Raw genomic sequence first — 55,435 nt, 5'->3', positions numbered from 1 at the left:
AGACGCCACCGGCGGACCCGTCGGCGGCGTCCCCGACGCCACCGCCGTGTTCACGATCGACCCCGCGTCGATGTCGGCCTGCGTCGTCACATACGTACCGGTGCAGGTCGTCGTGGCCTGGGGTGCCAGCGTCGTCACCGGACACGTCACCACCGGAGGCGCACCCGAACCCGAGAACGACGTATCCGCCACGCTCAAAGCCGTCAACGTCGTGTTACCGGTGTTGACGACCGTGTACGAATAGACGATCGTCCGGTCCGCCGCCGTCACCGTGCTCGGCGACGCCGTCTTCAACAGCGCCAGGCTGGGGGCCGTCTCGGCCGTCACCGTCGACGTCGACGAATCAGACGCCACCGGCGGACCCGTCGGCGGCGTCCCCGACGCCACCGCCGTGTTCACGATCGACCCCGCGTCGATGTCGGCCTGCGTCGTCACATACGTGCTCGTACACGTCGTCGACGCCTGCGGCGCCAGCGTCGTCACCGGACACGTCACCACCGGAGGCGCACCCGTCCCCGAGAACGACGCATCCGCCACGCTCAAAGCCGTCAACGTCGTATTACCGGTGTTGACGACCGCGTACGAGAAAGTGATCGTCCGGTCCGCCGCCGTCACCGTGGCCGGCGCCGCCGTCTTCAACAACGCCAGGCTGGGAACCAGGGGAATGATGATCGTCGCCGTCGACGGACCAGAGACCACCGGCGGGCCCGTCGGCGGCGTCCCCGACGCCACGGCCGTGTTCACCACCGACCCCGCGTCGATGTCGGCCTGCGTGATCGTATACGTGCTGGTGCACGTCGTCGTGGCCTGCGGCGCCAGCGTCGTCACCGGGCAGCTGATCACCGCGGGTGTCCCCGAACCCGAGAAGGACGTGTCCGCCACGCTCAAAGCGGTCAGCGTCGTGTTACCGGTGTTGACGACCCGGTAGGAGTAGATGATCGTCCGGCCCGCCGCCACCACCGTGCTCGGCGCCGCCGTCTTCAGCAACGCCAGGCTGGGAGCCGGGACAGCCGTCACCGTCGCCGTCGACGGATCGGACGCCACCGGCGGACCCGTCGGCGGAGTACCGGAGGCGACCGCCGTGTTCACCACCGAACCCGCGTCGATGTCGGCCTGCGTGACCGTGTACGTGCTGGTACAGGTCGTCGTGGCCTGCGGCGCCAGCGTCGTCACCGGACACGTCACCACCGGAGGCGCCCCCGACCCCGAGAACGACGTGTCCACCACGCTCAAAGCCGTCAACGTCGTGTTGCCCGTGTTGACGACCGCGTACGAATAGGTGATCGTCCGGCCCGCCGCCACGACCGTGGCCGGCGACGCCGTCTTCAGCAACGCCAGGCCGGGAGCCGGGACAGCCGTCACCGTCGCCGTCGACGGATCGGACGCCACCGGCGGACCCGTCGGCGGGGTGCCCGAGGCGACCGCCGTGTTCACCACCGAACCCGCGTCGATGTCGGCCTGCGTGATCGTATACGTGCTGGTACAGGTCGTCGACGCCTGCGGGGCCAACGTCGTCACCGGACATGTCACCACCGGTGGCACCCCCGCCCCCGAGAACACCGTGTTCGTCACCCCCACACCGGTCAGCGTCGTGTTGCCCGAGTTGACGACCACATAGGAATAGGTGATCGTCCGGCCCGCCACCGCGACCGTGCTCGGCGACGCCGTCTTCAACAACGCCAGGCTCGGAACCGACTCGGCCGTCACCGTCGCCGTCGACGGATCGGACGCCACCGGCGGACCCGTCGGCGGCGTCCCCGACGCCACCGCGGTGTTCACGATCGAGCCCGCGTCGATGTCGGCCTGCGTGACCGTGTACGTACTGGTACAGGTCGTCGTGGCCTGGGGTGCCAGCGCCGTCGCCGGGCAGGTGATCACTGTAGGTGTCCCCGACCCCGAGAACGACGTGTCCACCACGCCCACGCCGGTCAGCGTCGTGTTGCCCGTGTTGACGACCACATGGGAATAGGTGATCGTCCGGCCCGCCACCGCGACCGTGGCCGGCGACGCCGTCTTCAGCAACGCCAGGCTGGGAGCCGGGACAGCCGTCACCGTCGCCGTCGACGGATCGGACGCCACCGGCGGACCCGTCGGCGGCGTCCCCGACGCCACCGCGGTGTTCACGATCGAGCCCGCGTCGATGTCGGCCTGCGTGACCGTGTACGTACTGGTACAGGTCGTCGAGGTCTGCGGCGCCAGCGTCGTCACCGGACACGTCACCACCGGAGGCGCACCCGACCCCGAGAACGACGTGTCCACGACGCTCAAAGCCGTCAACGTCGTGTTACCGGTGTTGACGACCGCGTAGGAATAGGTGATCGTCCGGCCGGCTGCCGCGACCGTGTTCGGTGCCGCCGTCTTCAACAGGACCAGGCTGGGAGCCGCGGCGGCCGTCACCGTCGCCGTCGACGGATTGGAGGCCACCGGCGGGCCGGTGGGCGGAGTGCCCGAGGCGACCGCCGTGTTCACGACCGAACCCGCGTCGATGTCGGCCTGCGTGATCGTATACGTGCTGGTACAGGTCGTCGTGGCCTGCGGGGCCAACGTCGTCACCGGGCAGGTGACCACCGGAGGTGGCCCCGCCCCCGAGAACGACGTGTCCACCACGCCCACACCCGTCAACGTGACGTTGCCGTCGTTGACGACCACATAGGAATAGGTGATCGTCGGGCCCGCCGCCGTGACCACGCTCGGCGCCGCCGTCTTCAGCAACGCCAGGCTGGGAGCCGGGGCGGCCGTCACCGTCGTCGTCGAGGAAGCCGACGCCACCGGCGGGCCGGTGGGCGGCGTCCCCGACGCCACCGCGGTGTTCACGATCGACCCCGCGTCGATGTCGGCCTGTGTCGTCACATACGTGCTGGTGCAGGTCGTCGTGGCCTCCGGCGCCAGTGGCGTCGCCGGGCAGGTGACCACCGGGGGCGCGCCCGTCCCCGAGAACGACGTGTCCACCACGCTCACGCCGGTCAGCGTCGTGTTACCGGTGTTGACGACCCGGTAGGAGTAGACGATCGTCCGGCCCGCCGCCGCGACCGTGCTCGGCGCCGCCGTCTTCAACAACGCCAGACTGGGAGCCACCACGATCGTCACCGTCGACGTCGACGGATCGGACGCCACCGGCGGGCCGGTGGGCGGGGTGCCCGAGGCGACCGCCGTGTTCACCACCGAGCCCGAGTCGATGTCGGCCTGCGTGATCGTGTACGTGCTGGTACAGGTCGTCGTGGCCTGCGGCGCCAGCGTCGTCACCGGGCAGCTGATCACCGCGGGCGGCCCCGAACCCGAGAAGGACGTGTCCGCCACGCTCAAAGCGGTCAGCGTCGTGTTACCGGTGTTGACGACCCGGTAGGAGTAGACGATCGTCCGGCCCGCCGCCACCACCGTGCTCGGCGCCGCCGTCTTCAACAACGCCAGACTGGGAGCCGTCTCGGCGGTCACCGTCGACGTCGACGGATTGGAGGCCACCGGCGGGCCGGTGGGCGGAGTGCCCGAGGCGACCGCCGTGTTCACGACCGTCCCCGCGTCGATGTCGGCCTGCGTCGTCACATACGTGCTGGTGCAGGTCGTCGACGCCTGCGGCGCCAGCGTCGTCACCGGACACGTCACCACCGGAGGCGTCCCCGTCCCCGAGAACGTCGTATCCGTCACGCTCAAAGCGGTCAACGTCGTGTTGCCCGTGTTGACGACCGCGTACGAATAGGTGATCGTCCGGTCCGCCGCCGTCACCGTGGCCGGCGCCGCCGTCTTCAGCAACGCCAGGCTGGGAGCCGGGACGGCCGTCACCGTCGCCGTCGACGAGTCGGACGCCACCGGCGGGCCGGTGGGCGGCGTCCCCGACGCCACCGCGGTGTTCACGACCGTCCCCGCGTCGATGTCGGCCTGCGTCGTCACATACGTGCTCGTACACGTCGTCGACGCCTGCGGCGCCAGCGTCGTCACCGGGCACGTCACCACCGGAGGCGCCCCCGACCCCGAGAACGACGTGTCCACCACGCTCAAAGCCGTCAACGTCGCGTTACCGGTGTTGACGACCCGGTAGGAGTAAGTGATCGTCCGGCCCGCCGCCACCACCGTGCTCGGCGAGGCCGTCTTCAGCAGTGACAGGCCGGCGGCCGGCTCTCCGGTGACCGTCGCCGTCGACGGGGCGGACACGACCGCGGGGCCTACCGGCGGAGTGCCCGAGGCGACCGCCGTGTTCACGATGGATCCCGCGTCCACATCGGCCTGCGTGGCCACGTAGGTGCCCGTGCAGGTCGTCGTGGCCTGCGGCGCCAGCGTCGTCACCGGACAGGTGACCACCGGAGGTGTCCCCGTCCCCGAGAACGACGTGTCCACCACACTCACACCGGTCAACGTCGTGTTACCCGTGTTGACGACCAGATAGGAGTAAGTGATCGTCTGCCCCGCGGCCTCCACCGCCGAGGGGAAGGCGGTCTTCAGCAGTGACAGTTCCGGATCCGGCGCGGCGATCACCGTCACGGTCGACGGATCGGAGGTCACCGCGGGACCCACCGGTGGAGTGCCCGACGCCGTCGCGGTGTTCACGATCGAACCGGCGTCCACATCGGCCTGCGTGACCACGTAGGTGCCCGTGCAGGTCGTCGAGGCCTGCGGCGCCAGCGTCGTCACCGGGCACGTGACCACCGGAGGCACGCCCGTCCCCGAGAACGACGTGTCCACCACACTCACACCGGTCAACGTCGTGTTACCCGTGTTGACGACCAGATAGGAGTAGGTGATCGTCCGGCCCTCCGCCGTGACCACGCTCGGCGACGCCGTCTTCAACAGCGTCAAACCGGGAGCCGCCACGATGGTCACCGTCGCCGTCGACGGATCAGAGGCCACCGGCGGGCCGGTGGGCGGCGTCCCCGACGCCACCGCGGTGTTCACGATCGACCCCGCGTCCACATCCGCCTGCGTCGTCACGTACGTGCTGGTACACGTCGTCGACGCCTGCGGGGCCAACGCCGTCACCGGACACGTGATCACCGGCGGTGGCCCCGTCCCCGAGAACGACGTGTCCACCACACCGACACCCGTCAACGTCGTGTTGCCCGTGTTGACGATCAGATAGGAGTAGGTGATCGTCCGGCCCTCCGCCGTCGTCGTGCTCGGCGACGCCGTCTTCTGCAGTGCCAGGCTGGGAGCAGCGGTGATGGTCACCGTCGCCGTCGACGGAGCCGACGCGACCGCCGGACCCACCGGCGGCGTACCCGACGCCACCGCCGTGTTCACCACCGACCCCGCGTTCACATCCGCCTGCGTCGTCACGTACGTGCTGGTACACGTCGTCGACGCCTGCGGGGCCAGCGTCGTCACCGGACATGTCACCACCGGCGGTGGCCCCGACCCAGAGAACGACGTGTCCGTCACGCTCAATGCGGTCAATGTCGTGTTGCCCGTGTTGACGACCAGATAGGAGTAGGTGATCGTCAATCCCGCCGCCGTCACCACGCTCGGCAACGCCGACTTCAGCAACGTCAGGCTGGGAGCAGCGGTGATGGTCACCGTCGCCGTCGACGGCGGGGACGTCACCGGTGGGCCGGTGGGCGGCGTCCCCGACGCCACCGCCGTGTTCACGATCGAGCCCGCGTTCACGTCCGCCTGTGTGGTCACGTATGTGCTGGTACACGTCGTCGAGGCCTGCGGCGCCAGCGTCGTCACCGGACAGGTGACGGCCGACGGCGTCCCCGTCCCCGAGAAGGCCGTGCTCGTCACCCCCACACCCGTCAACGTCGTGTTACCGGTGTTGACGACCAGGTAGGAGTAGGTGATCGTCCGGTCTACCGCCGTCACCACGCTCGGCGACGCCGTCTTCAACAGCGTCAGGCTGGGAGCCGCCGTGATCGTGACCGTCGCCGTCGACGGATCAGAGGCCACGGGCGGACCCGTCGGCGGGATACCGGAGGCGGTCGCGGTGTTCACGATCGAGCCCGCGTTCACATCCGCCTGCGTCGTCACGTACGTCCTGGTACACGTCGTCGACGCCTGCGGAGCCAGCGTCGTCACCGGACACGTGATCGCCGACGGCGTCCCCGACCCCGAGAACGCCGTGCTCGTCACCCCCACACCCGTCAACGTCGTGTTACCCGTGTTGACGACCAGGTAGGAGTACGTGATCGTCAATCCCGCCGCCGTCACCACGCTCGGTGCTGCCGTCTTCAACAGCGTCAGGCTGGGAGCGGCCGGGATGGTCACCGTCGCCGTCGACGGCGGGGACGCCACCGGCGGACCCACCGGCGGCGTCCCCGACGCCACCGCCGTGTTCACGATCGAGCCCGCGTTCACATCCGCCTGCGTCGTCACGTACGTGCTGGTACACGTCGTCGACGCCTGCGGAGCCAGCGTCGTCACCGGACAGGTGACGGCCGACGGCGTCCCCGACCCCGAGAACGCCGTGCTCGTCACCCCCACACCCGTCAACGTGGTGTTACCCGTGTTGACGACCAGGTAGGAGTAGGTGATCGTCCGGTCGGCCGCCGTCGTCGTGGTCGGTGACGCCGTCTTCAACAGCGTCAGGCCGGGAGCCGCCGTGATCGTGACCGTCGCCGTCGACGGCGCAGACGTCACCGCCGGACCCGTCGGCGGCGTCCCGGAGGCGGTCGCGGTGTTCACGATCGAGCCCGCGTTCACATCCGCCTGCGTCGTCACGTACGTCCTGGTACACGTCGTCGACGCCTGCGGCGCCAGCGTCGTCACCGGACACGTGATCGCCGACGGCGTCCCCGTCCCCGAGAAGGCCGTGTTCGTCACCCCCACACCGGTCAACGTCGTGTTACCGGTGTTGGTGACCAGGTAGGAGTACGTGATCGTCAATCCCGCCGCCGTCACCACGCTCGGCGACGCCGTCTTCAGCAACGCCAGGCCGGGAGCCGGCGTGATCGTGACCGTCGCCGTCGACGGCGCAGACGTCACCGCCGGACCCGTCGGCGGCGTCCCCGACGCCGTCGCGGTGTTCACGATCGCACCGGCGTCCGCGTCGGCCTGCGTGGTCACGTACGTCCTCGTACACGTCGTCGAGGCCTGCGGCGCCAACGTCGTCACCGGACACGTGATCGCCGACGGCGTCCCCGAACCGGAGAACGACGTGTTCGTCACACTCACACCGGTCAACGTCGTGTTGCCCGTGTTGACGATCAGGTAGGAGTAGGTGATCGTCCGGTCTGCCGCCGTCACCGAACTCGGCAACGCCGTCTTCAACAGCGTCAGGCTGGGAGCCGCCACGATCGTGACCGTCGCCGTCGACGGCGCAGACGTCACCGGTGGGCCGGTGGGCGGCGTCCCCGACGCCACCGCCGTGTTCACGATCGAACCCGCGTTCACATCCGCCTGCGTCGTCACATACGTGCTGGTACACGTCGTCGACGCCTGCGGCGCCAACGTCGTCACCGGACACGTGATCGCCGACGGCGTCCCCGACCCCGAGAACGCCGTGCTCGTCACCCCCACACCCGTCAACGTCGTGTTACCCGTGTTGACGATCAGGTAGGAGTAGGTGATCGTCAATCCCGCCGCCGTCGTCGTGCTCGGCGACGCCGTCTTCAACAGGGTCAGGCTGGGAGTCGCCGTGATGGTCACCGTCGCCGTCGACGGCGCAGACGTCACCGGTGGGCCGGTGGGCGGCGTCCCCGACACCACCGCCGTGTTCACGATCGAACCCGCGTTCACATCCGCCTGCGTCGTCACATACGTGCTGGTACACGTCGTCGACGCCTGCGGCGCCAACGTCGTCACCGGACACGTGATCGCCGACGGCGTCCCCGACCCCGAGAACGCCGTGCTCGTCACCCCCACACCCGTCAACGTCGTGTTACCCGTGTTGGTGACCAGGTAGGAGTACGTGATCGTCCGGCCCGCCGACGTCACCACGCTCGGCGACGCCGTCTTCAGCAACGCCAGGCCGGGAGCCGCCGTGATGGTCACCGTCGCCGTCGACGCGGCCGACGTCACCGCCGGACCTGTCGGCGGCGTACCGGAGGCGACCGCGGTGTTCACGATCGAGCCCGCGTCGATGTCGGCCTGCGTGGTCACATACGTCCTCGTACACGTCGTCGACGCCTGCGGGGCCAGCGTCGTCACCGGACACGTGATCGCCGACGGCGTCCCCGTCCCCGAGAACGACGTGTCCACCACACTCACACCGGTCAACGTCGTGTTACCCGTGTTGGTGACCAGGTAGGAGTAGGTGATCGTCCGGCCCGCCGCCGTCGTCGTGCTCGGCGACGCCGTCTTCAACAGCGTCAGGCTGGGAGCCGCCGTGATCGTGACCGTCGCCGTCGACGGCGCAGACGTCACCGCCGGACCCGTCGGCGGCGTCCCGGAGGCGGTCGCCGTGTTCACGATCGAACCCGCGTTCACATCCGCCTGCGTCGTCACATACGTGCTGGTACACGTCGTCGACGCCTGCGGCGCCAGCGTCGTCACCGGACACGTGATCGCCGACGGCGTCCCCGACCCCGAGAACGCCGTATTCGTCACCCCCACACCCGTCAACGTGGTGTTACCGGTGTTGACGACCAGGTAGGAGTACGTGATCGTCCGGTCCGCCGCCGTCGTCGTGCTCGGCGACGCCGTCTTCAGCAACGCCAGGCTGGGAGACGACGCGGCCGTCACCGTCGCCGTCGACGGCGCAGACGTCACCGCCGGACCCGTCGGCGGCGTACCGGAGGCGGTCGCGGTGTTCACGATCGAGCCCGCGTCGATGTCGGCCTGCGTGGTCACATACGTCCTCGTACACGTCGTCGACGCCCGCGGAGCCAGCGTCGTCACCGGACACGTGATCGCCGACGGCGTCCCCGACCCCGAGAACGACGTGTTCGTCACCCCCACGCCGGTGAGGGTGGTGTCACCGGTGTTGGTGATGACGTACGAGTACGTCACGGTCTGGCCCGGCGCCGTCACCGTGCTCGGGGACGCCGTCTTCTGCAACGCCAGCGACGAGATCTGCACGGGAACCACCGTCGAGGCGTTCCCGGCGGACGTTCCCTGCTGGGTCGGCGTGTCGGCACTGGCGAACCTGACGCTCGCGGTGTTGGTCACCGTCGTGCCGGGCGAGTTGGGGCCGAGGGTGACCCGGAACGTCACGGAGGTGGACTGCCCCGGTCCCAGGGTGCCGCCGCTCGTGGCGTTCGCCCCGGTTCCCAGCTGCGCGCTGACCTGGTTGCCGACGAACTGCGCCTGGTCGTCCCCCGGAGCGTCCGTCTTGGGTCCCGCGTTGGGTCCCGACGCCACGACGATGCTCCCCGGGACGTAGACGGTGTTCGCGGGGATCGGGTCGAAGAGCAGCACCCCGATGGCGTTGTCGTCTCCCGTGTTGGTCACGGTGAGGGTGTACTGGACGACCGAGCCGGGCACGGGGGTCCCGCCACCGATCACCTGGGAGGACTTGGTCAGCTGGACGTTCGCCTGGCGGAGGTCGATCTGCGTGAAGAACGCCTGCGGCCAGTAGGCGTCTCCCGTCGTGCTGAAGGTGAACCGGGCCGAGGTGTCGTTGTTACGGAACGCCGACGACGCGTCGATGATGTTGGAGTCGTACCCGAGCGTGTTGGTGTAGGTCGGGTTCCGGTCGGTCACCTGGCTGCCGAGATTGGCGATGGTGGAGTTGAAGAAGTTGTTCGCCGGGTGGAGGGCGTCGCTGAGCACGGTCAACGGCCCGTTGGTGCTCTGGATGCTCAGTGAGTCGCCGACGATCGCGTTGTCTCCGTCGAAGGCGATCTCGCCCAGCTGGACGTTCACGGACCCGATGGTCGGGGTCTGGAATCCGGTCACGTTGATCGTGGTGTCCGGGGCACCGTTCTGCTGGTACAGGAAGCCGTCGGACACCGAGATGTTGCGCAACGGCAGGGACGCGTCCCGATAGGCCACCACCAGCGACCAGCCGCCGAACGCGCCGAGGCCGTCGAACCCCCGGGCGGCCTGCACGTTTCCCACCGAGTAGGTTCCCCCTCCCGTCGACGCCACCAGGGAGGTGACGTCCGCGGAGGCCCCGTAGACGATCCCGTTGGTGGTGACGTTGTCGGGGGTGTCGCCGATGTCGGCGGCCGAAGCGGTGATCGTCCGGTAGGTGGTGTCGCCCGGGGCCTTGATCAGCACCTGCCCGCGCAGACCGATGTTGGGCGCCAGGCGGTTGCCGGCCGGCAAACCCGTCGTGTCGGTCGTGGTCTGGCTTCGCCCGCCCCAGTACAGGCGCGCGTACGTCACCTGCGCGCCGGCCGTCAGCGTGAGGTTGGCGGTGCTGGAGTTGAACGTCGTCGCGTCGCCGTCCACGTCGATGAAGGTGGAGGCGACGCTGTTGTTGCCCGAGCCGTTCCGGACGGTGGCGCAGTTGGTCACCTGCGGGGGGTAGCAGGTCACCACCGCGTTCGCCGCGCGGGTCACCGCGCCCCGGTAACTGCTCGTGTAACGCTGGGAGAAGGCGATCGGCGCCCGGCGCGCCGCTCGCGCACCCGCTTCGGCCGCCGATCGGGCCGGCCCGTTCTCGCTCGGAACCTCCGCGGAGCCCTTCGGCCGCGCGGCCTCGTCCTCCGCGCTCCCGGTGCTCCCGGCGCCCTCCGCGATCTCGGTGCCCTTCGTGCTCTCGGTGCCCTTTCGTGCCAGGCCGGCGGTCGCATCGGTCTCGTCGGCCGGTACGGGCTGCCCGTCGGCCGGTGCACGGCGCTCGTCGGCCTGCGCTTCGACCCGCGTCCGGGCCGGGACATCTGCCGGGAGATCGGCCGGGGCATCAGCCTGCGCCTCGGCCGGGGCGTCAGTACGCGCATCGGCGGCACCGGACTCGTCGACCGGCGTGCCAACGGCCTCGGGGCCGGCGGTCGTGCTCCGGCAGTTCCGCCCCGCGCGCGCGTCGACCGTCGGGATGGACATCCGGTCACCGGACGCCCGGACGGCGTACCGCACCTCGATGCTGTCACCCGCGCTTACATCGCCCTCCCACCTGAGCAAAGGCTTGCTGTGGGTCAACACGCCCGAGGTCGCCCGGCTCTCCCCCACGGTCTCGCCGCCGGGGACGGCGGAGAGGTCCTCGGCGAAACTCGCCCCTTCCGCGTCGACGTCACCGGTGTTGGCGACGTGCACCGTGACGATCGCGCGGTCGCCGTCGCGTCGCGCCTCCCGTGTCAGCCGCAATGTCGGACCGGTCCCACTTGAGCCACATGTGATGACGAATGATGGGGTGTTGCTATCACCATGAGATGCGAAAGGGGAGGTATACACTATCGGCCCCAAGCCAACCGCACACACCATAAATCCCGACGAGGCACTCCCGAAGAAGCTCCTCCGCACATGAGCCCAGAGCAGCAAGGCCGACCCCCCCCCGCAGGAATTCCGACAAATAGTGTCGAATTATCTAACGGGGGGCCGATATTTCCGCAGCAACATTGCTCTGACCACGGCATCAACAGGATAACCGGATCATCAGCGACCGAAACGCCAGGCGCGCGGAAATCATGATCTGCCAAGCTATGGCGCTCCAGCAGTTCGATTTCTTTAACACAGCCGCTTTTTCCACAAAAAACCTACAATTACGATTCGCCGAATATTACCCATTACGGGAGACAGCCTGAGCGAATGCCTGTCCGACGATGTCCTGACCCGGTTCAAAGTCCGCCTGCCCGTCGGCCGCCCCGCGTCCCGTCGCCGACGGAGCGGCCGGCGGTGACGGCGTAGGGAACGGCGGTGACGGCGTAGGGAACGGCCTGGGGCGCCGTGGTGCGGACGGCCGCGTCGGGAGGCGCGCCGAGGGCGTCGTCGACAGCCGGTCAGGAGTCGTGCAGCAGCCGCGGCAGGGCGGGATTGTCGATGTCCGCGCCGAGGAGCCGGGCCGACGCGAGCGCCGTCCGATCGCCGAGGCGGTCCCGGTGCAGGTGCGCGCGGGCCAGGATCGACAGCGACCACGCCCGCTGCCGGTGATCGGCGGAGCGGTGGGCCCGCTCGGCCGACTCCTCCAGGTGCTCGAAGGCGGCCGGGTAGTCGCCGTGGTCGGAGGCGTTCATGCCGCGAACCCCCAGGATCGCGGCGAGCTCCCCGTCGGTCTCGGCCAGTTCCTGGGCCTTCGCCAACCAGGCGTCGGCGGTCCCGCGGCGGCCCGCCTGCACCTCGACGAACCCCAGCTCCCGGTGGGCCGCCACCGCGGTCACGCGGTCGCCCACCCGGGTGGCCAGCTGTATCGCCTCGTGGAGGACCACGGCCCCCTCCTCGTTCCGGCCGCGCACCGCGTGGACCAGCGCGCTCCCCAGCGCGGCCAGCGCGCGTCCCCCCAGGGCGGTGTCCCCGCAGCGGGCCGCCTCCGACACCGCCCGGCGCAGGCACTGGACTCCGGCGTCGGCGGCACCGGCCACGATGGCGGCGCGGCCCGCCTCGAGCTGGCTGGAGGCCGCCGCCCGACCGCTCATCGGCGGGACCATCGGGGAGTCCGAACTCACCGTCGCCGCCTCGCGGAGCGCTGCGGAGACCTCGACCCCGAGCTCGCGCCGCAGGACGTCCTCGCACACCGCCACCTGCCGCAGCGCCGCGTTCCGGTCACCCGCCGCGGCCAGGCTCCGGACCAGCAACTCGTGGTTGCCCTCCTCGAACGGGTTGCGCGCCACGGCCCGCGAGGCGTACGCGACCGCCTCCCCCGCGCGCCCGGCCGCCAGCAGGGCGATCGCCGCCTGGCGCAGCCGCGCCTCGACCATCGCGGAGACGCGGTGCCGCTCCACCAGCAGCCACGACTCGAACTCCGGGCTGGACGTCAGGCGAACGCCTTCGAGCAGCTCTCCGCCAAGATCGAGGGTGGGGAAGGGATCGGCGTGCTCACGCGTGAACCTATGGATGTCGACGACCACGTCGTCGCCGAGCGTCGTGACGACGGGATCGCCGCCGAGCAGGCCGGGCAGGCCGAGCGCCCGGCGCGGCTCGGCGAGCGTCCACCGCAGCGCTCCCAGCGGGTCGTCCGCGTCGCCGAAGAACAGCTCGGCCAGACGCCTGCGGCTGGGCGGCCGCTCCGCCAGCAGCAGGTAGCCGAGAAGGGCCCATGCCTTCCGGCCTCGCGGCGAGCGGACCGGCCGGCCGTCCTGCTCGATGACCGGCGGTCCCAGCAGCCGGATCGTCAACACGAGCCCACCCCTCATCGAGATCCTCCCCAGGCACGAGGACACCGGGGACGGCCGGCCGGACCGCGCCGGCCGGTGTGCCGTGAGCCGACCGGATCGCCTGTCAGCCGTTACGCGCGCCCGCGGCCATGGCCTTCACGGCCTCGGTCGTCAGCGCGTTCCCGCCGATGCCCCAGTCGCCGCTCTTGACCTCCTCGACGAGGACCCAGGTGACGGAGCGCATGTTCTCTCCCTCGACACCGACCATCGCCTCGGTGAGTTTCTCCACGATCTCGGTCTTCTGGGCATCGGTGAACACCCCTTCGATGACCTTCACATTGATGAGTGGCATTGTCCCCTCCCCGGCTTCCGTGCGCCATGCCGGCCGCATCCGGCCGCTGGCGTGAACCATGCTGTACCGGCGTGTGAGCGGGCGTGTGACGACTCGCCACGGGGTGGCGGAATCGGCTCCTGTCCGTGGGGCGGTACACGCGATGCCCGGACACCGCTGATTCGGACCGTTCGGCACCGATGTGTGAGCGAGCATGTGACGGCGGCGACGATGGGGACAATCACCTCATGACGGCATATTGACCGGCGCGATCCAGCTCCCCGACGGTGCCCGGGTTCGCGGCCGGGGACTGCGCGACGCCGCTCCCACCGGCCCGGTCCCCGACTTCGCGCTCCATCTCGGTTCGGCACGTCTCCGGCGACGCCACCAGAGCGCCCTGTCCTGGCCGCACGAACGGGTCCGCCGGCCGGACTTCCTGCTGCCCTCGGACCGGCACGCGGCCGCCGTTCCATCGTCCACCTGCACGACCAGGCGCGATCGGGGCTCGGCGTCGAGGTCGCCTGCGGCGGCGGGGGCAGCAGGACCGGCACCGTCATGGCCTGCCTGGTCACCCTCACCGGCCTGGCCGGCCGGCACGCGCGGGACCACCGCCGCGCACCCGTGACGGGCGTGGGCGTCACGGGTGCGCGGCGGCCCTGTCAGGCGAGGAGGCTGTCCCCGATCCAGCCGTTGGGCGAGCATCCCGGCGGGATGGCGAAGACGGCCGAGCCGATCGGGGTCGTCCACTCGTTGAGCAGGTCGGCCTCGGCCAGCCTGCGCTGGATCGGGACGAACTGCCGGGAGACGTCGGCCTGGTAGGAGGCGAACAGCAGCCCGGAGTCGGCGTGCCCGTCCGGGGTGATCCCCTCGTCGTAGTTGTAGACCCTGCGCAGGATCCGCAGGTTCGGGTCGGTGACATGGGCCCGGCGGATGTGGGCCTGCTCGGAGATGACGGGGAAGCCGATCGCGTTGAGCTTCTCGAAGTCGGCCGGGTCGTGCTCGTCGCGGCCGGTGAGCGGGGCGCCGTTGTCCAGGCGCCGGCCCACGGTGAACTCCTTGGCGACCCGATCCACGGCGTCCCAGGTCTCCATCTCGGCCCGGATGCGCCGCAGCACCAGTGTGGTGCCGCCGCGCAGCCACTCCGGGCCGTCGCTCACCCACACGGCCCGGTCGAACCCGGGAGCGCCCGGTGCCGGGTTGACGGTCCCGTCGAGCTGGCCCATCACGTTGCGCTGGGTCAGCCCGGCGGGATGGGTGCCCGCGCCGCGCCGGAAGCCCCGCTGGGTCCAGCGGACCTTCGCGAAGGAGCGGGCGTCCTTGACGATCATGCGCAGGGCGTGGGTCAGGGTGAGGGCGTCGTCGGCGCAGATCTGCAGCAGCAGGTCCCCGCCGCTCCACTCCTTCCTGAGCCTGTCGACCGCGAAGGCGGGCAGCGGCGCCGCCGCCTCCGGACGGCGGTCGGCGAGTCCGGCCGCCGTGAACAGGCCGGGGCCGAACCCGAAGGTCACGGTGAGCCGGGCGGGCAGGACGGCCAGCTCCGGCTCGGTGTCGGCGAGGGCCGGCCTGCCCTGGGTCAGCCGCCGGGCGTCGTCGGTGAGCAGCCGCATCATCCTGACCAGCGCCTCGCGATCGGTGTCCGGCAGCAGGTCCAGGCCGACGAACACCCCGTACGTCTGGGGCGCCGTCGCGATCCCGGCCTGGTGGACCCCGTCGAAGGGTTCCGTCGCGGAACCGCCGGAGACGGCAGACACCGCCGAGACGGCCTGGGGATCGGCTTGGGGGGCGACTGGGGGGACAGCCTGGCCGGGGGCGCACCCGGCGAGGGCGCCGACCGCGGTGGCGGCGCCTCCCGCGAGCAGTCCCCTGCGGCTGAGTCGGGGTTCCCGCATGAGTTCTCCTCCGTTTCCCGCTTCCCGCTCAGCCGTTGCCCTCGCCCATGTCCATGCCCTTGTCGTCACTCATGTCCATGCCTGGCTGGTAGTCCTCCTTGCCCCCGGCGAAGTCCTTGCCGACCGCGGTGAACTCCATGGTCTTGCCGTCCTTGAGGGTGAGGGTGAAGGGAATCTGCGCGCCGGGCTTCACCGGTTCGGTGAGGCCCATCAGCATGATGTGGTCGCCGCCGGGCTGGAGATGGTGGGTGCCCCTCGCGGGAATCACGATCCCACCCTCCTTGGGCCGCATGATCATCTTTCCCTTGGAGTCGACGACCTCGTGCAACTCGATCTTCGGGGACAGCGGTGAGACACCGGAGACGACCGTCACCTCGGCGTCGGTGTTGTTGACCAGGGTGCCGAAGGCGGCGCTCATCCCCTTCTTCGCGGTCTTCACCCACGGATCGGTGATCGTCAACCCGGCGGCGGCGACGGCGGCCGTGGAGGGGGTGGCGGCGGAGGAGGCGGGCGCGGCGGCACTCGGGGCGGTGGCCGGTGCCGTACCACCCTGGGAGCCACACGCGCCCAGGACCATCACGGCCGCGATCAGGACGCCCGCGGGGGCGGTACGGCGGATCACCGCGCGGTCGACCCCGTGACGGCTGATCACGGCGAGGTCGGTTCCGGCATGGTTGACACGACGAGCAGACACGTTGAGGCCTTTCTTCTGGCCGGACCGGCAGGCCGCGGCGGAACGCCGCCTCGACAGGGCCATGCCGGACACGCGGCCGGGATTGTCACACTGATTCGGTCCGCCGGGCGGCCGGAAGGCCGCGTCGGCGCGGGCCCGCGCGTGCGTGCGCGCGGGTTCGGGAACGAGTCACGCCCCCGGGTGACCTGGCGGTCAGCCGGAGGTGACGGTGACGATCCGGGGAGGGCCGCGCCGGCTGACGACGTAGCGCAACGCGGCCGAGCGCAGGACGCCCGGCTCGATCGCGTCCGCGGTGAGGAAGGGCGCGTACGCCGGGGTCACGACCACGACGAGCACGCGGCGCAACCGGGCACCGAGCCGCCGGAGCAGTGCCCACAGCACCGCCTCGCCGCGCGCCAGCCACAGCGCGGTCAGCCCGACGGCCCAGCCGTGCGCCACCAGCATGCCCAGGCCGGGCAGCAATCCCGAGTGGACGTGGCCGATCATCTCGGCCATCTCGGCGGGGGACGCGGCGTGCGCGAGGGAGAACAGCACGTGCACCCCGGCCTGCACGCCCGCGAGCAGCGGCAGGATCACCGCCAGCGTCCGTTCGCGCCCCGAGACCGCGAGGGCCGCGACGAAGGCGAGCACCAGGGCCACGGTCGCGGTCGGCACGGAGACCGAACCTCCCGCGAGGACGTGCGCCATCACGCTCAGCCCCAGGCAGACCGCGGCGAAGGCGGCCGCGCGGGCGAGGCGGAAGGGCAGCGTCGCGGGCATGATGAGGAAATCATCCCACGCCACCCCGGCGGTACGAAGTCCGGCGCCCACGGCGGTTCGCGCCCGCGCCACCGCCGCGTGCCTCCGGAGCCTCGGGGCGCCTTTCCCGCCGCGGATCGCGATCGCTCCGCCCGCACCCGCCCGAACCACTGTTCTGGCAGCTCAGAGCGGCCAAGGTCACTCGGAAGACATCGGCTCCAAAAAATCTCGAAAGAAATCCGGCCGCCGTGTCGAATCGGGCCGGGCCCGTTCGAAGCGTGGTTCAGAGGGCCGGGAGGAACACGGGAACCGGCCCGGGACACGTGAGGAGAGAGCCATGGCCCAGCAGACGACGAGCGCCGCGAACACGGTGACCTGCGACCCGCGGACGAGCGTCACCAGGTCGCTCCTGGGCTACGGCGTCATCGCCGGGCCGGTGTACATCGCGGTGTCCCTCGCCCAGGCACTGACTCGCGAGGGCTTCGACCTCACCCGCCACGCGTGGAGCATGCTCGCCAACGGCGGCCCCGGCTGGATCCAGGTCGCCAACCTCGTCGTCGCCGGACTGGCGAGCGTCGCGTGCGCGGCCGGCCTGCGCCGGGCCCTGGCCCCGGGACGCGGCGCGACCTGGGCTCCCCGGCTCGTCGGCGCGTACGGGGTGAGCCTGGTCGGCGCGGGGATCTTCCGGGCGGACCCGGGGATGGGCTTCCCCGCCGGGACGCCCGAGGGCCCGGGAGCGGTCAGCTGGCACGGGATGCTCCACTTCGCCTGCGGCGCCGTGGGCTTCCTGTGCGTGATCGTCGCCTGCTTCGTCGTCGGCCGCCGGTTCGCCGCGGAGGGCCGTACGGGATGGGCCGTCCACTCGGGACTCGCCGGTGCGCTGTTCCTCGTGACCTTCGCCGCCATGGCGAGCAGCGGGGGCGCCGTCTGGGCCAACCTGGCCTTCGTCACCGGGATCGTGGTCATCTGGGGCTGGCTCTCGGCTCTCTCGCTCCACCTCTACCGGCGCGCCTGACCCTGCCCACCACCGTTCAAGCAACAAGGACAAGGAGAGATTCGATGCGATACATGGCCACCCTCAAGGTCACCCACCGGCCCGACACCCCGCCGCCCGCCGAGCTGATGGAGGCCATCGCCAAGCTGGGCGAGGAGGCCACCAGGGCGGGTGTGCTGCTCGACACCGCCGGGCTGGCGCCGAGCACGCAAGGCGCGCGGATCGAGCTCACCGGGGGCAGGCTGAGTGTCACGGACGGCCCGTTCGCCGAGGCCAAGGAGCTGATCAGCTACGCCGTCTACCAGGTCCGGTCGAAGGAGGAGGCCGTGGAGTGGGCCTCCCGCTTCATGAGGCTCCACCGCGACCACTGGGAGGGCTGGGAGGGCGAGAGCGACCTCCACCGCGTCTTCGGCCCCGAGGACTTCGCCGCCCCGGCCTGAAACCGCCCCTGTCGCCATCGTCGCCGTCGCCGCGTGAGACCGTCACCGCGCCCGCCCGGGAAAGGGCGGTGTCGCGGGCGGCGGCGGCGAGGTGCTTGGATCGGGGAGCATGACGGTTGGGGACCCTCACCGGGCGGTCGAGGCGGTCTGGCGGATCGAGTCCGCGAGGGTGATCGCGGGGCTCGCCCGGATGGTGCACGACGTCGGACTGGCCGAGGAACTGGCACAGGACGCCCTGGTCATCGCCCTGGAGCAGTGGCCCGAGGCCGGCATACCGGATAACCCCGGCGCCTGGCTCATGCTCACCGCCAAGCACCGGGCGATCGACCTGCTGCGCCGCAGGAACCGGTACGAGCGGAAGCTCGAAGAGGTCGGCCGGGACATGGAGATCCGCCGGGAGGCGGCCGAGGCCGAGCTGGACGACTCCCTCGACGACCACATCGGCGACGACGTGCTGCGCCTCCTCTTCACGGCCTGCCACCCCGTGCTGTCCACGGAGGGGCGTCTGGCGCTCACCCTCCGCCTGCTCGGCGGCCTGACGACGGAGGAGATCGCCCGCGCCTTCCTGGTGCCCGAGCCGACCGTCGGGCAGAGGATCTTCCGGGCCAAGCGCACCCTCACCGACAGGCGGGTGCGGATCGAGATGCCCACCCCGGCCGAGCTGGCCGAACGGCTCTCGTCGGTCCTGGAGGTCGTCTACCTCATCTTCAACGAGGGCTACTCGGCGACCGCCGGGGACGACTGGATGCGCCCCTCGCTCTGCGAGGAGGCGCTGCGCCTGGGCCGGATCCTGGCGGGTCTCATGCCCGGGGAGTCCGAGGTGCACGGCCTCGTCGCCCTCATGGAGATCCAGGCGTCCCGCACGCGCGCCAGGACGGGACCGGACGGCGCCCCGGTCCTCCTCCTCGACCAGGACCGGGGCCTGTGGGACCGGCTGCTCGTCCGCCGCGGGCTGGACTCGCTCGCCCGCGCCGAGGGACTCGGCACGCTGGGCCCCTACGGCCTGCAGGCCGCGATCGCCGCCTGCCACGCCCGCGCGCCGTCCGCCGGCGACACGGACTGGGAGCGGATGGCCGCCCTGTACCGGGTGCTCGCCCACGTCGCCCCCTCACCCGTGGTGGAGCTGAACCGCGCGGTCGCGGTGGGCATGGCGTACGGCCCGGAACGCGGCCTGGAGATCGTGGACGGGCTGGTGACGGAGCGCGCGCTCAGGGGCTACCCGCTGCTGGCGGCCGTACGAGGTGACCTGCTGGTGAAGCTGGGCCGCCTCGACGAGGCGCGCGAGGAGTTCGAACGGGCCGCCGGGCTCACCCGCAACGAGCGCGAGCGGGCCCTCTTCCTCGCCCGCGCGGCGGCCGCGAGCGGTTGACCGGCCCCGCGAGGTCACGGCCGTCGTACTCACGAGTAACTAAGTAGCGGCGCTCACGCTCCGGGAGCGGATCGTCGCGACGATGGTGCGCATGACACGACCGGTGAGAAACTCGACGACGACCGCCTTCTACGCGCAGGCCGTCCTCTCCTTCGGGCTGTCGGTGGCCGCCCTGGGGATCGGTATCGCGTACCTGCCCGTGACCACCTGGGTCCGGTCCTTCATGGGGCTCGGGCTGCTCTACGTGGTGACGTCGACGTTCACCCTCGCCAAGTGCGTCCGGGACCGGAACGAGGAGGCCTCCGTCGTCGGCCGCGTCGACCAGGCCAGGCTGGACAAGCTGCTGGCCGAGCACGACCCCTTCAAGAGCGACTGACGCCCGCACGGGCCGCCCGCCCCCGGGTGGACAGGCGCACGTCTCAGGGTCCGGCGTGCTCGTACCGGCCCGCACCGGCTTGATCGTGTGACGCGGCCGGGGGCCCGGCCCCGGGGCCGGGCAGCACGTCGACGTCGGCGGCGCCCATCGGCCGGTCGCACACCGAGCAGCGCAGCTCGACGTGGCCGATCTCGCCGCAGGCGTGGTGGCGGTAGAGCACCGGCGGACCGGCCTCGCCCGCCGTCCACCGGTCGCCCCAGCGCACCATCACCAGGAGCAGGTCGCACAGCTCCAGGCCCTTGGCGGTGAGCGCGTACTCGTGGCGGGGCGGGCGGCTCGAATACTCCCGCCGCTCCAGCACGCCGTTCTCGACCAGCCACTTGAGCCGCTCGGTGAGCACCTTGCGTGAGATGTCGAGGCTCTGCTGGATCTGGTCGAAGCGGTTGATGCCCACGTAGACGTTCCGCAGGATCAGCGGCGACCACGGTTCACCGATGACGTCCAGCGTGCGGGCGATCGAGCAGGCCATGTCACCGAATCGGGTTCGCTGCATGAGGGCAGTCTAGGCGAGAGGGTTCCCTTAAGGAACGGTCCCCTGTTACCGTCTCCCTGTTAGTTCCTTGAGGGAACCCACCGGAGGGAGCATCGTCGTGAACCGTCCACAGGTCGTCTCGGCCCAGGACTGGCGGGCCGCACGGGAAGCACTGCTGGTGAAGGAGAAGGAGCACACCCGCGCGCTGGACGCGCTGGCCGCCGAGCGGCGCAGGATGCCGATGGTCCGGGTCGACGGGAAGGGGGACGGCGGGGGGTACGTGTTCGAGGGCCCGGACGGGCCGGCGAGCCTGCTCGACCTGTTCGACGGGCGGCGCCAGCTCATCGTCTACAGCTTCATGTGGCTGGGCGCCGACACCTTCTGCTCGGGGTGTTCGATGTTCACCGACAACATCGGGCACCTGAGCCATCTCCACGCGCGCGACACCTCCCTGGCCCTGGTGTCGCGCGGCCCGCTGGCGGAGATCACGCCGTTCAAGGAGCGCATGGGCTGGACGATCCCGTGGTTCTCCTCGCTGGGCAACGACTTCAACGACGACATGGGGGCGGGCGACGGGTTCGCGCTGAACGTCTTCCTGCGCGACGACGGCGACGGCGAAGACGCCGTCTACCGCACCTACTTCACCTCGGGACGGGGCGTCGAGCGGCTCGGCAGCGGCTGGACCTTCCTCGACCTCACGCCGCTCGGCCGGCAGGAGACCTGGGAGGACTCCCCCGAGGGCCGGCCGCGGAGCCGGCCCTACGAGTGGTGGCGCCTGCACGACGAGTACGAGACCTGAGCACCACCCGATCGACGTCCCGCAAGGCCGGGAACCTCACCGGCACCCCCACCGCGTCATCACCGTCGCCGGCGAGAGCCTCGACCTCATGGTCGGGGGTCTCGCCGTCCGGGCCCGCGACGAGGATGAGCTCCGGAAGGCGGCCATCGCCTTACTTGACGGAAGGTAATTCGCCCGCACGGGCACGCACAAGCACTTACCTATCGTTAAGTCAGTCGCCTTCACCGTGCCGGTACCCTTGGTCCGACGCACGAGGACGCCCGCCCGTACGGGAGGTCCGGCGCGAGGACAGGAGAAGAACGACAGGTGGTCAGGCCGTCCGACACCAAGGCCCGCATCCAGGCGGTGGCACGGGAGCTGTTCGCCGAGAAGGGCGTGCAGCAGACGAGCCTGCGCGACATCGCCGACCGCCTCGGGATCACCAAGCCCGCGCTCTACTACCACTTCACCTCGCGGGAGGATCTGCTCCGCAGCATCGTCCAGCCGCTGATCGACGACGTCGACGCCTTCCTGGCCGACGTCGAGGCGAACGCCCCGCGGAGCCCTCGCGATCTTCTCCAGGGCTACTTCGACATCACCTTCCGGCACCGGGAGGTGACCGTGATGGTGGTGCGCGACCTGTCCACCCTCGCCCACCTCGACCTGGGGCCCCGCATGGGCAGCTGGCGGCGGCGGCTCATCGCCCTGCTGCTCGGCCCCGACCCCGACCTGGCCGCCCGCGCCCGCGCGGTCGTGGCCATCGGCGGGCTCTCCGACTGCACCGTGGAGTTCGCCGGCGTGCCGGCCGCGACGCTCGGCCCCCCGGCGGTGGCCGCCGCGCTGGCGGCCCTCTCGGCCGACTCACCGGCCGGATGAGCCCGGCACCGGCGAGCTTCAATTCATTATTGATAAAAGGGCAGAAAAATATCATAAAAGCGTCATATGAGTCTAAAGTTGACTCATGGTGACTCACCGCACGGCGGTCGTACCGGCAGATTCCGGAAATCCTGGCAAGTGTCTCTGCGGCCACCCGGCCGATTACGTGATCGAAACGCGCTGGTTCTCCGGCAGGCACTCCCGCGACCCGGTCTGCGCGCCCCACGTCACCGAGGTCCTCCAGGGGATCGCGAAGCAGAACGCGCGCCGCGACGGGGGGTGAACGCCCGGCGGGAACCGGCCGCGAGCTCGCCCGCGCGCCGGTGATCGGCACGCCGGCCACGCCGTCACCATGATCGGGGCATGCCCCGCGGACGCTCCGGACCCCCGGCCCTCGGCACGGCCACCGGAAACGCGTGAGAACATCGGCACCGCTGCCGGGAGCGGTGAATACGGCACCCTTTTCCGCATCGTGCCACTGCCGGCGTTTTCGGGCGGCCACCTCTTCACACTCGGGCCGCCCTCAACCCTTCGGCTTCCCGTCTTCAACGCGTTTTCCTGATATTTCTCCCGTTCCTTCCGGGGCGACCGGGGCGGCGCCCGGCTTCAGGGAGCCGGAGACTCGCGGATCTCGGCCAGGGAGATCCGCATGGCGTCGGCGGCGCGCGTGAACCAGTCGGAGATGGCGGCCAGCTCGTCCGGACCGTAGCTCTCGAAGAGCTCGGTGAGCCGCCGGTAGGTGGGCTCGTACGCCACCGCGATGCGGGCGGCCGTATCCCCCTCCGGGACGATCCGGACACGACGACGGTCGTGGGGGTCGGGAACGCGCCGGGCGTAACCGGCGCTCTCCAGGCGGTTGACCACGCCCGTGACGGCCCCCGTGGTGAGACCCGCCAGCTCGGCGAGGCGCCCCGCGGTGAGCGCCTCCTCTCCCGCGCCGAGGACGAAACCCAGGCACGTCAGGTCCGTGACGTTGATGCCGAGGCGCTCGGCGAGCGTGTGCTGCCCTACCAGGCTCAACGCGATCAGCTGGTCCATCCGGGCCAGGACCTCCGGCGGCGACGCAACGGCCTCGGACTTGCGTTCCACCACAGAGTCTCCTTACCATCTAAGAAGCTTAGCTCGTGAGATAAATGATACGGACGGATTCAACCTAGCGTCCGCCACCCGGCGACCCGTCACAGGCCCCCGGAGGGCGGCGCTCCAGATGGAGGAGACATCGTGGGGATAAGAAAAGACCTCGCGGAGTTGGCGGAGATTCACGAAGAGCACGACATGGGGCACACCGTGGCGGGCTGGACCGGCTCGATCGTCTGCATCGTCGGCTTCGCGATCTCCGGGGTGGCGATGGTGGCCGCCAGCGTCCCCTTCTTCTGGGTCGGCGCGGGGGTCGTGGCCCTGGGAGGCGCCCTGGGGTGGCTTCTCCACCAGATGGGACTCGGCAAGGAGATCGGACCACGGCCGGTGTCCGAACGCGGCATGCGCTGGCGCCCGGCCCCGAGAACACCGGGAGCGGCACGACCCCGTACGGAGCCTCTCGCATCCACCCACCCGGCTCAGCCCATGGCGGCGGCGGCCCAGGTCGCCTCGAGCACGCGGTCCGGCCTCTGATCCGATGACACGCCCGACCCGGTCATACGTCTGACCTGGCCATCCGATCCGTTCGTACGTCGCACGCTCCGGCCCCGGTGACACCCGGGGCCCAGGCCGGCCCTCCACCGAGGGGCCGGCCTTTCCGGCTTTCCGGGCCGCGCGGGCCTGCCGCGACCCGCTCCGGCCCGGTCACGCCGATGCGGCTCGTCCGAGGCGGAGGCTCGACGGCCAGGGCTTCGGGCCGCCGGCTCTCCCTCGCAATCCGCCAGATAGCACGAAATCACGCAAGTACACTGTTATTCCCCGCCATCGGGGCAACCAGTACTGCATACCTGGTAATACGGAGGGAACGCCCGCCCTGTGAACTGCGGGTCTAAGGAGTCTTTCCATGCCACCCGAAGGTGTGAACACGCTCTCGATATCGGCCGGTGTGCGCGGAAGCGCCATCGTGGTCCGAGCGGTCGGCGAGCTCGACTACAACTACGCGCCGACCTTCCGGAAAGAGATCGTCCGAGCCTGGAGCCTGGGCCCCGGCGGCTCGCCCTCCGAGCCTTCGTCTCCTCCGCCGCCCGGCTCGCTGTCCGAGATCCCGGCCCTTCCGTCACTCGGCCCCCCATCCGGAATCCCGGCCCTTCCGTCACTGGACCCCCCGTCCGGGATCCCGGCCCTTCCGTCACCGGCCCCCTCGTCCGGGCCCCCCGTTTCCCTGCCGCTCGGCTCGCCGGCCGAGGTCCCGGCTCCCCCCGTGGCGCTCTCCGGCCCGCCGTCGCCTCTCCTGGAGGCGTCGTTCCTCCCGGAAGCGCCGCTTCTCCCGGGAACGCCACCCCTTCCGGAGCCGCCGTTCCCCTCTGCGGTCCCGCTGGTCTCCGAGGTCCCACCGATCTCGGGGGGTCCGCTTCCCCCGGAGCCGTCGCCGCCGCTGTCGCCCGAGCCTCCCTCCCCGTTCTTTCCCGGGAGCCCGCCGCCCCCCTCCCCGGAAAGCCCGCCGCCCCCGGGGAGCCCGCCACCGCTCTTCCCCGACGGTCCCGCTCCCCTGCCCCCGGACGGGCCGCCGTCGGGCGGCCGGCCGTCGCTCCTCACGGCGGCCTCGCTCCCTTCCTCGCCGCAGATCCTCCCCGCCTTCGAGACGTCCCGGGACACGCGAGCCCAGGCGAGCCCCTGGCTCATCCTCGACCTGGAGGGGCTCACCTTCTGCGACTCCACCGGGCTCGCGGAGCTGCTGTGGATCCTGCGCAGGAGTCAGGAGACCCGCACCCGCCTGGTGCTGGCCGGGGCGAGCCGGACGCTGCGCTACATGATGGCCACCACCGGGCTGCTGGCCTACTTCACGATGGCCGCCTCCGTGGAGGAGGCCCTGCTGGAGGAGCCCGGGGCGGCGGAGGGTCACTGACGCGCGGGCGGACGACGGTCCCGTTCTCCACGGCGTGAGGCGGATCTCGCGATCGTGAGACGGTCCGCCGCGATCCCGAGCCGGTGAGCCGGTGAGCCGGCTCCGGACCGCGGCGGCCGACGGGGAGATCGTCCCGTCGGCACAGGACTCCCGCACGGGTCTTCCGTACAAAAGACCCGTGCGGAGGACGCCGCGTAGAAGCCTGAGACGTATGTCGTTATAACGCACTCATTCGCCTGACAAATGCGTCAATATCTTCTTACGGGAAAATCCACTATCCGGCGAAAGTGGGGTCCCGATGCGGAAGACGTCACCGCGGGTGACCGCGGAAGCACTACCCGAGACCCTGGACGGGCTGCCCGTGGCACCCGGGGAGTTCCTCGCCCTCGTGTCCGTGGACTTCAGCGGGACGTACCAGGTCTACCTCGCGGCCAAGGACGAGCGCATCAAGATGACCAGGCTGTCCATGAGCCTGCTCGCCGCCCCGTTCGCCGCCGCGGTCGCGCTGGCCAGTGCGAAGGTGGTCAGCCCGGTCATGCTGACCACCTGGCACAGCGTCCCCTGGCACCTGTTCGCGACGGTCGCCGCGTTCGGGCTGCTCAGCGTGCTGCCCTTCCTGCGACTGATCGAGGCGGTCAACGCGCACATGAGGACCGCGCGGGCGCTCAACAACTTCCGCCTGCTCTACACGGTCCATCTCAAGGACCAGTTCTCGGCCCTCGGCTGGACTCCCAACCTGCCGGTGGACCCCCGCTACCCGGAGACGTACGCGCCGATGGCCTGGCCGGGGATCAACGTGATGATGCTGGCCCTGGTCAACAGCTCCTACATCGCGGTCGGCGTGCTCGGGATGGTCGGGGCGGCGCCGGCCACGGCCCTGCTCCTGGTGATCATCGGCCTGCTCGCGCTGGTCCACTATTTCGTCTACTACGTTCGCGCGAATGTCTCCCGGCAACGCCGGCTCCCACACAACCCCTTCCATTTCCCCAACGTGGAGACCTGAATGTCCGACCTCCTCAGATTCGCGTCTTGTGGGGAGACGTGGATCTGGCTGATGCGACACGTGACACACAACGGCGGGCCCGCCCTGGACGACCGCGGCCCGATCATCGAGGCTCCGTCGGTGCTGTTCGAGGTCACCGGCCTGGCCTGGGACGACCCGGTGCTGAAATGCTACGGCGACGCCGGGAAGATCCCGCTGTACTCCAGCAAGTTCAGCGAGCGGTCGATCGTCCCGCCGTTCAAGTACAGCTACGGGGGGCGGCTCCGCCAGTTCCTCGGTGTCGACCAGCTCGGCTGGGTCGCCGACGTGCTGCGCGCCAAGCCGTACACCAAGAGCGGCTGGATCTCGCTGACCACGCCCGGCGAGCCTCCCGACGCGGTGCCCTGCCTGACCAGCCTGGCCTTCAGGCTTCGTGCCGGGCGGCTGGTCATGACCGCCGCCTTCCGGTCGCAGAACGTGTTCACGTCCTATCTGAACTACGTCCCGCTGCGCGGCATCCAGAGCGAGGTCGCGGACGGCCTCACGGTGGGCTGCGGGTCGATGAGGGTGTTCGTCGACGTGCCGCACATCTACACCGCGGACGAGGCCGCGGTCGGGGAGATCCTCCAGCGGTCGGAGCGCGACGGACTCGGCGAGGGAGCACCGGCACCGGGCCCCGATCGTCGGATCTGCCCCGTTCGCTGACCCGGCGGGCCGCGTTTCGGAACGACCGGCCGCCCCCCGGCGCCTGCCGTCCCGGAACGCGGCCCGCGACAGGTCACCGCGTCACAGGGAGGCGAGGTACGCGGCGACCTCGTGCCGCCCCCCGTGCTCGGCCCACCCCAGGGGCGTGGCGCCGAATTCGGTGTCGCGTACGGACGGGTCCGCGCCGAGTTCCAGGAGAGTCCTGACCATGGGCAGGTCCCCGGCCCACGCCGCCTCGTGCAGCGGCGAGGCCCGGCGCACGAGGCCGACCTCGAATCCGAGGGAGGCCATCAGCCGCACCGCCTCGGCGTTCCCGTGCGCCGCCGCCCGGTTGACCAGGTGCGGCATGCGCTCGACGGCCCTGGCCACCAGTCCGGGAGCGACGTCCAGGCGCTCGGCGCGCATGCAGGCGCCCAGGAACAGGTCGACCTCGTCCAGGGAGCCCGTCGCCCCGGCCTTCGCGAGCATCGCGGCCGCCTCGACATTCCCGCCGAGCACGGCCAGCTCGTAGGGCGTACGGCCCTCGAAGAGCGGATGACCGGCGCCGGGGCCGTCGACGCCCGCGCCGTGCTCGATCAGGAGCCGCAGGCGCCGGGGCCGCCGCATCATGGTCGCGGCGAGCACCTCGTCCTGGAGCATCCGCTCCGGTGTCGCGTGCGCGGGGCCGAGGCGCCGGTGCCACGGCCCGCCGTCCCCCCGGCCGAGACCGTACTCGAAGAGCAGTTCCAGGTGCTCGGTGTCGTCGGCGCCGGACGCGCCGAGTCCCCGGTTGTAGAGGGTCTGGCCGTCGTTGGGGTCGGCGCCCGCCTCCAGCAACAGCCTGGCCAGCTCGGTGGAGCGCGGGTGCGGCGGCTCGCCGCGCTCGCCGCCGCCGAAGGCCCCGGTGAGCGCGGTGAACGGCGAGGGCAGCCCCTCCCACAGGTATCCCGCGTCCGGGTCGGCGCCGTGTTCGAGCAGCAGCCGGGCGGTCTCCACCGCGTCACCGCCCTCGACCCGCGAGTACGCCAGGTAGAGCAGCGGCTCCCACCGGTACGGCCCGCCCTCGGCCCGCGCCCCGGCCGGATCGGCCGCCAGCGCCGCCGCCATCGCCTCCGCCTGACCGGTCGCGGCCATGGTGTGGACGCTCGCCACCGCGAGCCCCGGGTCCAGGGCCAGCGCCCGCGCCGCCTCGCGACGGCGCGACGGGTCGTCGTTCCCGTACGGCAGGCAGGCCAGCCGGAGGAACTCCGCGACCGGGTCCGCGCTCTCGGGCACCAGGTGGGGCGAGCGGGAGTGGCGCGCGAGGACGTCGAGATGGGCGCGGAGCCGGGGCCAGCTCGCGAAGCCGTACGCCCTCGCGACCGTCAGCTGGGCGTCGGCCAGCGTGAACCCCTCCGGCGGGCGCGGACGCCCCCCGGCCTGCGGCGATCCGGCGGGCCGCGCCCCGAACCCGGGAAGCGGGCGGGGGTCTTCCTCGACCGGCCGCGCCGCGAGACCGGGGAGCGGGCGGGGGTGGAACTCCGCGACCAGCTCCAGCGCGGTGGCGTCGGCGGCGCGGACCGCCCTCCTGAGGCGCTTGGCCTGGTTCCTCAGGTGTTCGAGGCTGGGGTTGTCGGGAAGACGGCGAACGGGCACGGGTGCCTCCCTTTCGTCACGCCCGACGTCCGCGTGATCGGGCCGAAAAGGAGGTGGGCCGGATGATCGGGGTGGTGCTCAGGTGGGCTCCGCCCTTCCCGCGGACCGGGCGCGCCCTGCCGCGCGGACTCCACCATAACGCCCGCGCCGCCAGGACGCCTCTCACCCGAACACGCCACCGGAGCGCCCCTCGCCCGAACACGCCGTCAGAGCGGCCCTCCACCTGAACACGCCACCAGGGCGCCCTCGCGCGAACGCGCGCGAGGGCGCCCCTCACCTGAAGCGGCGCAGCCGGAGGCTGTTGCTGACCACGAACACCGAGGAGAGCGCCATCGCGCCCCCGGCGATCATCGGGGTGAGCAGACCGAGCGCGGCCAGCGGGATGGCGGCGACGTTGTAGGCGAAGGCCCAGAACAGGTTGCCCCTGATGGTGCGCAGTGTGCGCCGGGACAGCCTGATCGCGTCGGCGGCCACCCGCAGGTCGCCCCGGACCAGGGTGAGGTCGGAGGCCTCGATCGCGACGTCGGTGCCGGTGCCCATCGCCATGCCGAGGTCGGCCTGGGCGAGGGCGGCGGCGTCGTTCACCCCGTCACCGATCATCGCCACGGTGCGCCCCTCGGACTGGAGCCGCTTGACGACCTCCACCTTGTCGGCGGGCAGCACGCCGGCGATCACGTCCTCGATGCCGACGGCCTCGGCGACCGCACGGGCCACCGTCTCGTTGTCGCCGGTCAGCAGGATCGGGCGCAGGCCGAGCGCGCGCAGCGCGGCGACCGCCTCGGCGGAGGTGGGCTTGATCGCGTCGGCGACGGTGATCACCGCGCGGGCCTTCCCGTCCCAGCCGACCGCGACGGCCGTCTCCCCGCGCGCCTGAGCTCGCTCCAGCTCCTCCTCCAGCTCGGACGGCAGGTGCTGCGACCAGTCGGCGAGCAGCTGAGGCCGCCCGACGAGCACGGCGTGCCCGTCGACGACGCCCTGGACGCCGAGGCCCTCGACGTTCGCGAAGTCCTCGACCCGGGCGGTGGAGTCCGCCGCGCGGGCGACGGCGCGGGCCACGGGGTGCTCGGAGGCGGCCTCCAGCGCCCCGGCCAGCCGGAGCACCTCCTCGCGCTCCTCACCGTCGGCGGGGAAGACGTCCCTGAGGGTCATCGTGCCCGACGTCACGGTGCCGGTCTTGTCCAGGACCACGGTGTCGATGCCGTGGGTCGACTCCAGCGCCTCCGGGCCCTTGATCAGGATGCCCAGCTGGGCGCCCCGGCCGGTGCCGACCAGCAGCGCGGTCGGCGTGGCGAGGCCCAGGGCGCAGGGGCAGGCGATGATCAGCACCGCCACGGCGGCGGTGAAGGCCGCCGCGGCGCCGGAGCCGGTACCGAGCCAGAAGCCGAGGGTGGCCACGGCCAGCGCGATCACGATCGGCACGAACACCGCGGAGATCCGGTCGGCGAGCCGCTGCACGGCGGCCTTGCCGTTCTGCGCGTCCTCCACCAGCCTGGCCATCTGGGCGAGCTGGGTGTCCGAGCCGACCCTGGTGGCCCTCACCACGAGCCGCCCGCCGGCGTTCACGGTGGCGCCGACCACCGCGTCACCGGGCCGCACCTCGACGGGGACCGACTCGCCGGTCAGCATGGACGTGTCCACGGCCGAGGAGCCCTCCTCCACCACGCCGTCCGTCGCGATCTTCTCCCCCGGCCGTACGACGAAGAGGTCGCCCGCCGTGAGCGTGCCGACGGGAACGACCTTCCCTGAGGCCAGCGTGACGTCCTTGGCGCCCATCGACAGCAGCGCGCGGAGCGCGGCGCCGGCGCGGCGCTTGGAGCGGGCCTCGAAGTAGCGGCCCGCGAGGATGAAGGTGACCACCCCGGCGGCGGCCTCGAAGTAGATGTTCCCCGCGCCGTCTCCCCTGGACAGGGTGAACTCGAAGCCGTGCCGCATGCCCGGCATGCCCGCCGTGCCGAAGAACAGGGCCCAGAGCGACCAGGAGAAGGCCGCGATCGTCCCCAGCGAGACCAGCGTGTCCATGGTCGCGGCGCCGTGCCGCAGGTTGGTCCAGGCCGCCCGGTGGAAGGGCCACCCGCCGTAGACCACGACGGGACCGGCCAGGGCGAGGGAGAGCCACTGCCAGTTGTCGAACTGCAGCGCCGGGATCATCGCCATCGCGACGACCGGCACCGACAGCACGACGGAGGTGATCAGGCGCTGCCTGAGGGGGGCGAGTCTCCCCTCCTCAGCCGTCTCCTCCCGCCCGGTGGACAGATCGGTGGACAGATCGGTGGACGACTCGGCGGACACCGGCGGGGCGGGCGGTTCGGCGGTGTATCCGGCCTTCTCCACCTCCGCGACCAGGTCGTCGAGGGTGACGCCGGCGGGGTAGGCGACCTTCGCCTTCTCGGTGGCGTAGTTGACGGTCGCGGTCACGCCGTCCAGCTTGTTGAGCTTGCGCTCGACGCGGGCCGCGCAGGAGGCACAGGTCATGCCGCCGATGGCGAGCTCGATCTCGTCGCGGGCGGGTGCTTCGCCGGTGGTCACGGACGTCACGGCCTCTCCTCCCGCCTTCCCTGTCGTCGTACGCGGTCCGGGGCCGGAGACCTCGTCGCCGCCCGGGAGCGGGCCCGTCCCTCGCCCCGGCACCGGTCGCCGCCCCCGCGATGGGTGTGTCCAGGCATGTATCTCTCCTCGCTATGAGAACACGTAACCCCTACGGGGTATTTCACGGCTGGTGGCTGTGCCCGTGGCCGTCCCCGGACGTCGTCGCCCCGCCGCCCTCGGGGTCCGGGCTCGTGGCGGCGGTGAACACGGCGGTGCGCACGGTCCCCTCGTGCTTGAAGTCCAGGTGGAGCCCGTAGGTCCCCGCGCTCGGCACCTCGGCGTAGAAGACGATGTCCGGGCCGGGCGCGGTGCGCCCGTCACCGGGCGTGCCGTCGGGGTGCACGTGCAGGTAGGCCAGGTCGCCGTCGCGCAGCGCGACCAGGTGTCCGTACGCGGCCAGGTAGGGCTGCAGGTCGGTGACCGGCTTGCCGTCCTTGGCGATCGAGAGCTTCAGCACGCTCGTACGGCCGGGGATGAGGTCTCCCGCGAGGGTGACGGTGTAGTCGCCCACCTTGGCGGTCTCGGACGGGACGGCGAGCGGCTCGGGCCGGTAGTCGCCCGGCACCGACAGGTCCATGCCGAGCGTCAGGGGATACGCCCCCTCGGGGGCGAAATCGGCGAACGCGCGGTACTCCCCGGCGGCGGGGAGTTCGAGCGGGACCGACCAGACCCCGCCTCCCAGCTGGGTGGGATGCAGGTGCTGGAAGCCCGTCAGGTCACGGCGGACCACGATGAAGTGCATCTTCTTGTCGTGCTGGGTGGTGAACCCGGTGACGGGGGATCCGCCGGGGCCGATCACCGAGAAGCGGAAGTCGGTCCGCTTGCCCACCTTGACCTCGTCGGTCTCCGGCATGAGCATGTATCCGCCCTGGGCGACCTGGAGACCCGCGGGAGGGGGTTGCGTTCTCGCGTCCGTCGCCTTCCGCTCCCCGCCCTGCCCGGCGCTTTGCCCGGCGCCGTCGCCCCCGCCGTGCCCGGCACCGTGGTCCCCACCCGGCGCCGCGTCCCGACCCGCGGCCCGCTCGCCGTCGGCGCCGCTACCGGTGCCGCTGCCGCCGCCGGTGCCGGCGTCGCTAGAGCTCTCGGCCGACGCCGACCCGCTCCCCGCCGGACCGGCCAGCCGGCCCACCCCCAGGGCGCCGCCGAACACCAGGACCAGCCCCAGCGCGTACGCACCCACCTTGATCGCGCCGTTCATCCCAACCATCCCTCCTCAATACCCGTAGGGGGTATCAGATCGCTCGACCACAGTGCCACACCACCACCCTTTCAGCAACCCCCGGGGGGTATCCCTGACGCCGGTCTCCAGATCACAGAATGGCCGATACGCGGGTTCAGGACGGGATCTATGGGAAATCAGGGACGGGCGCCGGCCTCTCACCGCCGGATCCGCGAAAGGCCTCGACAGGTCGCGAACCCGGCGTGAACCCCTGCCGACCAGTGCCTTCGCACCCCGCGACGCTTTCCGGGCTCTCCGCCCCCCGCCGATCCCCGGCCGTCCCCGGCGGTCTCCGGATCTCCTCGACGGCCCTCCGGCCGTGCCGGGCGGGGAGAGGAATCCCCGCCCGGCCGTGGCTCAACTCGTCGCGATGACGCCCGGGAAGCCGTAGTAGGCCTCGTAGACGTCCGTGAAGTACTCACTGCAGGGGTCGAGCGCGCCACCCCAGTGGTCGGATCCACCCCCGCCGGAACCGCTGTGGACGCCCTTGGCGATCACCTTGCCCGCGGAGTTCACCGTGTAGACGGGACCGCCCGAGTCCCCGCCGAGGTTGCACTGCCCCTTCTTGTAGCCGCGGGTCATGTTGCGGGCGTAGTTGCCGCTGCCGTACCGGACATTGATCTTCAGGGCGTTCACCTTCCACCCGCACAGCTCGCCCGTGGAGGTGCCGCCCGTGCAGTACTGGTCGCCGTAGGCCGGGCGCCGCGACCACATGCCGCCCACGGCGCGGCTGGAGCCGGAGGTCTTGTTGCCGACGTAGATGCGGGCGGTGCTCTTCTTGCTGCCGCTCAGCCTGATCAGCGACAGGTCCCCGCGGTAGGTGGACTGCCCGTCGATGAGGACGGTCCCCTTGCTGTTGTTCCAGGTGTCCTTGACCACCGTGCCCATGGACTCCGAGGGGGTGGAGACGGAACCGTTGAGGCTGGTGCAGTGCCCGGCGGTGATCATGGCGTGGTAGCCGCTGTAGCGCCAGGGGAAGGCGTTGGTGCAGCCGCCGACGCTGGTGCTGATGCGCGCTCCGCCGTAGAAGCCGCCGACGCTGGTGTCGTTCCAGCGGGCGTCCTCCCCCGCGGGAGCCGGGTCGGTGACCACCCGGACCACGACGGCGTCGGAGCCGTAGCGGGCCGCCAGGGCGAGGCGCAGGTCGTCGGACGCCTGGGTGGCCTCCACGATGACCCGGTCCTGCTCGACCTGGACGAGCGAGCCGGTGACCGCCTCGACGCCGGGAAGGACGTCGGGGGTGAGCGCGACGATCTCGTCCTTGACGGCCTCCAGCCGGCCCAGGCCGTACTTGACGAGCTTCACCTTCGGGTGGACGAGCCAGGGGTTGGCGACGGCGGGCTGCGAGACCGCCGCCTCCGCGACCTTCTGCTCGGCCGTCAGGCCGGACCGGTCGGCCGCCCGCGCGGTGGCCGGGGGCTCCTCCTCGACGGGCACGGTCTCCTTCTCCTGCGGCGGAGGGGCCGAGGAGAGGTCGTCCGTGCCGTCGTCCGGCGGGGTGAGCTGGGGCGGCAGGGTCAGCGGCCGCTCGGCCTCCGCCCGCACGTCCTCCGTGGTCACGGGAATGACGACGACCCCGGAGCTGACGTACGGCTGGCCGTAGGCGGCGGGGTCGGCCTGGGCGCGCTGCTCGGCCTCCTTGAGCGCGTAACTCAGCTTGTAGTCGGGAGGGGTCACGTCCGCGTAGGGGTCATCGGTGATCACCGCTACGGGTGTCACCGGATCGGCACCGGCGGCGGGAGAGGGGATCGTCACGAATGCCAGCGCGAGTACGGGACTCGCGAGCGCGGCATGCCTGATGAACGCTGGGCGCAATGGGATCTCCAGGACGAAGGGGTTCAAGATCGGAGATGACGCCCGAGTAAAGCACACAAGATCTTTGCCTTGTCGGCGAAAAGTCCCTTATGAGAAGTTTGCTGATAACTTGTTTTTAGTCGGCCCCAAAGTGGAGCCGCAGGAGGTTCGCCGTCAGACGGGACCGGCCGACGTTGGTGGCCACGGCCGGGACGGGCAGGATGTCAGGATGCCCCCGACCACCCGGACCGGTCCTCCGGCGCCGCACGACTCCCGCTGGACCGCCTCGTTCCTGGCCTGGCCGGCCGCCCTCGTGCTGGGAGTCGTCGCCGGGCTGCTTCACCACCGGCAAGGCGACTTCCCGGAGGCCTACCTCGTCGCGGAGTCGTTCTTCTTCCGCTTCGCCTTCTTCCTGGCGGCGGTCGCCTGCGGGCGGGCGGCCTCCGGGGTCCGGCAGGCGGTGGCGGCCGGGCTCCTGCTGGCACTCGGCACCCACGCCGCCACGACGATGGTGGAACTGCTGCGAGGGGTGCCCACGGACTACGCGCTCGTCCAGGACCTCCCCGACGCCGTCATGCACCTGCTGTGGACGGTGGCGCTCCCCCTGACCGGCGTGCTGCTGGCCTGCCTCACCCGTCGCGAGGACCTCCGCGGGGACCTGGCCGCCGCCGCGCTCGTCCAGGGACAGACGATTCCCGCCGTCGTGTCCCTGGAGCAGGCGGCCCGGATCGAGGGGTGCTGCGTCCCGGTCGAATGGGGCTACCCCTGGCAGGACTGGATCGGGCTCGCCCTGTCCGTCGCCCTGGTCGTCCTCCTCCGGCCGGCCCCCGGCGCGCGCCTCCGCTCCCTGGTCGCGGCCGTCGCGCTCACCGGGCTCATCGTGGGGGTGAGCACGATACCTCGCTGGTTCTGATCCGGCGGAGTGCCTCCGGGGACGGTCAGGAGGGCAGGCGCCGGACGCGTTCCGAGGACGGGTCGTAGAGGGGTTCCGCGGTGACGGCGGCGCCCACCCAGGTGCCGGTGACGCCGACCTCCACCCGGTCGCCGGGGGCGGTGCCCCCGGGCAGGTAGGCGTAGGCGATCGAACGGTCGACACGGTGGCCGTACCCGCCGCCGGTCACCCGCGAGGCGGGCAGCCCACCGGCGCGGACCGGCTCCCCGCCGAGGCAGACCTGGCGGGGGTCGTCCAGGACCAGGCAGAACAGGCGTCGCGCGGGCACCCCGGCCCCCGCGCCGGCGTCGGCCCTCGCATCGGCCCTCGCAACCGCACCGGCGTCGGCCCCCGTACCGGCCCCGGCGCTCGCGTCCAGGGCCGCGCGGCCGAGGAAGTCCTTGTCACGGGCGACAGCGAAGCCCAGGCCCGCCTCGTGGGGGGTGGTCTCCGGGGTGATGTCCACGCCCCAGACGCGGTAGCCCTTCTCCAGGCGCATCGAGTCGATCGCGCGGTACCCGGCCGGGCGCATGCCGTACGGCGTCCCCGCCTCCATGAGCGTGTCCCACAGCGTCAGCCCGTACTCCGACGGGCAGTACAGCTCCCAGCCGAACTCGCCGACGAACGTCACCCGCTGGGCCAGCACCGGGACGTTCCCGACGCTGATCTCCCTGGCCCTCATGTAGCCGAAGGTCAGGTCGTCGCCGGAGACGGAGCCGAGGATGTCGAGCGCCCGGGGGCCCCAGAGGCAGTAGCAGGCGTGGGCCGAGGTGACGTCGCGGACGTCGAGGCCCTGGCCGCGGAGCCAGGCGGCGTCGTGGACGCCGAAGGCGGTGCCGGTGACCAGGCGGAAGCGGTCCTCCGCCAGGCGGGTGACGGTCAGGTCGGCCTCGATGCCGCCGCGCTCGTTGAGGAGCTGGGTGTAGACGATCGAGCCCACCGGCCTGTCGAGCTGCCCGGCGCACGCCCGCTGCAGCCCCTCCAGTGCCCCGGGTCCCGACACCTCCAGCTTGGAGAACGAGGTCTGGTCGAAGAGACCGGCGGCGTCGCGGGTGGCCAGGCACTCCTCGCGCACGGCGGGCGACCAGATCCGGCCCGCCCAGCCGTCGGGGCGAGGACTCCGGCCGTCCGAGGGGACGCCCTGGTCATCGAGGCGGGAACTCGGGCCGTCCGGGGCGACTTCCCGACCGTCCAGGGGGAGGTCGCGGGCGGGTTCGTACCAGTTCACCCGTTCCCAGCCGGACTTCTCGCCGAACGACGCCCCCAGCTCCACGTGCCGTACCCACGCGGGAGAGCGGCGCAGCGGCCGGGCGGCGGTGCGCTCCTCGCCGGGGTAGACGATGTCGTAGTACTTCGAGTACGAGTCCAGCGCCTTGGCCCGGGTCCACGACGAGGAACGGGCATGGCTCCCGAAACGCCGCAGATCCATGCCGAACATGTCGTATTCGGGCGAGCCATCCACGATCCATTCGGCCATGACCTTGCCCACGCCCCCGGCCGCCGCCAGACCGTGGACGCAGAATCCGGCCGCCGCCCACAGCCCGCGGACCGGGGTCTCGCCGAGGAGGAACTCGCCATCGGGGGTGAACGCCTCGGGGCCGTGCACGACCTTCGTGATCTCGGTACGGGTCAGGGCGGGGACCCGCCGCACCGCAGATTCCCACGATTCCTGAAATTTCGGCATATCCGGTGGAAATACGGTCCGAGGCTCCTCCAGCGGCGCGGCCGTCTCCCATATATCAGGATTACGGATATATCCGCCCACCAGAATTCCGCCATTCTCTTCCCGGAAATAGACAATGTTGTCCGGATCCCGCACCGTGGGCATGGACGACGGGACCCCGAACGATTCGGTGGTGACATATTGGTGCTTGATTGGCACGACCGGAATATCGACTCCGGCCATCCTCCCGACCCGCCCGCTGGCCGCCCCGGCCGCGACGACGACGGTCTCCGCCCGGATCGACCACTCCTCGAAGTCCTCGGAGCCCTCGGTCCCCGACGCGAGCCGTACCCCGGTGATCGCGCCCTTCGCCACGTCGAGTCCCGTCACGCGGGTCCCGGTGTAAATCCGCACCCCCAGCTTGCGCGCCCCGGCCGCCAGCGCCCTGGCCAGCAGCGCCGGGTCCAGCCAGCCGTCCCCGGGCAGCCACAGTGCGGCGCGCACGTCGTCGGCGTGCAGCAGCGGGAGCATCTCCTTGGCCTCGGCGCCGGAGACGACCTCCAGGCCCAGCCCGTAGGTCTCCCCGGCCCCGGCCAGCCGCAGCGACTCCTCCACCCGCTCGGGCGTGGTCGCCAGGCGCAGGCCCCCCACCCCGTGCCACCCTGGGTCGAGCCCCGTGAGCTCGGCCAGCTCGGGATAGAGACCGGCGGAATACATGATCATCTTGGTCTGGGTGACCGTGGAACGGAGCTGGCCCACGAACCCGGCCGAGTGCCAGGTGGTCCCCTCGGTGAGTTCGTGCCGCTCGACGAGGACCACCTCGGTCCAGCCGAGCCTCGCCAGGTGGTAGGCGACGCTGCAACCGGCCACCCCGCCGCCGATCACGACGGCCCGTGCGGAGCTGGGAAGTTTCAAAGCGCGCAACCCCTCTGTAACACCTAGTCCACAGAATTGGATCAATGGTATGAAGGTAGGCCAAAGGAGGGCGGCATGCCAGATCCTCTAGCGGACGTCCGTAAATGGGCCGGCCAGCCCCTGACCGAGACCCTGATCAAGGGTGGGCTCAGCCACCGGATCTCCCGGCTCACCACGGCCGACGGGCAGCGATGGCTGTTGCGCGTGCTGGATCCCCGGGTGTCGGAGGCCGGTCTGGGCATCCCCCTCGACCAGGAGATCGCCAACACGCTCCACGCGGCGGACGCGGGGGTCGGCCCCAGGGTGCTGCACCGGCTGCCGGGCGCGCTGGTCCTGGAGTATCTCGACGGCGTCACCCTCGACGCCCACGCCGTACGGGCACTTCCCGGCCCCGTCGCGGCGGCCTGCCGCCGGCTGCACGCCGGGCCCAGGTTCGTCAACGACTTCTCCATCTTCCGCAAGCTCGACGAGTTCCTCGCCCTGTGCCGTACCCACGAACTGGGCACACCCGACGGCTACGAGGACCGTCTTCCCGCGGCGGCGGAGATCGAACGGGCGCTGGCCGCCGATCCGCCGCCCACGGTGCCGTGCCACAACGACCTGCTGCCGGAGAACTTCATCCGCTGCGGCGACGAGGTCAGGATCGTCGACTACCAGCTGTCCGGGAACAACGATCCGGCCTTCGAGCTGGGCGACATCGCGGCCGAGGCGGACTACGACCCGGACCTCACCGCCCGGCTGGCCCGCGCCTACTTCGGCACCGGCGACCGGCGGCTCACCTCCCGGGTCCGGCTCAACCTGATCATGTCCAACCTGACCTGGACGCTCTGGTTCGCCGTGCACCACGGGCTGCTCAAGGAGCGGGCGGCCGACGCCGACTTCGACTACGAGGCCGAGGCGGCCGACAAGTTCTCGCAAGCCGTACGGGACCTGGACGACCCGGGGTTCGGGCGGCTCGTCGACGACGTCCGGGGCGCGAGCGCCGGATCTCCCCACCCCCCGCACCACCACGCAAGGAGGCTTGAGTGACCAAGCCAACATCGGCCGACCCCGTCGACGAGGACGCGAGACGCCTCGCCGAACTCGGTTACAAGCAGGAGCTCTCCAGAACCTGGAGCGGCTTCTCCAACTTCGCCATCTCCTTCTCGATCATCTCCATCCTGGCCGGCTGCTTCACCACGTTCGGCCAGGCCTGGAACAACGGTGGCCCCGTCGCCATCGCGTGGGGGTGGCCGCTGATCTCGATCTTCATCCTGATCATCGGGCTGTGCATGTCGGAGCTGGTCTCGGCCTATCCGACCGCGGGCGGCATCTACTGGTGGGCCGCCAAGATGGGCAGGCCGATCCACGGCTGGTTCACCGGGTGGTTCAACCTCATCGGCCTGATCGCCGTGACGGCCTCGGTCGACTACGGCTGCGCGACCTTCCTGAACATCACCCTCAGCCGGTTCTTCTCCGGCTGGGACCCCAACCTGACCAACGCGTTCATCCTGTTCGCGGTCATCCTCGTGCTGCACGCCCTGATCAACATCTTCAGCCACCGGCTGATCTCGACACTGCAGAACGTCTCGGTGTGGTGGCACGTGTTCGGCGCGGCGGTCGTCGTGCTGATCCTGGTCTTCGGCCCCGACTCGCACCAGTCGATGTCGTTCGTCTTCACCGAGACGATCAACAACTCAGGCTTCCCCGACTCCTCGTACTGGTTCTACGTGCTGCCGCTCGGCTTCCTGCTGACCCAGTACACGATCACCGGGTTCGACGCGTGCGCGCACGTGTCGGAGGAGACCCAGGGCGCCTCCACCGCCGCCGCCAGGGGACTGTGGCAGTCGATCTTCTACTCGGCGATCGGCGGCTGGATCCTGCTGCTCGCCTTCCTGTTCGCGGCCACCGACGTGGACGCGGTCAACGAGGCGGGCGGCTTCGTCGGCGCCATCTTCGACAGCGCGCTCCCCGGCAACCTGGCCACGGCGATCTTCGCGATCTCCACCATCGGCCAGTTCTTCTGCGGGATGAGCTGCGTGACCTCGATGTCCCGGATGACCTACGCCTTCTCCCGCGACGGCGCCATCCCCGGCTCGCGCCTGTGGTCGAGGGTCGACCGCAACCGGACCCCCGTCAACGCGATCGTCTTCGGCTGCGCGGCCGCGCTCGTCCTCACCCTGCCCGCGTTGTACGAGGCCCCCGGCGGACTGCCGCTGGCCTTCTACGCGGTCGTGTCGGTGGCGGTCATCGGCCTCTACATCGCCTTCGCGATCCCGATCTGGCTCCGGCTGCGGATGGGCGACCGGTTCCAGCCGGGGCCCTGGACGCTGGGGTCGAAGTACAAGGTCATGTGCTGGATCGCCATCGTCGAGATCTTCATCGTCTCGATCTACTTCATCATGCCGCTGGTCCCGGCCGCCGTGCCGTTCGACGACGAGTTCACCTGGACCGCGGTCAACTACTCGCCGATCGTGGTCGGCGTGATGGTGCTGGCCGTGGGCCTGTGGTGGACGCTGTCGGCCAGGCACTGGTTCACCGGCCCGCGCCGTACGGTCGACATGGCCGAGGCGTTCGACCCGGCCGCCACGACCGGCACGACCGGCACGACCAACCCGACCGATCCGGCCGGCAAGGAGCCGATCGGCTGAACCCGCTCCGGGGCGAGCCGACCGAAAGGCCGGTCGAGCCGACCGGAAAGCCGATCGAGCCGATCGGAAGACCAGTCGAAGCAGATCGGAAAGCCGGTCAGCTCGCCTCGAAGGCCTCCGCCACCGCCGCGCGGACCCGGTCCATCGCCGCGGCGGCGGGGGCCTCCCGCCCCATGGAGGTCATGTCGACGTCGGGCATGCCGCAGGCCACCGCCCAGCTCCACGGGGTCAGGTCGCCGTCGACGTTGAGGGCGAACCCGTGGCTGGTGACACCGCGGCTCTGCCGCATGCCGATCGAGACGATCTTCCGCCCCGTCTCGACCGTCCACACGCCGGTGAGCAGCTCCGAGCCCGGCGGGGTGTCGCGGCGCTCGGCCGGGACGCCGAGCTCGCCGAGCGCGCGGACGAGCCTCAGCTCGACCTCGCGGACGTAGTCGACGATCCCCTCGCCCTCGTCGAGCTTGACGATCAGGTATCCGACCAGCTGGCCGGGGCCGTGGTAGGTGAGCTGCCCGCCACGACCCGTGCTCACGACCGGGATGCCGTGAGCGGGGTCGGGCAGGTGCTGCTCAGGGGTTCGCCTGCCCACGGTGTAGACCTGTGGGTGGCTGAGCAACCAGAGCGTGTCGGAGCACTCGTCGCGCTGCCGCTGACCGACCAGGTCGGTCATCCGCTCCATCGCCTTCTCGTAGTCGACCAGATCGTCGTTGACCAGGGACAGTGGGCGTCGCCTCATGCCCCCAGCTTATTTTCACCGGCGGACCGCGAGCGCCCCGGGGACCCGGTGGGACCTCAGCAGGAACTCAGTAGCGGACCGCCGGCGCCTTGGGGACGAAGATCCACATGAGCACGTAGGCGACCCACAGGGGGCCCGGGATGAGCGAGAGCAACAGCCAGAACACCCGGACGAGGGTGGGCGGCATGTTGAGCGTCTCCGCGATCCCGCCGCAGACTCCGGCGATTATCTTGTGGTTTCTTGAACGGTGCACGATGCCTCTCCCCGAATCGGTGTTCTTCGTCTCTTCAAACGAACGACCGGAACTCTCCCGTTCCCGAGACATCCCTGAGAAAACCCTGTCAGGGTCGGCTTGATAACTTTTCACACATCTGAGCCTCGGCGCATCTAGGCGAAACCAGTTGATCACGGTACGTTCCGCCATGTACGTAATAGGGGATCCCCCCTCCGTTCCACCCCGAGGAGCGCTATGCGCCTGAGGTTACGACGCAGCATGGTCCGGACCGTCACCCTGGTCACGGCCCTCGCCCTCCCTCTCGCCTTCACCGTGCCGGCGAGCGCGACCACCGCGACCACGACGTCCCCCGGCGTCACCGACGTCCTGGCCAACGTGTTCGCGACGCAGATCAAGGGCAAGAACATCAAGAAGCACCTGGACAAGTTCCAGGAGATCGCGACCGCCAACGGCGGCAACCGCGCGGCGGGCACCCCCGGGTACGACGCCTCCCTCGCCTACGTGCAGGACAAGCTACGCAAGGCCGGATACAAGACCTCCACGACCGACGTCGAGTTCCCGCTGGGCTGGGAGGAGGCGAGCCCCTCCGTCCTGCAGCAGACGGCCCCCGAGGCCAAGACCTACGCCAACCCGGCCGACTTCGTCACCGTGGTCTCCTCCAGCGGAGGCGACGTCACCGCGCAGGTGCAGGTCGTCGACGCCGTCATCCCCCCGACGCCGACCCCGAGCTCGACGGCGGGTTGTGAGGCCTCCGACTTCGCCGGGTTCGTGCCCGGCCGGATCGCGCTGATCCAGCGCGGCACCTGCCCGTTCATCGACAAGGCCACCAACGCCAAGGCGGCCGGCGCGGCCGGTGTGATCTTCTTCAACGAGGGCCAGCCGGGCCGCACCGACCCGCTCCTCTTCGACATCATCGAGTGGCGCTTCGGCTTCCCCATCGTGATGGCGAGCACGGCCGTCGGCCTGGACCTGGCCGACAGCCCGAACACCACCGTCCGCCTGAAGGTCGACGCCGAGACCACGGTCGGCCGTACGAAGAACCTGATCGCCGACACCCGCTGGGGCAAGTCCGGCGAGATCGTGGCGGTCGGCGCCCACCTGGACGGTGTGCCCGAGGGCGCCGGCATCAACGACAACGCCTCCGGCAGCGCCGCCGTCCTGGAGACCGCGCTGAAGCTGGCCCATGTGCCGACCAAGCACAAGGTGCGCTTCGCCTGGTGGGGCGCCGAGGAGCTGGGCCTGCTCGGCTCCGACCAGTACGTCGCGGGCCTGTCGCAGGCCGAGAAGGACAAGATCAGGCTCTACCTGAACTTCGACATGATCGCCTCGCCCAACGACGGCACCTTCCTGTACGACGGTGACGACTCCGACGCCGAGGGCGCCCCCGCGGGCCCGGCCGGATCGCCGGAGATCGAGAAGCGCCTCGAGGCGTTCTACGCCAAGCGCAGCCTGCCGTTCGAGGGCACGGACTTCACCGGTCGCTCCGACTACGGCGCGTTCATCGCCAACGGCATCCCCGCCGGTGGTATCTTCACGGGCGCCGAGGGCATCAAGACGCCCGAGCAGGCCGCCAAGTTCGGCGGGACCGCGGGTGTCGCCTATGACCCCTGCTACCACGCCGCCTGCGACGGCATCGACAACATCAACGCCGCCGCACTCGAGCGCAACTCCAAGGCCGTGGGATACGCCACCGCGTTCTTCGCCTACGACCTGACCGGCATTCCCGACCGTAACGCCGTGACCGCCAGGTCCGCGGCGAGGACCGCGGCCGCCCACGAGGGCGCCGCCCGCTAGGGAACCGCTCCGAAAGCGCACCACCACGCTGTACGGCGCGCACCCGCCACGGGTGCGCGCCGCTCGGGGGACCCACACACCCTCAAACCCGAGGAGCATGATGCGCAGTCTGTGGACCATGGGCATGGCGGCGATCCTTGCCATCCCGTTGGCGTTCACCGCACCGTCGGCGTCGGCAGCCGTCCCACCGGACATCTCGCTGACCGCCGTGAAGGCACACCTCACCCAGTTCCAGTCCATCGCGACCGCCAACGGCGGCAACCGCGCCCACGGCCGCCCCGGCTACCTGGCCTCGGCCAACTACGTCAGGAACCTGCTGAACGGCGCGGGGTTCACCACCACCCTGCAGTCGTTCACCTACAACGGCGCGACCGGCTACAACGTCATCGCCGACTGGCCGGGCGGCGACCCGAACGACATCCTGATGGTCGGCGCCCACCTCGACAGCGTGGCCGCCGGGCCGGGCATCAACGACAACGGCACCGGCAGCGCCGCCATCCTGGAGACCGCCCTCGAGGTCTCCCGCCAGTCGCTGGCACCCACCAAGCACCTCCGCTTCGCCTGGTGGGGCGCGGAGGAGCTGGGCCTGCGCGGCTCCCAGTACTACGTGAACAACCTCCCGGCCTCCGAGCGGGCCAAGATCAAGGGCTACTACAACTTCGACATGGTCGGCTCGCCCAACCCCGGCTACTTCGTCTACGACGGCGACAACTCCGACGGCGTCGGCTCGGGCCCCGGCCCGGCCGGTTCCGCGCAGCTGGAGGCGACGCTCCAGGCGTACTTCACCTCGATCGGCGTGGCCACCCGGGGCACCGACTTCGACGGCCGCTCCGACTACGGGCCGTTCATCGCGGTCGGCATCCCCGCGGGCGGCACGTTCACCGGCGCCGAGGGCATCAAGTCCAGCGCCCAGGCCACCCTGTGGGGCGGTACGGCGGGGCAGGCGTTCGACCCCTGCTACCACCGGGCGTGCGACACCATCACCAACGTCAGCGACACCGCGCTGAACCGCAACTCCGACGCCATCGCCTACGCCGTGTGGACGACCGCGACCGCCGTGGCCCCGACGGTCGTCTGGCAGGACACCTTCGAGACCGCGACCGGCTGGACGACCAACCCCTCGGCGACCGACACCGCGACCTCCGGCCTGTGGGAGCGCGGCGACCCCGAGGCGACCACCTCCAGCGGCGCCAAGCAGCTCGGCACCACCGTCAGCGGCAGCAACGACCTGGTCACCGGCAGGCTCGCGGGCGCCGCGGCGGGCGACTACGACGTCGACGGAGGCACCACCAGCGTCCGGTCACCGGCCGTCACCCTGCCGTCGACGGGAACGCTCAGGCTGGCGTTCTCCTGGTACCTCGCGCACGGTTCCAACGCCTCCAACGCCGACTTCCTGCGGGTGAAGGTCGTCGGCTCCACCACCACCACCCAGGTGTTCCAGCAGCTCGGCGCGGCCTCCAACCGCAACGGCGCCTGGGGCACGGCCAACGTCGACGTCTCCGCCTTCGCGGGACAGAGCGTCCGCATCCTGATCGAGGCCGGTGACGCCTCCGGCGCCTCCCTGGTCGAGGCCGGGGTGGACGACGTCAAGCTGACCCGCCAGTGAGCGGGAAGGTGACCCGGCCGCGGTAGGCGAGACCGGGTGCGGCCCGCGCCTTCCCCTCCACGGGCCGTCCGGACTCCCGTCCGGACGGCCCGGCACGCGGGTCGCACCCTCTCTCGAACTTTCTCGGGAGAACCACTCACAGGAGCCCTTTCCGGGAGCACCACTCGGAACAGGAGCACTCCTGGAACAACCGCTCACCGCAGGACCGCTCACGGGCCCGGGGTGTCCGTCAGCTCGGGTCGTCGAGCCGGGGCTCCTCGTGCGGGGGCCCCTTGAGCTCGTGGAAGCCCGGGGTCGCGGCCACCAGCAGCGTCCCGTCCCACAGGCGGCCCGCCTGCTCGCCCACGGGGATCCGGGAGATCACCGGGCCGAAGAACACCACGCGCTCGCCACCGGTCGCGGGGCCGGTGGCGGCGACCACCGGGGTGCCGACGTGCTCGCCGATCAGGCCGATGCCCTCCGCGTGCGAGGCGCGCACCGCCTCGTCGTAGGCCGTCGACGTCCCGGCCCCGGCCAGCTCCGGCGGCAGCCCCGCGGCGACCAGTGAGTCGTGCAGGGAACCGACCCAGTCCTCCCCGCGAGCGCGCCCGACGGTCCACATCGCGGTGTAGAGCCTGCCGAGCGCCTCCTGGCCGTACTCCTGTCGCACGGCCATGCAGATGCGTACGGGCACCCAGAGGTACCCCTCCGTGTCACCCTCGGGGTCCTCGTCGCGGCCCTCGTTGAGCACCGACAGGCTCATCACGTGCCAGCGCACCTCGACGGGCCGCACCCGCTCCACCTCCACCAGCCACCGGGAGGTGATCCAGGTGTACGGGCAGGAGGGATCGAACCAGAGGTCCGCGATCGTCTTGTCCGTCATCCCGAGCTCTCCGATCGTCGTCCGCGTGACGCGTCCAGGCAATATGCCACACGCCACCCTCGCGGGTCCCGGCCGCGCCGGAGGCCGTGGGCCCCGGTCAGGAGGACGGACGGTCGTGGGGGCCCGGTTCACAGCCGATCATGAAAGGGGCCCGGCCGGCGTCGGCCGAACGACCGGGTCACAGTTACCTCCCGGCTCCGCTAGCCTCGCGTAGGTTACGCACGCGCTGGTACGGAAGGTGCTCATGTGATGGGCTGGTTCGAAGCGGTGGTCCTCGGACTGATTCAGGGATTGACGGAGTTCCTGCCGATCTCCTCCAGTGCCCACGTCAGGGTCGTGTCGGCGTTCTTCGGCTGGGAGGACCCGGGGGCCGCGTTCACCGCGGTCATCCAGCTCGGCACCGAGGCCGCGGTGTTGATCTACTTCCGCAAGGAGATCTGGGAGATCATCCACACCTGGACCCGCTCCCTGTGGACCCCCGCCCTGCGCGCCCACCACGCCGCCCGGATGGGCTGGTACGTCATCGTCGGCACCGTCCCGATCGTGGTGCTCGGCCTCCTCTTCGAGGACTCCATCGACAGCGCCTTCCGCGACCTGCGCCTGATCGGCACGACGCTGATCGTCTTCGGCCTGGTCCTGTGGTTCGCCGACCACACCGCCCGCAACAGGCTCACCCTGGAGCGGCACCTCAGCTTCACCCACGCCCTGATCTACGGCTTCGCCCAGTCGCTCGCCCTCATCCCCGGCGTGTCCCGCTCCGGCGGCACCATCAGCGCCGGACTGCTGCTGGACTACCGCCGCGAGGAGGCCGCGAAGTACTCCTTCCTGCTCGCCATCCCGGCCGTGCTGGGCGCGGGCCTCCTGCAACTGTTCAAGATCGGCGAGGGCGGGGCGCCCGAATGGGGCCCCACGATCCTGGCCACCGTGATCTCGTTCGCGGTGGGATACCTGGCGGTGTCGTGGTTCCTGAAGTACATCAGCACCCACCGCTTCACCGGCTTCGTGATCTACCGGATCGCCCTCGGGGTCATCATCATCGCCCTGGTGAGCTTCGGGGTCCTCGACCCCTCGGCCTAGTGGTCACCCGGTTCTCACGGGCAGCTCTCACGGACAACTCTCACAGACAACCGACCGGCCGGACCGCTGATCAGCGGTCCGGCCGGTCGCGTTCAGGGGCCCGCCGTCCGGCGGGCCGTCAGCACTGGCTGTCGGCGACGACCCAGTGGTTGGGGCCGGTCTGCTTGAGGCCGTGCGTGACGAGGGTGTTCCACAGGCCCATCGCGTTGTTGGACCCGTTGGCATAGGTGTAGCCACCGGACTGGTAGGCCCGTCCCGCGGTGGTGTGGGCGTAGTTGCTCGCCCTGATGCAGGTCTGCGGCACCGTCGGGGTGGGCGTCGGGGTCGGCGTGACGGTCGGGGTCGGGTTCGGCCCCGGCCCGCCGGTCAGGCCGAAGAACTGCGCGTCGTGGTAGGCCGAGCAGATGGTGTCGAGGAAGTACGCCGCCGCGCTGCCGCACTGGTCGGCGGCGCCGCCGGGATCGATCGGCAGGCCGTGTCCCATGCCGGGGATCTCGTACAGGCGCACCACGTCGTTCCCGTACACCTTCAGGGAGGTGTTGCCGGTGAGGCTCCGCGTCGAGGTGGGGCTCTGCGAGACGCCCCGCACGTTCGTCCACTGGTCGCGCAGCTGGGCGGCGTTGGCCGGGACGACGGTGTAGTCGGACGATCCCTGCCAGATCGCGACGCGCGGGTACGGCCCCGAGTAGCCGGAGTGGGCGCCGCGCACCAGGTCGCCCCACTGCTGCGGGGTCTTGCCGACCGGGCCGTACTGGCAGGTGGAGGCCTGGGTCAGGCTGGCGGCGCACCGGTAGGCGAGCCCCGCCCCGATCGAGCCGCCCGCGAAGACGTCCGGGTACGTGGCGAGCATGACCGCCGACATGGCCCCGCCCGCCGACAGGCCGGAGACGTAGACGCGCGCCGGGTCGGTCCCGTAGGTGGAGACCGCGTAGGCGACCATCGCGCGGATCGAGGCGGCCTCGCCCTGGCCCCGGGTGGTGTCACCGGTCTGGAACCAGTTGAAGCAGCTCGACGAGTTGTTCGCGCTGCCGGTCTGCGGCAGCACGAGGGTGAATCCCGACTGGTCGGCGTACTTGCGCCATCCCGAGTTGGCGAAGTAGCCGCTCGCGTTCTGCGTGCAGCCGTGCAGCAGGACCACCAGCGGGCGCCCGGCGGTCGAGCCGTCGGGCCGGTAGCTGTACATGGTGAGGTTGCCGGGGTTGCTGCCGAACGAACCGACCTGGACGAGCGAGGCGGCCCGCGCGGGAGCCGTCGTCGCGGTCGCCGCGCCGAGCAGTCCGAGCAGTCCGAGCGACAGGGTGAGGAGGATGCGGAGAAGTCCCGCGGGGAGGGGTGCGGTCATGACGTGCTCCTTCGTGGCCCTGTGACCTGTATCACCGGCCCTTACCAGCGCACGTTAAAACCGCTGTAACCCGTTTGACATGTTCACGAGACACACTCTTCGCCTCCGTGTTATGGATCACCCGGTGGCGGGCGGGGCTCCCCCTCTCCGGATTCCCCGAACCCTCGGAGCCTCCTGACTTTCCCGAGCTTTCTAAGCTTCCCGGACTTCCCGGACTTCCCGGACTTCCCGGACTTCCCGGACTTCATGGGCTTCCCGGGCTCGCCTGGCTTTCCGGGCGCCCTCCGCGGAAGGCTCCACGAGCGGCTCCCCCGGCGACCGCCGCGAGGCGCCGCCCTCCGGGACGAGCCCGGTCGCGGTCGCGTTTCCGGTCCCGGCTGCGGCTGCGGTTCCGGTTGCAGTCATGGCTGCGGTCGCGGTCCCGATTACGGGCGCGGTCGCGGACGCGGTCGCGGTCGCGGTCCCGATTACGGGCGCGGTCGCGGACGCGGTCGCGGTCCCGATTACGGGCGCGGTCGCGGTCCCGGTTGCGGGCGCGGTCTCAGTCCCGGTTGCGGCCGCGGTCCCGGTTGCGGGCGCGGACGCGGTTCCGGCGGGAGGCCGCCGGTCGGCCGCCCGCAGCCGGGCGGCATGTCGGTAGGCGGTCACGGTGGCGACGAACATAGCGGTCAGACCGATCACGAAGGGATCATTCCCCCGCCCGGCACGACGAACACCACCGCGAGCCGGAGTCCGCGACCGCGCTCCGGGGATCGCCGCGTCCCGCCGGGTACCGGAGCCGGGGGACACTGGACGGGTGCGTTCCGACTGGTCCGGCCTGCCCGTACGCCATGCCCTGCCCGAGTTGCTCGCGGCACTGGACGGGCGGGGCGTCGCCGTGCTCACCGCCCCTCCGGGCACCGGCAAGACGACGCTCGTCCCGCTCGCGCTGGCCGGGCTCCTCGACGGCTCGGCGCCCAGGCGGGTGATCGTGGCCGAGCCGAGGCGGATGGCGGTGCGGGCCGCGGCGAGGCGGATGGCGTGGCTGCTGGAGTCCGAGGTGGGGGCGGAGGTCGGGTTCTCGGTACGCGGCGAGCGCAAGGTCGGCCCGAGGACGGTCGTCGAGGTCGTCACCACGGGAGTCCTCCTGCAGCGGCTCCAGCGCGACCCCGAGCTCGAAGGCGTGGACACGGTCCTGCTCGACGAGTGCCATGAGCGCCACCTCGACGCCGACACCGCCCTGGCGTTCCTCCTCGACGTCCGCGCCGCGCTCCGCCCCGACCTGCGGATCGTCGCCACCTCCGCCACCGCCGACGCCGCCCCCTGGGCCCGCCTCCTCGGCTCCCCCGGCGGGCTCGCGCCGGTCGTGCACGCCTCCGGCACCATGCACCCGGTCACGCCCGTCTGGGTGCCGCCCACCGGGACGATCGCGCCGCCCCACGGCATGCGGGTGGACCCGGCGTTCCTGGCCCACGTCGCCGGTGTCGTACGGCGCGCGCTGGCCGAGCACGAGGGGGACGTGCTCTGCTTCCTGCCGGGCGTCGGCGAGATCGGCCGGGTGGCCGCGATGCTCACCGGCGTCGAGGTCCTCCAGGTGCACGGCCAGGCCCCGGCCCGTGTCCAGGACGCGGTCCTCTCCCCGGGCGACGGCAGGAGGGTGGTGCTCGCCACCTCGGTCGCCGAGTCGAGCCTGACCGTGCCGGGCGTGCGGATCGTGGTCGACTCCGGCCTGGCCAGGGAGCCCCGTACCGACCACGCCCGCGGTCTCGGCTCGCTCACCACCGTCCGCGCGTCCAGGGCCTCGGCCACCCAGCGCGCGGGACGGGCGGGCCGCGAGGCGCCGGGGGTGGTCTACCGGTGCTGGTCGCGGGCCGAGCACGACCGGCTGCCCGAGTACGCGCGCCCCGAGATCGCGCTCGCCGACCTGACCGGTTTCGCCCTCCAGGTCGCCTGCTGGGGCGATCCCGCCGCCACCGGCCTGGCCCTGCTCGACGCGCCCCCGCCCGCCGCGATGGACGCCGCCCGCCGCACCCTGTACGCCCTGGGCGCCCTCGACTCCCCCGGCACCCAGCGGCCACCGGCCGCCCCGGAGCGGTCGCCGGGACACGCACCGGACCTTCCCCCTGGCCGGGTGACCGACCGGGGGCGGCGGATGGCCGGGGTCGGCGTTCACCCGCGCCTGGCACGGGCCCTGATCGACACCGGTACGGACGGGATCGACGCCGGGTCCCGGGCCGCCGAGGTGGTGGCACTGCTGTCGGAGCAGCTGCCCCGGGACGCGGGCGACGACCTGGTGGCGGTCTGGCGCTCCGCGCGCCAGGGCGGCGACGGCTTCTCCGCCCGCTGGCGCCAGGAGGCGGGACGCCTGGCGCGGGCCGTACCCGGCACCGGCTCGCGTTCCGGCCGGAGACCGGCGGGTGCCGTCCGGCCGGGGAACGGCGACGACGCCGTGGCCGGGGCGGTCGTGGCTCTGGCCTACCCGGAGCGGGTGGCGCGACGGCGCGGCGGCTCGTACCTGATGGCCTCGGGAACGGCCGCGGAGCTGCCGCGCGGGTCGCGGCTGGCGACGGCGGAGTGGCTCGCCGTCGCGGTCGCCGACCGGCCCGCCGGAGCGGCGTCCGCCAGGATCAGGCAGGCGGTGGTGATCGACGAGGAGATCGCCAGGCTCGCCGCGGCCTCCCTGTACAGCTCAGGCGAGGAGGTCACCTGGCACACGCCGCCGGGAGAGCGGCGCGGCGACGTGTCGGCGCGGCGGGTGGAGCGGCTGGGCGCGATCGAGCTGTCCAGCGGCGCGCTCCGCGGTGCCGACGTGCGGCCCGCCGTCCTGGATGGCCTGCGCGCGGAGGGCCTGTCGATCCTGCGCTGGACGCCCGAGGCCGTGGCCCTGCGCGAGCGGCTGGCCTTCTGCCGCCGTACGCTCGGCGACCCGTGGCCCGCGACGGACGACGACGCGCTGATCGGCGCGGCCGACCGCTGGCTGGAGCCCGAGCTGTCGCGGGCCCGCCGCCGTTCGGACCTGGAGCGCCTCGACGTGGTCTCCGCGCTGCACCGCCTCGTCCCGTGGAACGCCCGGCTCGCGGAGGTGGCCCCGGAGCGGGTCGAGGTGCCGAGCGGGTCGCGGGTCAGGATCGACTACTCGGGCGAGCGGCCGGTGCTGGCGGCCAAGCTGCAGGAGCTGTTCGGCTGGGCCGAGGCCCCGCGCGTCGCGGGGGTCCCGCTCGTGATCCACCTGCTCTCCCCGGCGGGCCGCCCGGCCGCCGTCACCGCCGACCTGGCCTCCTTCTGGCGCGACGGCTACCGCGCGGTCCGCGCCGAGCTGCGCGGGCGCTATCCCCGGCACCCCTGGCCCGACGATCCCCTGTCGGCCACCGCCACCCGCCGCACCAACCCCCGCCGCTGACCCCGGCGGGCCGGGTACACCGGGGCTCGGGAGGCGTCGACGGCTCGGGTACGCCGGGGCTCGGGGGACGTCGACGGCTCGGGTACGCCGGGGCTCGGGGGACGTCGACGGCTCGGGTACGCCGGGCGAAATAACGCCGATGAGCCGGACAAGTCATCTGATTGAGATGTGGGACGCTTCCCCTTGCGCACTCGCCAGACCACACTCGGTGCATGTCGTGGGTGGGAAGTTCCGCAGTGGAGATCGCGGATGCCGTGCGACGGGGGAAGGTCACGGCACCCGTGGTGGTCGCCGAGCATCTCGACGCCATCGCCGAGCGCGACGGGCGGATCGGGGCGTTCCGCGTGGTCCTCGCCGAGCGGGCGCTGGCCGAGGCGCGGGCCCTGCAGGAGCGGGAGGACCTGCCGAGGCTGCCGCTCGCCGGGGTGCCGGTCGCGATCAAGGACAACGTCGCGGTCCGGGGGGAGGCGTCGCGCAACGGTTCGGCGGCGACACCCGACGTGCCCGCGGACGAGGACCATCCCGTGGTCGCCAGGCTGAGGGCGGCGGGCGCGGTGGTCGTCGGCATCACCAACGTGCCGGAGCTGTGCCTGGCCGGGTTCTCCGACAGCGTGTACGGCGTCACCCGCAACCCGTGGGACCCGGGCCGCACCCCCGGCGGCTCCTCGGGCGGCAGCGCGGCGGCCGTGGCGGCGGGGATGGTCCCGCTGGCCCACGGCAACGACGGGCTGGGCTCGCTGCGCATCCCCGCCGCCTGCTGCGGCCTGCTCTCGATCAAGCCGGGACACGGGCTGGTCCCGCCGCCCGAGCACGACTGGTACGGGATGTCGGAGAACGGGCCGCTGGCCACCACCGTGGCCGACCTCGCCCTCGCCCTGGCCGTCATGGCGGGTGACATGTCGCTGGCGACGCCCGGCGAGAGCGAGGCCCTCGGCGTGGGCAGCGCCATCGACGACTACCCGGGCGGGCTGACCCTGTCGGAACCGCTGAGGCTGCGGGTCGCGGTCGCGCCGATGCCGCTGCCGCCGGGGCTCTCGGTGGACGCCGAGTTCCAGCGGGCGGTGACCGGGGCCGCGGAGGCGCTGGGCGCCGCGGGACACACCGTGGTGGACCACACCGGGCGGATGTCCCTCCGGGTCGGCGCCGCCGCCGTGGCCACCTGGTTCGCGTGCGCCAGGGGCGACGTCGAGGGCCTCGACCCGCGCGGGCTGGAACGGCGCACCAGGTCCCTGGCGAGGATGGGCCGGCTGCTCGCCAGGTTCGGGGCGGACGGCGCGACGGACCGCGACCGCTGGCGCGCGCACGGCGCCGACCAGTGGTTCGGGAACGCCGACGTGCTCGTCACCCCGACCCTCGCCGCCGTACCGCCGCCCGCCGAGCGCTGGGGCCGCCGGGGGCTGCCGGCCAACGTCCGCGTCAACCTGACGTACGCGCCCGCCACCGCGGCATGGAACATGGCCGGTTGGCCGGCCATGAACGTCCCGTACGGCAGGCACTCCAGCGGCACGCCGATCGGGGTCCAGCTCGTCGCGGCCCCGGGCGGCGAGGCGCAGCTCCTCGCCCTGGCCGGCCAGCTGGAGGCCGCCCGCCCCTGGCCCCGCCACGCCCCGCTCACCTGACCCGACCCCGCCGAACCGGACGGACCGGGTCCGGTGCACCGGACCCGGCCGGACCTGGCGCGCTCTCCCCAGCCGGATCCGGCCGGACCCGCCACGCCGACCCCGGAGAACCAGGCGTGGCAGGCGTGGCAGGGTGAACCCGGCGGGTCAGACGCCGGTGGGGTGCCAGACGGTCTTGGTCTCCAGGAAGGCCGTCAGGCGCCTGGTGCCGGGGTCGGCGGACCAGTCGGTCGCGGTCGCGGAGGGGCGGAAGACGCGCTTGAGGTTCTCGGCCGCGGCCTCCTCGCACGCGACCGCCAGGCCCTCGTCGCCGACCCCGGTGAGGTCGAGGGCGTTGACGTCCATGTGCGCGGCCAGCCAGGGGGCGAGCTCGGCGGCCGAGCCGGTGAGGATGTTCACCACCCCGCCGGGCAGGTCGGAGGTGGCGAGCACCTCGGCCAGGGTGATCGAGGGCAGCGGGGCGCGCTCGCTCGCGACCACGACGCAGGTGTTGCCCGTGACGATCACCGGGGCGATCACCGAGACGAGCCCGAGCAGCGGCTCGTCGGGGGCGACCACCGCGACCACGCCGGTCGGCTCCGGCGTGGAGATGTTGAAGTAGGGCCCGGCGACCGGGTTGGAGGATCCGGCGACGGCCGCGATCTTGTCGGACCACCCGGCGTACCAGACCAGCCGGTCGACGGCCGCGTCCACGACCTCCCCGGCCCTCTTCGTCCCGGCCTCCGCCAGCTCGGCGGTGAACTGGGCCCGGCGGCCCTCCAGCATCTCGGCGACGCGGTAGAGGATCTGCCCCCGGTTGTACGCGGTGGCGCCCGACCAGCCGCCGAAGGCCTTGCGCGCGGCCGACACCGCGTCGCGGGCGTCCTTGCGGGAGGCCCGCGACGCGTTGGCGAGGAAGTCGCCCCTGGAGGAGGCCACGGCGTAGGACCTTCCGCTCTCGGAGCGCGGGAACGCCCCGCCGATGTACAGCTTGTACGTCTTGCGCACGGCGAGCCGCGCGGGCTCGCGACCCGCGCCCAGCGCGTCGCCCTCGCCCGTACCCTCTCCCGCGGGGGCACTCGCCTGCTTGCCCGCCCGTGCCCGGCCCGGCCGCTCCGCCTTACTCATTTCCCAGCCCTCTCCACGAGCTCTCCTGCTGCGCCAGCCGGGCCGGCACGAAGATCTGACCGCAGCGGCTCACGCCGCACCGGTGGGCGAACCAGCCCCGCAGCACCGGCCGTCCGGCGCGGGCGAAGCCGTGGCCCCGGGTGCTCTGGGCACGGCGGGGACGGCGTCTGGCCCTGTGATGCTCACACATCGAGATACGCCTCCAGCCCGTGCCGCCCGCCCTCGCGCCCGTACCCGGACTCCTTGTAGCCGCCGAACGGCGAGGTGGGGTCGAACCGGTTGAAGGTGTTGGCCCAGACGACTCCGGCGCGGAGCCTGTCCGCCATCCACAGGATGCGCGAGCCCTTCTCCGTCCACACGCCCGCCGACAGGCCGAACGGGGTGTTGTTGGCCTTCTCCACCGCCTCGGCCGGGGTGCGGAAGGTCAGCACGGACAGGACCGGGCCGAAGACCTCCTCGCGGGCGATCCGGTGCGACTGGGCGACGCCGGTGAAGATGGTCGGCGGGAACCAGAAGCCCTTGTCCGGCAGCGAGCAGGCCGGGGACCAGCGCTCGGCGCCCTCCGCCTCCCCCAGGTCGGACAGCTCGCGGATCTTGGCGAGCTGGGCCGCGGAGTTGATCGCGCCGATGTCGGTGTTCTTGTCCAGCGGGTCGCCCAGCCGGAGGGTGCCGAGCCGCCGCTTCAGCGCGTCGAGCAACTCGGTCTCGATCGACTCCTGCACCAGCAGCCGGGAGCCCGCGCAGCAGACGTGGCCCTGGTTGAAGAAGATCCCGTTGACGATGCCCTCGACGGCCTGGTCGAGCGCGGCGTCCTCGAAGACGATGTTCGCGGCCTTGCCGCCGAGCTCCAGGGTGACCTTCTTGCCGGTGCCCGCGACCGACCTGGCGATCCGGCGGCCGACCTCGGTGGAGCCGGTGAAGGCCACCTTGTTCACGTCGGGGTGGTTCACCAGGGCGGCGCCGGTCTCGCCCGCGCCGGTCACGATGTTGACCACGCCGGGCGGCAGGTCGGCCTGCGCGCAGATCTCCGCGAACAGCAGCGCGGTGAGCGGGGTGGTCTCCGCGGGCTTGAGGACGACCGTGTTTCCACAGGCCAGCGCGGGCGCGATCTTCCACGCGAGCATGAGCAGCGGGAAGTTCCACGGGATGACCTGTCCGGCCACCCCGAGCGGTCGCGGGCCGGGGCCGTACCCCGCGTGGTCGAGCTTGTCGGCCCAGCCGGCGTAGTAGAAGAAGTGGGCCGCCACCAGGGGCAGGTCCACGTCGCGGGACTCGCGGATCGGCTTGCCGTTGTCCAGGGACTCCAGCACGGCCAGCTCGCGCGAGCGCTCCTGGATGATGCGGGCGATCCGGAACAGGTACTTGGCCCGCTCCGAGCCGGGCAGCGCCGACCAGACGCCGAACGCCTTGCGGGCGGCCTGGACCGCCCGGTCGACGTCGGCCTCGGTGGCCCAGGCGACCTCGGCCAGGACCTCCTCGGAGGCCGGGTTGACGGTCTTGTTGCGGTTGTCACCCTGGGAGTCGACCCACTCGCCGCCGATGAACAGGCCGTAGGAGGGCCTGATGTCGACGACGTCACGC

At 71.5% G+C, this 55,435-nt stretch carries 64 protein-coding genes and 1 pseudogene (1 of these 65 only partly in view); 46 read left to right on the top strand and 19 right to left on the bottom strand.

Translation table 11 applies throughout. From position 1 onward, the window contains the following. The 7 genes from ACFYWM_RS33780 to ACFYWM_RS33750 form a co-directional block, all read left to right on the top strand. Positions 1-244, top strand: a 244-nt coding sequence (locus ACFYWM_RS33780) for a hypothetical protein (protein ID WP_389922236.1), incomplete at its 5' end; no start/stop codon positions are given. A gap of 27 nt (positions 245-271) precedes the next feature. Then, positions 272-928, top strand: a complete 657-nt coding sequence (locus tag ACFYWM_RS33775) for a hypothetical protein (RefSeq protein ID WP_389922234.1) — start codon at positions 272-274, stop codon at positions 926-928. 6 nt (positions 929-934) lie between these two features. Continuing rightward, positions 935-1,279 (top strand): hypothetical protein, encoded by a 345-nt coding sequence (locus tag ACFYWM_RS33770; protein ID WP_389922231.1) that lies wholly within the window; start codon positions 935-937, stop codon positions 1,277-1,279. Further along, the gene (locus ACFYWM_RS33765; RefSeq protein WP_389922229.1) at positions 1,280-1,618 is read left to right on the top strand and encodes a hypothetical protein; all 339 of its coding nucleotides are present in this window, start codon (positions 1,280-1,282) and stop codon (positions 1,616-1,618) included. A gap of 351 nt (positions 1,619-1,969) precedes the next feature. Continuing rightward, the gene (locus tag ACFYWM_RS33760) at positions 1,970-2,308 is read left to right on the top strand and encodes a hypothetical protein (RefSeq protein ID WP_389922226.1); all 339 of its coding nucleotides are present in this window, start codon (positions 1,970-1,972) and stop codon (positions 2,306-2,308) included. A 6-nt stretch (positions 2,309-2,314) separates the two neighbouring features. Further along, the gene (locus ACFYWM_RS33755) at positions 2,315-2,653 is read left to right on the top strand and encodes a hypothetical protein (protein ID WP_389922223.1); all 339 of its coding nucleotides are present in this window, start codon (positions 2,315-2,317) and stop codon (positions 2,651-2,653) included. A gap of 6 nt (positions 2,654-2,659) precedes the next feature. Beyond that, positions 2,660-2,998 (top strand): hypothetical protein, encoded by a 339-nt coding sequence (locus ACFYWM_RS33750; RefSeq protein ID WP_389922220.1) that lies wholly within the window; start codon positions 2,660-2,662, stop codon positions 2,996-2,998. Here ACFYWM_RS33750 and ACFYWM_RS33745 read toward each other — a convergent pair. Further along, positions 2,986-3,075: pseudogene (locus ACFYWM_RS33745) on the bottom strand (hypothetical protein); the annotation flags it as partial. The gene ACFYWM_RS33750 and the pseudogene ACFYWM_RS33745 overlap by 13 nt on opposite strands. Here ACFYWM_RS33745 and ACFYWM_RS33740 point away from each other — a divergent pair. From ACFYWM_RS33740 to ACFYWM_RS33645, 20 genes are all read left to right on the top strand, one after another. Beyond that, positions 3,032-3,343, top strand: coding sequence for a hypothetical protein (locus ACFYWM_RS33740; RefSeq protein WP_389922216.1), 312 nt, complete (start codon positions 3,032-3,034; stop codon positions 3,341-3,343). The pseudogene ACFYWM_RS33745 and the gene ACFYWM_RS33740 sit on opposite strands and share 44 nt — an antisense overlap. A 33-nt stretch (positions 3,344-3,376) precedes the next feature. Further along, positions 3,377-3,694 carry a hypothetical protein gene (locus tag ACFYWM_RS33735; RefSeq protein WP_389922213.1) on the top strand — a complete coding sequence of 106 codons (318 nt, stop codon included), beginning with the start codon at positions 3,377-3,379 and terminating at the stop codon, positions 3,692-3,694. Then, positions 3,695-4,033 (top strand): hypothetical protein, encoded by a 339-nt coding sequence (locus ACFYWM_RS33730; protein ID WP_389922211.1) that lies wholly within the window; start codon positions 3,695-3,697, stop codon positions 4,031-4,033. It abuts the gene before it with no gap. 6 nt (positions 4,034-4,039) lie between these two features. Then, positions 4,040-4,234 carry a hypothetical protein gene (locus ACFYWM_RS33725; RefSeq protein WP_389922209.1) on the top strand — a complete coding sequence of 65 codons (195 nt, stop codon included), beginning with the start codon at positions 4,040-4,042 and terminating at the stop codon, positions 4,232-4,234. 150 nt (positions 4,235-4,384) lie between these two features. Further along, positions 4,385-4,579 (top strand): hypothetical protein, encoded by a 195-nt coding sequence (locus ACFYWM_RS33720; protein WP_389922206.1) that lies wholly within the window; start codon positions 4,385-4,387, stop codon positions 4,577-4,579. A 6-nt stretch (positions 4,580-4,585) separates the two neighbouring features. Then, entirely contained in the window at positions 4,586-4,723 is a 138-nt protein-coding gene (locus ACFYWM_RS33715) for a hypothetical protein (RefSeq protein WP_389922203.1), read from the top strand. A gap of 6 nt (positions 4,724-4,729) precedes the next feature. Beyond that, positions 4,730-5,068 (top strand): hypothetical protein, encoded by a 339-nt coding sequence (locus tag ACFYWM_RS33710; protein ID WP_389922200.1) that lies wholly within the window; start codon positions 4,730-4,732, stop codon positions 5,066-5,068. A gap of 6 nt (positions 5,069-5,074) precedes the next feature. Beyond that, positions 5,075-5,413 carry a hypothetical protein gene (locus ACFYWM_RS33705; RefSeq protein WP_389922197.1) on the top strand — a complete coding sequence of 113 codons (339 nt, stop codon included), beginning with the start codon at positions 5,075-5,077 and terminating at the stop codon, positions 5,411-5,413. Positions 5,414-5,419: 6 nt separating this feature from the next. Next, positions 5,420-5,758, top strand: coding sequence for a hypothetical protein (locus tag ACFYWM_RS33700; RefSeq protein WP_389922194.1), 339 nt, complete (start codon positions 5,420-5,422; stop codon positions 5,756-5,758). 6 nt (positions 5,759-5,764) lie between these two features. After that, the gene (locus ACFYWM_RS33695) at positions 5,765-6,103 is read left to right on the top strand and encodes a hypothetical protein (protein ID WP_389922192.1); all 339 of its coding nucleotides are present in this window, start codon (positions 5,765-5,767) and stop codon (positions 6,101-6,103) included. A gap of 6 nt (positions 6,104-6,109) precedes the next feature. Then, entirely contained in the window at positions 6,110-6,448 is a 339-nt protein-coding gene (locus tag ACFYWM_RS33690; protein WP_389922190.1) for a hypothetical protein, read from the top strand. A gap of 6 nt (positions 6,449-6,454) precedes the next feature. Continuing rightward, complete coding sequence (locus ACFYWM_RS33685) at positions 6,455-6,793, top strand: hypothetical protein (protein WP_389922185.1); 339 nt, start codon at positions 6,455-6,457, stop codon at positions 6,791-6,793. Between the two features lie 6 nt (positions 6,794-6,799). Next, positions 6,800-7,138, top strand: a complete 339-nt coding sequence (locus ACFYWM_RS33680) for a hypothetical protein (RefSeq protein ID WP_389922181.1) — start codon at positions 6,800-6,802, stop codon at positions 7,136-7,138. A 6-nt stretch (positions 7,139-7,144) separates the two neighbouring features. After that, on the top strand, positions 7,145-7,483 hold the full coding sequence (locus ACFYWM_RS33675) for a hypothetical protein (RefSeq protein WP_389922178.1): 339 nt from the start codon (positions 7,145-7,147) through the stop codon (positions 7,481-7,483). Positions 7,484-7,489: 6 nt separating this feature from the next. Continuing rightward, positions 7,490-7,828: a hypothetical protein gene (locus tag ACFYWM_RS33670; RefSeq protein ID WP_389922176.1), complete on the top strand. Its 339-nt coding sequence runs from the start codon at positions 7,490-7,492 to the stop codon at positions 7,826-7,828. A gap of 6 nt (positions 7,829-7,834) precedes the next feature. Then, on the top strand, positions 7,835-8,173 hold the full coding sequence (locus ACFYWM_RS33665; RefSeq protein WP_389922172.1) for a hypothetical protein: 339 nt from the start codon (positions 7,835-7,837) through the stop codon (positions 8,171-8,173). A 6-nt stretch (positions 8,174-8,179) separates the two neighbouring features. Next, complete coding sequence (locus ACFYWM_RS33660) at positions 8,180-8,518, top strand: hypothetical protein (protein WP_389922170.1); 339 nt, start codon at positions 8,180-8,182, stop codon at positions 8,516-8,518. A gap of 6 nt (positions 8,519-8,524) precedes the next feature. Then, positions 8,525-9,247, top strand: coding sequence for a hypothetical protein (locus tag ACFYWM_RS33655; protein WP_389922167.1), 723 nt, complete (start codon positions 8,525-8,527; stop codon positions 9,245-9,247). Between the two features lie 342 nt (positions 9,248-9,589). Beyond that, complete coding sequence (locus ACFYWM_RS33650; RefSeq protein WP_389922164.1) at positions 9,590-9,853, top strand: hypothetical protein; 264 nt, start codon at positions 9,590-9,592, stop codon at positions 9,851-9,853. Positions 9,854-10,057: 204 nt separating this feature from the next. Further along, positions 10,058-10,339: a hypothetical protein gene (locus ACFYWM_RS33645; protein ID WP_389922162.1), complete on the top strand. Its 282-nt coding sequence runs from the start codon at positions 10,058-10,060 to the stop codon at positions 10,337-10,339. A 1,408-nt stretch (positions 10,340-11,747) separates the two neighbouring features. On the opposite strand, the gene ACFYWM_RS33640 is transcribed toward ACFYWM_RS33645, so the two are convergent. From ACFYWM_RS33640 to ACFYWM_RS33620, 5 genes are all read right to left on the bottom strand, one after another. Continuing rightward, entirely contained in the window at positions 11,748-13,097 is a 1,350-nt protein-coding gene (locus ACFYWM_RS33640; protein ID WP_389922160.1) for a BTAD domain-containing putative transcriptional regulator, read from the bottom strand. Between the two features lie 85 nt (positions 13,098-13,182). After that, positions 13,183-13,410, bottom strand: coding sequence for a 4-oxalocrotonate tautomerase family protein (locus ACFYWM_RS33635; protein WP_389922157.1), 228 nt, complete (start codon positions 13,408-13,410; stop codon positions 13,183-13,185). 638 nt (positions 13,411-14,048) lie between these two features. Next, complete coding sequence (locus tag ACFYWM_RS33630) at positions 14,049-15,278, bottom strand: Dyp-type peroxidase (RefSeq protein WP_389922154.1); 1,230 nt, start codon at positions 15,276-15,278, stop codon at positions 14,049-14,051. A 28-nt stretch (positions 15,279-15,306) separates the two neighbouring features. After that, positions 15,307-15,972 carry a copper chaperone PCu(A)C gene (locus ACFYWM_RS33625; RefSeq protein ID WP_389922151.1) on the bottom strand — a complete coding sequence of 222 codons (666 nt, stop codon included), beginning with the start codon at positions 15,970-15,972 and terminating at the stop codon, positions 15,307-15,309. Between the two features lie 192 nt (positions 15,973-16,164). Further along, complete coding sequence (locus ACFYWM_RS33620; RefSeq protein ID WP_389922149.1) at positions 16,165-16,803, bottom strand: MFS transporter; 639 nt, start codon at positions 16,801-16,803, stop codon at positions 16,165-16,167. A 244-nt stretch (positions 16,804-17,047) separates the two neighbouring features. On the opposite strand from ACFYWM_RS33620, the gene ACFYWM_RS33615 reads away from it, so the two are divergent. The 4 genes from ACFYWM_RS33615 to ACFYWM_RS33600 all read left to right on the top strand — a co-directional run bounded on the left by ACFYWM_RS33615 (position 17,048) and on the right by ACFYWM_RS33600 (position 19,889). After that, positions 17,048-17,725, top strand: coding sequence for a DUF998 domain-containing protein (locus ACFYWM_RS33615; RefSeq protein ID WP_389922147.1), 678 nt, complete (start codon positions 17,048-17,050; stop codon positions 17,723-17,725). Between the two features lie 44 nt (positions 17,726-17,769). Beyond that, complete coding sequence (locus ACFYWM_RS33610; RefSeq protein WP_389922145.1) at positions 17,770-18,144, top strand: YciI family protein; 375 nt, start codon at positions 17,770-17,772, stop codon at positions 18,142-18,144. A gap of 109 nt (positions 18,145-18,253) precedes the next feature. Beyond that, positions 18,254-19,513 carry an RNA polymerase sigma factor gene (locus ACFYWM_RS33605; RefSeq protein ID WP_389922142.1) on the top strand — a complete coding sequence of 420 codons (1,260 nt, stop codon included), beginning with the start codon at positions 18,254-18,256 and terminating at the stop codon, positions 19,511-19,513. Between the two features lie 91 nt (positions 19,514-19,604). After that, a complete protein-coding gene (locus ACFYWM_RS33600) occupies positions 19,605-19,889 on the top strand; it encodes a YiaA/YiaB family inner membrane protein (protein WP_389922139.1) in 285 nt (94 codons plus the stop codon). Between the two features lie 43 nt (positions 19,890-19,932). Here ACFYWM_RS33600 and ACFYWM_RS33595 read toward each other — a convergent pair whose 3' ends face one another. Next, positions 19,933-20,442 (bottom strand): winged helix-turn-helix transcriptional regulator, encoded by a 510-nt coding sequence (locus tag ACFYWM_RS33595; protein WP_389922136.1) that lies wholly within the window; start codon positions 20,440-20,442, stop codon positions 19,933-19,935. Between the two features lie 97 nt (positions 20,443-20,539). On the opposite strand from ACFYWM_RS33595, the gene ACFYWM_RS33590 reads away from it, so the two are divergent. The 3 genes from ACFYWM_RS33590 (at position 20,540) to ACFYWM_RS33580 (ending at position 22,358) form a co-directional block, all read left to right on the top strand. After that, positions 20,540-21,220: a DUF899 domain-containing protein gene (locus tag ACFYWM_RS33590; RefSeq protein ID WP_389922133.1), complete on the top strand. Its 681-nt coding sequence runs from the start codon at positions 20,540-20,542 to the stop codon at positions 21,218-21,220. 306 nt (positions 21,221-21,526) lie between these two features. Further along, positions 21,527-22,075, top strand: a complete 549-nt coding sequence (locus ACFYWM_RS33585) for a TetR/AcrR family transcriptional regulator (protein ID WP_389922131.1) — start codon at positions 21,527-21,529, stop codon at positions 22,073-22,075. Between the two features lie 85 nt (positions 22,076-22,160). Further along, positions 22,161-22,358, top strand: a complete 198-nt coding sequence (locus ACFYWM_RS33580; RefSeq protein WP_389922128.1) for a hypothetical protein — start codon at positions 22,161-22,163, stop codon at positions 22,356-22,358. 323 nt (positions 22,359-22,681) lie between these two features. Here the strand turns inward: ACFYWM_RS33580 and ACFYWM_RS33575 are convergent, their stop codons facing one another. Continuing rightward, complete coding sequence (locus tag ACFYWM_RS33575) at positions 22,682-23,164, bottom strand: MarR family winged helix-turn-helix transcriptional regulator (RefSeq protein ID WP_389922125.1); 483 nt, start codon at positions 23,162-23,164, stop codon at positions 22,682-22,684. 132 nt (positions 23,165-23,296) lie between these two features. Here ACFYWM_RS33575 and ACFYWM_RS33570 point away from each other — a divergent pair, with 132 nt between their 5' ends. From ACFYWM_RS33570 to ACFYWM_RS33555, 4 genes are all read left to right on the top strand, one after another. Further along, positions 23,297-23,686 carry an HGxxPAAW family protein gene (locus tag ACFYWM_RS33570; protein ID WP_389922122.1) on the top strand — a complete coding sequence of 130 codons (390 nt, stop codon included), beginning with the start codon at positions 23,297-23,299 and terminating at the stop codon, positions 23,684-23,686. A 370-nt stretch (positions 23,687-24,056) separates the two neighbouring features. Further along, positions 24,057-25,058 (top strand): STAS domain-containing protein, encoded by a 1,002-nt coding sequence (locus tag ACFYWM_RS33565; protein ID WP_389922119.1) that lies wholly within the window; start codon positions 24,057-24,059, stop codon positions 25,056-25,058. A 298-nt stretch (positions 25,059-25,356) separates the two neighbouring features. Continuing rightward, complete coding sequence (locus ACFYWM_RS33560; protein WP_389922117.1) at positions 25,357-26,061, top strand: hypothetical protein; 705 nt, start codon at positions 25,357-25,359, stop codon at positions 26,059-26,061. Between the two features lie 51 nt (positions 26,062-26,112). Beyond that, on the top strand, positions 26,113-26,745 hold the full coding sequence (locus ACFYWM_RS33555; RefSeq protein WP_389922114.1) for a hypothetical protein: 633 nt from the start codon (positions 26,113-26,115) through the stop codon (positions 26,743-26,745). An 81-nt stretch (positions 26,746-26,826) separates the two neighbouring features. Here ACFYWM_RS33555 and ACFYWM_RS33550 read toward each other — a convergent pair whose 3' ends face one another. From ACFYWM_RS33550 to ACFYWM_RS33535, 4 genes are all read right to left on the bottom strand, one after another. Next, a complete protein-coding gene (locus ACFYWM_RS33550) occupies positions 26,827-28,359 on the bottom strand; it encodes an ankyrin repeat domain-containing protein (RefSeq protein ID WP_389922111.1) in 1,533 nt (510 codons plus the stop codon). 273 nt (positions 28,360-28,632) lie between these two features. Next, positions 28,633-30,831, bottom strand: a complete 2,199-nt coding sequence (locus tag ACFYWM_RS33545) for a heavy metal translocating P-type ATPase (RefSeq protein WP_389922322.1) — start codon at positions 30,829-30,831, stop codon at positions 28,633-28,635. Between the two features lie 235 nt (positions 30,832-31,066). Further along, positions 31,067-32,143: a hypothetical protein gene (locus ACFYWM_RS33540; RefSeq protein WP_389922109.1), complete on the bottom strand. Its 1,077-nt coding sequence runs from the start codon at positions 32,141-32,143 to the stop codon at positions 31,067-31,069. Positions 32,144-32,521: 378 nt separating this feature from the next. Next, entirely contained in the window at positions 32,522-33,979 is a 1,458-nt protein-coding gene (locus tag ACFYWM_RS33535) for a hypothetical protein (protein WP_389922106.1), read from the bottom strand. A 208-nt stretch (positions 33,980-34,187) separates the two neighbouring features. Between ACFYWM_RS33535 and ACFYWM_RS33530 the strand changes: the two genes are divergently transcribed. Continuing rightward, on the top strand, positions 34,188-34,871 hold the full coding sequence (locus tag ACFYWM_RS33530; protein ID WP_389922103.1) for a hypothetical protein: 684 nt from the start codon (positions 34,188-34,190) through the stop codon (positions 34,869-34,871). Positions 34,872-34,896: 25 nt separating this feature from the next. Here the strand turns inward: ACFYWM_RS33530 and ACFYWM_RS33525 are convergent, their stop codons facing one another. After that, positions 34,897-37,467, bottom strand: a complete 2,571-nt coding sequence (locus tag ACFYWM_RS33525; protein ID WP_389922100.1) for an FAD-dependent oxidoreductase — start codon at positions 37,465-37,467, stop codon at positions 34,897-34,899. A gap of 75 nt (positions 37,468-37,542) precedes the next feature. Between ACFYWM_RS33525 and ACFYWM_RS33520 the strand changes: the two genes are divergently transcribed. Together ACFYWM_RS33520 and ACFYWM_RS33515 are read left to right on the top strand one after the other, a co-directional pair. Continuing rightward, entirely contained in the window at positions 37,543-38,496 is a 954-nt protein-coding gene (locus tag ACFYWM_RS33520) for a phosphotransferase (RefSeq protein ID WP_389922098.1), read from the top strand. Then, positions 38,493-40,097, top strand: a complete 1,605-nt coding sequence (locus tag ACFYWM_RS33515) for an amino acid permease (protein ID WP_389922095.1) — start codon at positions 38,493-38,495, stop codon at positions 40,095-40,097. The genes ACFYWM_RS33520 and ACFYWM_RS33515 overlap by 4 nt, the downstream gene beginning before the upstream one ends. A 97-nt stretch (positions 40,098-40,194) precedes the next feature. Here ACFYWM_RS33515 and lipB read toward each other — a convergent pair whose 3' ends face one another. Together lipB and ACFYWM_RS33505 are read right to left on the bottom strand one after the other, a co-directional pair. Then, a complete protein-coding gene (gene lipB / locus ACFYWM_RS33510; protein WP_389922093.1) occupies positions 40,195-40,833 on the bottom strand; it encodes a lipoyl(octanoyl) transferase LipB in 639 nt (212 codons plus the stop codon). 67 nt (positions 40,834-40,900) lie between these two features. Continuing rightward, complete coding sequence (locus ACFYWM_RS33505) at positions 40,901-41,086, bottom strand: PspC domain-containing protein (RefSeq protein ID WP_344743060.1); 186 nt, start codon at positions 41,084-41,086, stop codon at positions 40,901-40,903. A gap of 216 nt (positions 41,087-41,302) precedes the next feature. On the opposite strand from ACFYWM_RS33505, the gene ACFYWM_RS33500 reads away from it, so the two are divergent. Then, positions 41,303-42,862 (top strand): M28 family metallopeptidase, encoded by a 1,560-nt coding sequence (locus ACFYWM_RS33500; RefSeq protein ID WP_389922090.1) that lies wholly within the window; start codon positions 41,303-41,305, stop codon positions 42,860-42,862. 100 nt (positions 42,863-42,962) lie between these two features. After that, a complete protein-coding gene (locus ACFYWM_RS33495) occupies positions 42,963-44,468 on the top strand; it encodes a M28 family peptidase (protein ID WP_389922087.1) in 1,506 nt (501 codons plus the stop codon). Positions 44,469-44,697: 229 nt separating this feature from the next. On the opposite strand, the gene ACFYWM_RS33490 is transcribed toward ACFYWM_RS33495, so the two are convergent. Next, positions 44,698-45,330: a disulfide bond formation protein DsbA gene (locus ACFYWM_RS33490; RefSeq protein ID WP_389922084.1), complete on the bottom strand. Its 633-nt coding sequence runs from the start codon at positions 45,328-45,330 to the stop codon at positions 44,698-44,700. Between the two features lie 249 nt (positions 45,331-45,579). Between ACFYWM_RS33490 and ACFYWM_RS33485 the strand changes: the two genes are divergently transcribed. Continuing rightward, positions 45,580-46,407 (top strand): undecaprenyl-diphosphate phosphatase, encoded by an 828-nt coding sequence (locus ACFYWM_RS33485; protein WP_389922082.1) that lies wholly within the window; start codon positions 45,580-45,582, stop codon positions 46,405-46,407. A 118-nt stretch (positions 46,408-46,525) separates the two neighbouring features. Here the strand turns inward: ACFYWM_RS33485 and ACFYWM_RS33480 are convergent, their stop codons facing one another. Then, entirely contained in the window at positions 46,526-47,749 is a 1,224-nt protein-coding gene (locus ACFYWM_RS33480) for an alpha/beta hydrolase family esterase (protein ID WP_389922081.1), read from the bottom strand. Between the two features lie 796 nt (positions 47,750-48,545). On the opposite strand from ACFYWM_RS33480, the gene hrpB reads away from it, so the two are divergent. Both hrpB and ACFYWM_RS33470 read left to right on the top strand, forming a co-directional pair. Then, complete coding sequence (gene hrpB / locus ACFYWM_RS33475) at positions 48,546-51,128, top strand: ATP-dependent helicase HrpB (RefSeq protein WP_389922080.1); 2,583 nt, start codon at positions 48,546-48,548, stop codon at positions 51,126-51,128. A gap of 212 nt (positions 51,129-51,340) precedes the next feature. Further along, on the top strand, positions 51,341-52,747 hold the full coding sequence (locus tag ACFYWM_RS33470; RefSeq protein WP_389922077.1) for an amidase: 1,407 nt from the start codon (positions 51,341-51,343) through the stop codon (positions 52,745-52,747). A 147-nt stretch (positions 52,748-52,894) separates the two neighbouring features. On the opposite strand, the gene ACFYWM_RS33465 is transcribed toward ACFYWM_RS33470, so the two are convergent. Further along, on the bottom strand, positions 52,895-53,854 hold the full coding sequence (locus tag ACFYWM_RS33465; RefSeq protein ID WP_389922074.1) for an aldehyde dehydrogenase family protein: 960 nt from the start codon (positions 53,852-53,854) through the stop codon (positions 52,895-52,897). A 182-nt stretch (positions 53,855-54,036) separates the two neighbouring features. Next, positions 54,037-55,435 carry the 3' portion of an aldehyde dehydrogenase family protein gene (locus ACFYWM_RS33460; RefSeq protein WP_389922071.1) on the bottom strand. 29 nt of this gene lie beyond the right edge of the window, so only the last 1,399 of its 1,428 coding nucleotides appear in the window; its start codon lies off the right edge, out of view — the gene reads right to left on this strand; its stop codon occupies positions 54,037-54,039.

Source organism: Streptosporangium sp. NPDC002721 (genome assembly GCF_042888905.1).
Lineage (GTDB): Bacteria > Actinomycetota > Actinomycetes > Streptosporangiales > Streptosporangiaceae > Streptosporangium.
This window is presented reverse-complemented; position numbering and strand designations above follow the sequence as displayed.

Excerpts from the sequence above, each read along its gene's own strand:
- ACFYWM_RS33770 (WP_389922231.1), top strand. The coding sequence starts at position 935 with ATGATCGTCCGGCCCGCCGCCACCACCGTGCTCGGCGCCGCCGTCTTC.
- ACFYWM_RS33640 (WP_389922160.1), bottom strand. The coding sequence starts at position 13,097 with ATGAGGGGTGGGCTCGTGTTGACGATCCGGCTGCTGGGACCGCCGGTC.
- ACFYWM_RS33635 (WP_389922157.1), bottom strand. The coding sequence starts at position 13,410 with ATGCCACTCATCAATGTGAAGGTCATCGAAGGGGTGTTCACCGATGCC.
- ACFYWM_RS33630 (WP_389922154.1), bottom strand. The coding sequence starts at position 15,278 with ATGCGGGAACCCCGACTCAGCCGCAGGGGACTGCTCGCGGGAGGCGCC.
- ACFYWM_RS33615 (WP_389922147.1), top strand. The coding sequence starts at position 17,048 with ATGGCCCAGCAGACGACGAGCGCCGCGAACACGGTGACCTGCGACCCG.
- ACFYWM_RS33610 (WP_389922145.1), top strand. The coding sequence starts at position 17,770 with ATGCGATACATGGCCACCCTCAAGGTCACCCACCGGCCCGACACCCCG.
- ACFYWM_RS33605 (WP_389922142.1), top strand. The coding sequence starts at position 18,254 with ATGACGGTTGGGGACCCTCACCGGGCGGTCGAGGCGGTCTGGCGGATC.
- ACFYWM_RS33600 (WP_389922139.1), top strand. The coding sequence starts at position 19,605 with ATGACACGACCGGTGAGAAACTCGACGACGACCGCCTTCTACGCGCAG.
- ACFYWM_RS33595 (WP_389922136.1), bottom strand. The coding sequence starts at position 20,442 with ATGCAGCGAACCCGATTCGGTGACATGGCCTGCTCGATCGCCCGCACG.
- ACFYWM_RS33580 (WP_389922128.1), top strand. The coding sequence starts at position 22,161 with ATGGTGACTCACCGCACGGCGGTCGTACCGGCAGATTCCGGAAATCCT.
- ACFYWM_RS33565 (WP_389922119.1), top strand. The coding sequence starts at position 24,057 with ATGCCACCCGAAGGTGTGAACACGCTCTCGATATCGGCCGGTGTGCGC.
- ACFYWM_RS33560 (WP_389922117.1), top strand. The coding sequence starts at position 25,357 with ATGCGGAAGACGTCACCGCGGGTGACCGCGGAAGCACTACCCGAGACC.
- ACFYWM_RS33555 (WP_389922114.1), top strand. The coding sequence starts at position 26,113 with ATGCGACACGTGACACACAACGGCGGGCCCGCCCTGGACGACCGCGGC.
- ACFYWM_RS33545 (WP_389922322.1), bottom strand. The coding sequence starts at position 30,831 with ATGACCTGTGCCTCCTGCGCGGCCCGCGTCGAGCGCAAGCTCAACAAG.
- ACFYWM_RS33540 (WP_389922109.1), bottom strand. The coding sequence starts at position 32,143 with ATGAACGGCGCGATCAAGGTGGGTGCGTACGCGCTGGGGCTGGTCCTG.
- ACFYWM_RS33530 (WP_389922103.1), top strand. The coding sequence starts at position 34,188 with ATGCCCCCGACCACCCGGACCGGTCCTCCGGCGCCGCACGACTCCCGC.
- ACFYWM_RS33520 (WP_389922098.1), top strand. The coding sequence starts at position 37,543 with ATGCCAGATCCTCTAGCGGACGTCCGTAAATGGGCCGGCCAGCCCCTG.
- lipB (WP_389922093.1), bottom strand. The coding sequence starts at position 40,833 with ATGAGGCGACGCCCACTGTCCCTGGTCAACGACGATCTGGTCGACTAC.
- ACFYWM_RS33500 (WP_389922090.1), top strand. The coding sequence starts at position 41,303 with ATGCGCCTGAGGTTACGACGCAGCATGGTCCGGACCGTCACCCTGGTC.
- ACFYWM_RS33495 (WP_389922087.1), top strand. The coding sequence starts at position 42,963 with ATGCGCAGTCTGTGGACCATGGGCATGGCGGCGATCCTTGCCATCCCG.
- ACFYWM_RS33490 (WP_389922084.1), bottom strand. The coding sequence starts at position 45,330 with ATGACGGACAAGACGATCGCGGACCTCTGGTTCGATCCCTCCTGCCCG.
- ACFYWM_RS33485 (WP_389922082.1), top strand. The coding sequence starts at position 45,580 with ATGGGCTGGTTCGAAGCGGTGGTCCTCGGACTGATTCAGGGATTGACG.
- ACFYWM_RS33480 (WP_389922081.1), bottom strand. The coding sequence starts at position 47,749 with ATGACCGCACCCCTCCCCGCGGGACTTCTCCGCATCCTCCTCACCCTG.
- ACFYWM_RS33470 (WP_389922077.1), top strand. The coding sequence starts at position 51,341 with ATGTCGTGGGTGGGAAGTTCCGCAGTGGAGATCGCGGATGCCGTGCGA.
- ACFYWM_RS33465 (WP_389922074.1), bottom strand. The coding sequence starts at position 53,854 with ATGAGTAAGGCGGAGCGGCCGGGCCGGGCACGGGCGGGCAAGCAGGCG.